This window comes from Collimonas sp. (genome assembly GCF_039923675.1).
In the GTDB taxonomy this organism is placed as follows: Bacteria; Pseudomonadota; Gammaproteobacteria; order Burkholderiales; family Burkholderiaceae_D; genus Collimonas.
On record NZ_JBDTCG010000077.1, the window covers coordinates 1 to 57,671 of the forward strand.

46 protein-coding genes and 2 pseudogenes (1 of these 48 running past the window's edge) are annotated in these 57,671 nt (G+C 59.0%); 16 read left to right on the plus strand and 32 right to left on the minus strand.

The genetic code is table 11. From position 1 onward, the window contains the following. Together ABI171_RS15685 and ABI171_RS15690 are read right to left on the minus strand one after the other, a co-directional pair. The coding region (locus tag ABI171_RS15685; RefSeq protein ID WP_348093463.1) for a hypothetical protein at positions 1 to 353 on the minus strand (353 nt) is incomplete at its 3' end. A 206-nt stretch (positions 354 to 559) separates the two neighbouring features. Next, the gene (locus tag ABI171_RS15690; protein ID WP_348093464.1) at positions 560 to 1,498 is read right to left on the minus strand and encodes a cation diffusion facilitator family transporter; all 939 of its coding nucleotides are present in this window, start codon (positions 1,496 to 1,498) and stop codon (positions 560 to 562) included. Positions 1,499 to 1,807: 309 nt separating this feature from the next. On the opposite strand from ABI171_RS15690, the gene fdxA reads away from it, so the two are divergent. Next, a complete protein-coding gene (fdxA, locus tag ABI171_RS15695) occupies positions 1,808 to 2,131 on the plus strand; it encodes a ferredoxin FdxA (RefSeq protein WP_348093465.1) in 324 nt (107 codons plus the stop codon). A 207-nt stretch (positions 2,132 to 2,338) separates the two neighbouring features. Continuing rightward, positions 2,339 to 3,418 (plus strand): NAD(P)/FAD-dependent oxidoreductase, encoded by a 1,080-nt coding sequence (locus ABI171_RS15700; RefSeq protein ID WP_348093466.1) that lies wholly within the window; start codon positions 2,339 to 2,341, stop codon positions 3,416 to 3,418. Positions 3,419 to 3,659: 241 nt separating this feature from the next. On the opposite strand, the gene pnp is transcribed toward ABI171_RS15700, so the two are convergent. Beyond that, positions 3,660 to 5,792, minus strand: coding sequence for a polyribonucleotide nucleotidyltransferase (pnp, locus tag ABI171_RS15705; RefSeq protein WP_348093467.1), 2,133 nt, complete (start codon positions 5,790 to 5,792; stop codon positions 3,660 to 3,662). A gap of 364 nt (positions 5,793 to 6,156) precedes the next feature. Then, positions 6,157 to 6,426: a 30S ribosomal protein S15 gene (gene rpsO, locus ABI171_RS15710; RefSeq protein ID WP_014007042.1), complete on the minus strand. Its 270-nt coding sequence runs from the start codon at positions 6,424 to 6,426 to the stop codon at positions 6,157 to 6,159. A 166-nt stretch (positions 6,427 to 6,592) separates the two neighbouring features. Here rpsO and ABI171_RS15715 point away from each other — a divergent pair, with 166 nt between their 5' ends. After that, positions 6,593 to 7,090: a hypothetical protein gene (locus tag ABI171_RS15715; RefSeq protein ID WP_348093468.1), complete on the plus strand. Its 498-nt coding sequence runs from the start codon at positions 6,593 to 6,595 to the stop codon at positions 7,088 to 7,090. Between the two features lie 21 nt (positions 7,091 to 7,111). Then, positions 7,112 to 8,011 carry a YihY/virulence factor BrkB family protein gene (locus ABI171_RS15720; protein ID WP_348093469.1) on the plus strand — a complete coding sequence of 300 codons (900 nt, stop codon included), beginning with the start codon at positions 7,112 to 7,114 and terminating at the stop codon, positions 8,009 to 8,011. Positions 8,012 to 8,033: 22 nt separating this feature from the next. Here the strand turns inward: ABI171_RS15720 and lolD are convergent, their stop codons facing one another. Together lolD and ABI171_RS15730 are read right to left on the minus strand one after the other, a co-directional pair. After that, positions 8,034 to 8,753 carry a lipoprotein-releasing ABC transporter ATP-binding protein LolD gene (lolD, locus tag ABI171_RS15725; protein ID WP_348093470.1) on the minus strand — a complete coding sequence of 240 codons (720 nt, stop codon included), beginning with the start codon at positions 8,751 to 8,753 and terminating at the stop codon, positions 8,034 to 8,036. Further along, complete coding sequence (locus ABI171_RS15730; protein WP_348093471.1) at positions 8,746 to 10,011, minus strand: lipoprotein-releasing ABC transporter permease subunit; 1,266 nt, start codon at positions 10,009 to 10,011, stop codon at positions 8,746 to 8,748. The genes lolD and ABI171_RS15730 overlap by 8 nt, the downstream gene beginning before the upstream one ends. A 251-nt stretch (positions 10,012 to 10,262) precedes the next feature. Here ABI171_RS15730 and ABI171_RS15735 point away from each other — a divergent pair, with 251 nt between their 5' ends. Further along, positions 10,263 to 10,715 (plus strand): thioredoxin family protein, encoded by a 453-nt coding sequence (locus ABI171_RS15735; protein WP_348093472.1) that lies wholly within the window; start codon positions 10,263 to 10,265, stop codon positions 10,713 to 10,715. Positions 10,716 to 10,763: 48 nt separating this feature from the next. Here the strand turns inward: ABI171_RS15735 and ABI171_RS15740 are convergent, their stop codons facing one another. Then, the gene (locus ABI171_RS15740) at positions 10,764 to 11,531 is read right to left on the minus strand and encodes an SDR family NAD(P)-dependent oxidoreductase (protein WP_348093473.1); all 768 of its coding nucleotides are present in this window, start codon (positions 11,529 to 11,531) and stop codon (positions 10,764 to 10,766) included. A gap of 21 nt (positions 11,532 to 11,552) precedes the next feature. Then, positions 11,553 to 13,232 (minus strand): AMP-binding protein, encoded by a 1,680-nt coding sequence (locus ABI171_RS15745; RefSeq protein ID WP_348093474.1) that lies wholly within the window; start codon positions 13,230 to 13,232, stop codon positions 11,553 to 11,555. A 343-nt stretch (positions 13,233 to 13,575) separates the two neighbouring features. Here ABI171_RS15745 and ABI171_RS15750 point away from each other — a divergent pair, with 343 nt between their 5' ends. After that, positions 13,576 to 14,595, plus strand: coding sequence for an AraC family transcriptional regulator (locus ABI171_RS15750; RefSeq protein ID WP_348093475.1), 1,020 nt, complete (start codon positions 13,576 to 13,578; stop codon positions 14,593 to 14,595). Here ABI171_RS15750 and nhaR read toward each other — a convergent pair whose 3' ends face one another. Further along, positions 14,596 to 15,519, minus strand: coding sequence for a transcriptional activator NhaR (nhaR, locus tag ABI171_RS15755; RefSeq protein WP_348093476.1), 924 nt, complete (start codon positions 15,517 to 15,519; stop codon positions 14,596 to 14,598). Positions 15,520 to 15,617: 98 nt separating this feature from the next. Here nhaR and ABI171_RS15760 point away from each other — a divergent pair, with 98 nt between their 5' ends. The 3 genes from ABI171_RS15760 (at position 15,618) to ABI171_RS15770 (ending at position 17,043) form a co-directional block, all read left to right on the plus strand. Continuing rightward, positions 15,618 to 15,971, plus strand: a complete 354-nt coding sequence (locus tag ABI171_RS15760) for an HPF/RaiA family ribosome-associated protein (RefSeq protein WP_348093477.1) — start codon at positions 15,618 to 15,620, stop codon at positions 15,969 to 15,971. A gap of 83 nt (positions 15,972 to 16,054) precedes the next feature. Further along, on the plus strand, positions 16,055 to 16,681 hold the full coding sequence (locus ABI171_RS15765) for a Bax inhibitor-1/YccA family protein (RefSeq protein WP_348093564.1): 627 nt from the start codon (positions 16,055 to 16,057) through the stop codon (positions 16,679 to 16,681). A gap of 65 nt (positions 16,682 to 16,746) precedes the next feature. After that, the gene (locus ABI171_RS15770) at positions 16,747 to 17,043 is read left to right on the plus strand and encodes a zf-TFIIB domain-containing protein (protein WP_348093478.1); all 297 of its coding nucleotides are present in this window, start codon (positions 16,747 to 16,749) and stop codon (positions 17,041 to 17,043) included. A 40-nt stretch (positions 17,044 to 17,083) separates the two neighbouring features. Here ABI171_RS15770 and ABI171_RS15775 read toward each other — a convergent pair whose 3' ends face one another. After that, positions 17,084 to 19,351 carry an ATP-dependent DNA helicase gene (locus ABI171_RS15775; protein WP_348093479.1) on the minus strand — a complete coding sequence of 756 codons (2,268 nt, stop codon included), beginning with the start codon at positions 19,349 to 19,351 and terminating at the stop codon, positions 17,084 to 17,086. After that, entirely contained in the window at positions 19,348 to 21,024 is a 1,677-nt protein-coding gene (locus tag ABI171_RS15780) for a VRR-NUC domain-containing protein (protein WP_348093480.1), read from the minus strand. The genes ABI171_RS15775 and ABI171_RS15780 overlap by 4 nt, the downstream gene beginning before the upstream one ends. Before the next feature lie 169 nt (positions 21,025 to 21,193). Between ABI171_RS15780 and ABI171_RS15785 the strand changes: the two genes are divergently transcribed. Next, positions 21,194 to 21,751 (plus strand): YfbU family protein, encoded by a 558-nt coding sequence (locus tag ABI171_RS15785; RefSeq protein WP_348093481.1) that lies wholly within the window; start codon positions 21,194 to 21,196, stop codon positions 21,749 to 21,751. Between the two features lie 5 nt (positions 21,752 to 21,756). On the opposite strand, the gene ABI171_RS15790 is transcribed toward ABI171_RS15785, so the two are convergent. Beyond that, on the minus strand, positions 21,757 to 23,073 hold the full coding sequence (locus ABI171_RS15790; RefSeq protein ID WP_348093482.1) for a hypothetical protein: 1,317 nt from the start codon (positions 23,071 to 23,073) through the stop codon (positions 21,757 to 21,759). Positions 23,074 to 23,324: 251 nt separating this feature from the next. On the opposite strand from ABI171_RS15790, the gene ABI171_RS15795 reads away from it, so the two are divergent. Next, on the plus strand, positions 23,325 to 23,744 hold the full coding sequence (locus ABI171_RS15795; RefSeq protein ID WP_348093483.1) for a nuclear transport factor 2 family protein: 420 nt from the start codon (positions 23,325 to 23,327) through the stop codon (positions 23,742 to 23,744). Between the two features lie 74 nt (positions 23,745 to 23,818). Here the strand turns inward: ABI171_RS15795 and ABI171_RS15800 are convergent, their stop codons facing one another. The 7 genes from ABI171_RS15800 to ABI171_RS15830 all read right to left on the minus strand — a co-directional run bounded on the left by ABI171_RS15800 (position 23,819) and on the right by ABI171_RS15830 (position 33,598). Further along, positions 23,819 to 26,128 carry an NADP-dependent malic enzyme gene (locus tag ABI171_RS15800; protein ID WP_348093484.1) on the minus strand — a complete coding sequence of 770 codons (2,310 nt, stop codon included), beginning with the start codon at positions 26,126 to 26,128 and terminating at the stop codon, positions 23,819 to 23,821. A gap of 322 nt (positions 26,129 to 26,450) precedes the next feature. Then, on the minus strand, positions 26,451 to 26,894 hold the full coding sequence (locus tag ABI171_RS15805; protein WP_348093485.1) for a dihydroneopterin aldolase: 444 nt from the start codon (positions 26,892 to 26,894) through the stop codon (positions 26,451 to 26,453). After that, positions 26,894 to 27,499, minus strand: a complete 606-nt coding sequence (locus ABI171_RS15810) for a sarcosine oxidase subunit gamma (RefSeq protein ID WP_348093486.1) — start codon at positions 27,497 to 27,499, stop codon at positions 26,894 to 26,896. The genes ABI171_RS15805 and ABI171_RS15810 overlap by 1 nt, the downstream gene beginning before the upstream one ends. Further along, entirely contained in the window at positions 27,489 to 30,503 is a 3,015-nt protein-coding gene (locus ABI171_RS15815) for a sarcosine oxidase subunit alpha family protein (RefSeq protein ID WP_348093487.1), read from the minus strand. Before ABI171_RS15815 ends, ABI171_RS15810 begins: the two co-directional genes overlap by 11 nt. Beyond that, the gene (locus ABI171_RS15820; protein WP_348093488.1) at positions 30,500 to 30,802 is read right to left on the minus strand and encodes a sarcosine oxidase subunit delta; all 303 of its coding nucleotides are present in this window, start codon (positions 30,800 to 30,802) and stop codon (positions 30,500 to 30,502) included. Before ABI171_RS15820 ends, ABI171_RS15815 begins: the two co-directional genes overlap by 4 nt. Before the next feature lie 113 nt (positions 30,803 to 30,915). Continuing rightward, the gene (locus ABI171_RS15825; protein WP_348093489.1) at positions 30,916 to 32,160 is read right to left on the minus strand and encodes a sarcosine oxidase subunit beta family protein; all 1,245 of its coding nucleotides are present in this window, start codon (positions 32,158 to 32,160) and stop codon (positions 30,916 to 30,918) included. A 46-nt stretch (positions 32,161 to 32,206) separates the two neighbouring features. Then, positions 32,207 to 33,598 carry an L-serine ammonia-lyase gene (locus tag ABI171_RS15830; protein ID WP_348093490.1) on the minus strand — a complete coding sequence of 464 codons (1,392 nt, stop codon included), beginning with the start codon at positions 33,596 to 33,598 and terminating at the stop codon, positions 32,207 to 32,209. Between the two features lie 507 nt (positions 33,599 to 34,105). On the opposite strand from ABI171_RS15830, the gene ABI171_RS15835 reads away from it, so the two are divergent. After that, positions 34,106 to 35,194 (plus strand): beta-eliminating lyase-related protein, encoded by a 1,089-nt coding sequence (locus ABI171_RS15835; RefSeq protein WP_348093491.1) that lies wholly within the window; start codon positions 34,106 to 34,108, stop codon positions 35,192 to 35,194. Between the two features lie 57 nt (positions 35,195 to 35,251). On the opposite strand, the gene fdhA is transcribed toward ABI171_RS15835, so the two are convergent. The 5 genes and pseudogenes from fdhA to ABI171_RS15860 form a co-directional block, all read right to left on the minus strand. Then, on the minus strand, positions 35,252 to 36,454 hold the full coding sequence (gene fdhA / locus ABI171_RS15840; RefSeq protein WP_348093492.1) for a formaldehyde dehydrogenase, glutathione-independent: 1,203 nt from the start codon (positions 36,452 to 36,454) through the stop codon (positions 35,252 to 35,254). Between the two features lie 90 nt (positions 36,455 to 36,544). Next, the gene (locus ABI171_RS15845; RefSeq protein WP_348093493.1) at positions 36,545 to 37,483 is read right to left on the minus strand and encodes a choline ABC transporter substrate-binding protein; all 939 of its coding nucleotides are present in this window, start codon (positions 37,481 to 37,483) and stop codon (positions 36,545 to 36,547) included. A gap of 170 nt (positions 37,484 to 37,653) precedes the next feature. Continuing rightward, a complete protein-coding gene (locus ABI171_RS15850; RefSeq protein WP_348093494.1) occupies positions 37,654 to 38,742 on the minus strand; it encodes a GlxA family transcriptional regulator in 1,089 nt (362 codons plus the stop codon). A gap of 173 nt (positions 38,743 to 38,915) precedes the next feature. Further along, positions 38,916 to 39,731: pseudogene (gene choW, locus ABI171_RS15855) on the minus strand (choline ABC transporter permease subunit); the annotation flags it as partial. Next, a complete protein-coding gene (locus ABI171_RS15860) occupies positions 39,724 to 40,914 on the minus strand; it encodes a glycine betaine/L-proline ABC transporter ATP-binding protein (protein ID WP_348093495.1) in 1,191 nt (396 codons plus the stop codon). The pseudogene choW and the gene ABI171_RS15860, both read right to left, overlap by 8 nt. A 578-nt stretch (positions 40,915 to 41,492) precedes the next feature. Between ABI171_RS15860 and ABI171_RS15865 the strand changes: the two genes are divergently transcribed. Next, complete coding sequence (locus ABI171_RS15865; RefSeq protein ID WP_348093496.1) at positions 41,493 to 42,356, plus strand: TorF family putative porin; 864 nt, start codon at positions 41,493 to 41,495, stop codon at positions 42,354 to 42,356. A 114-nt stretch (positions 42,357 to 42,470) separates the two neighbouring features. Here ABI171_RS15865 and ABI171_RS15870 read toward each other — a convergent pair whose 3' ends face one another. Beyond that, positions 42,471 to 43,748, minus strand: a complete 1,278-nt coding sequence (locus ABI171_RS15870) for an amidohydrolase family protein (protein ID WP_348093497.1) — start codon at positions 43,746 to 43,748, stop codon at positions 42,471 to 42,473. Positions 43,749 to 43,945: 197 nt separating this feature from the next. Here ABI171_RS15870 and ABI171_RS15875 point away from each other — a divergent pair. The 3 genes and pseudogenes from ABI171_RS15875 (at position 43,946) to ABI171_RS15885 (ending at position 48,536) form a co-directional block, all read left to right on the plus strand. Beyond that, positions 43,946 to 45,142: pseudogene (locus tag ABI171_RS15875) on the plus strand (efflux RND transporter periplasmic adaptor subunit). 2 nt (positions 45,143 to 45,144) lie between these two features. Beyond that, positions 45,145 to 47,127 carry a MacB family efflux pump subunit gene (locus ABI171_RS15880; protein ID WP_348093498.1) on the plus strand — a complete coding sequence of 661 codons (1,983 nt, stop codon included), beginning with the start codon at positions 45,145 to 45,147 and terminating at the stop codon, positions 47,125 to 47,127. Then, positions 47,124 to 48,536 (plus strand): efflux transporter outer membrane subunit, encoded by a 1,413-nt coding sequence (locus tag ABI171_RS15885; protein WP_348093499.1) that lies wholly within the window; start codon positions 47,124 to 47,126, stop codon positions 48,534 to 48,536. Before ABI171_RS15880 ends, ABI171_RS15885 begins: the two co-directional genes overlap by 4 nt. Before the next feature lie 17 nt (positions 48,537 to 48,553). On the opposite strand, the gene ABI171_RS15890 is transcribed toward ABI171_RS15885, so the two are convergent. The 7 genes from ABI171_RS15890 to ABI171_RS15920 form a co-directional block, all read right to left on the minus strand. Further along, positions 48,554 to 49,411 carry a glycine betaine ABC transporter substrate-binding protein gene (locus ABI171_RS15890; RefSeq protein ID WP_348093500.1) on the minus strand — a complete coding sequence of 286 codons (858 nt, stop codon included), beginning with the start codon at positions 49,409 to 49,411 and terminating at the stop codon, positions 48,554 to 48,556. Positions 49,412 to 49,533: 122 nt separating this feature from the next. Then, positions 49,534 to 50,655: a hybrid-cluster NAD(P)-dependent oxidoreductase gene (locus ABI171_RS15895; protein ID WP_348093565.1), complete on the minus strand. Its 1,122-nt coding sequence runs from the start codon at positions 50,653 to 50,655 to the stop codon at positions 49,534 to 49,536. A 26-nt stretch (positions 50,656 to 50,681) separates the two neighbouring features. Beyond that, complete coding sequence (locus ABI171_RS15900) at positions 50,682 to 51,968, minus strand: aromatic ring-hydroxylating dioxygenase subunit alpha (protein WP_348093501.1); 1,287 nt, start codon at positions 51,966 to 51,968, stop codon at positions 50,682 to 50,684. Between the two features lie 46 nt (positions 51,969 to 52,014). Then, on the minus strand, positions 52,015 to 52,800 hold the full coding sequence (locus ABI171_RS15905) for an electron transfer flavoprotein subunit beta/FixA family protein (RefSeq protein ID WP_348093502.1): 786 nt from the start codon (positions 52,798 to 52,800) through the stop codon (positions 52,015 to 52,017). Then, positions 52,797 to 53,969 carry an electron transfer flavoprotein subunit alpha/FixB family protein gene (locus ABI171_RS15910; protein WP_348093503.1) on the minus strand — a complete coding sequence of 391 codons (1,173 nt, stop codon included), beginning with the start codon at positions 53,967 to 53,969 and terminating at the stop codon, positions 52,797 to 52,799. The genes ABI171_RS15905 and ABI171_RS15910 overlap by 4 nt, the downstream gene beginning before the upstream one ends. Positions 53,970 to 53,971: 2 nt before the next feature. Continuing rightward, positions 53,972 to 55,876 carry a (Fe-S)-binding protein gene (locus ABI171_RS15915; protein ID WP_348093504.1) on the minus strand — a complete coding sequence of 635 codons (1,905 nt, stop codon included), beginning with the start codon at positions 55,874 to 55,876 and terminating at the stop codon, positions 53,972 to 53,974. A gap of 2 nt (positions 55,877 to 55,878) precedes the next feature. Continuing rightward, a protein-coding gene (locus ABI171_RS15920; RefSeq protein WP_348093505.1) for an NADH:flavin oxidoreductase crosses the window boundary here: on the minus strand, positions 55,879 to 57,671 show its 3' portion. The gene runs 271 nt beyond the window's last position; the window shows 1,793 of its 2,064 coding nt (coding positions 272–2,064); its start codon lies beyond the right edge, outside the window; the stop codon is at positions 55,879 to 55,881.

Genomic DNA, 57,671 nt, shown 5'->3' on the forward strand with positions numbered 1-57,671 from the left:
GGCCGGCCGGGATCGTTACGCGCGATTCTTTGCGCATAGGAATCCGGCAGGCTGGCCGGTGCGGCAGTCTGGGCGCGGTTGATTTGCTGCTGCAGCTCGATGCAATGGCGATCGTTATTTAAATTCATGCCGCCTCCGGCGGCGTTTGACGGCAGGTCGCTTTCCGGCGCCGCCAGCAATTTCTTGCGGTCTTCGGCGGACAGGCTGTTGAAACTAGTGCCGGCGGCTGCTGCATTTGACTGGATGACGCCGTTGGGAATAGCGAGCGGGCCGGCAGCGTGAGCCGACAACGCCGACATGCCGATCAAGGCAATCGGCAGCAAACGAAAAAGAAATGGGAAACGCTGGTTCATGGCAATCCTCCGTGGATCAAAAGGGTGGAGTATCGGCCGCGCGGTAGTGCCTGAGACACGCGGGGTACGCAGATTGGCGTCGCTTGTCGTACAAAAATCAAAGATCTTCGTTTGGCTATATGGCTGGCAAAGCTTAGGACAAACATCTCCAGATGAGATGGCAACGTGACAATTCTAGCTCACCCATCGCGTTGCCACCGAAATATTTACAGGCTTTTCACCGCAGATGGCGTCGGCGGCGCGTGATCGGGCTCGAAGAAACACCAGTGCACTTGGGGCCAGCGTTGCTGGATGCCGGCCTCGATACGATTGATGGCATCCACCAGCGCCACATCCGAAGGCTGCGGCCGCATCACGGCTTGCACCGCGATCATCACTTGCTCGCCCCACTGCATCGAGATCAGGTTCCTGACGCTGGCGACGTCAGCTTCGGCTTCGATATGCGCCTTGATGGCGGCGTGCACTTCAGGCGCCGCCGACTCGCCGGTAACCATTGCCTTGACTTCGCGGATCACCGCCACAGCCACAATCATCAGCAGGATACCGACCGCGATCGTGCCGCAGGCATCCCATAGCGGATTGCCGGTGATGACTGTCAGCGAGACGGCGACAAACGCCAGCGCCAGCCCAGCCAGCGCGGCAATATCTTCCCCTGCCACTACCATCAGTTCCGATTGCCGGGTTTCGCGGAACCATTGCATAAAGGGCTTGCCTGACGAAATCTTGCGGATTTCCACCATGGCGCCACGCAGGGAAAAAGCCTCCAGCACCACAGACACGCCCAGCACGCCCAGGGCAATCCATGGCGTGCTGATCGATTGCGGATGCTTCAGGTGCTCGATGCCTTCCATCACGGAAAACGCACCACCGACAAAAAACAACAGCAGGGCCACCATCATCGCCCAGAAATACACCACCCTTGCATAGCCCATGGGATGGGAAGCGTTGGCCGGCCTCTTTGCCTCTTTCAAACCGATCAGCAAAAACACCTGGTTGGTGCAGTCCGCCAGCGAATGGATAGCTTCCGCCAGCATCGCGCCCGAGCCGGTATAGGTGGCGGCGGCAAATTTCGCCAGTGCGATGCCGCCATTGGCGCCCAGGGCATAAAAGATGGCCTTGGTGGAGCTTTCATTCGAAGATGACATAATTATTCCGTAGCAACAAAGGCCCTCACGATAGCCAGTTTGGCAAGTTCATGCAAGCGATCCGGGCTTAGCTGAAATGCTGGCGGCGAATGTGGTGGAACTGCGAAATCGGCAGATTTGCCGTTAATGTGAATTTCACATTTGCTTATATGGATTCTATATAACAGCAGTTTGTGAGAAAACCCGAATTACCTTAAAATACAAGGCTTTGCGGCTGGGTAAATATATTGGGTAGCAATGGCCCGAAAGTACCCTGGCACCGCCTCAAAACCAGTATCAAGACCATTATTTACAGATAGGACTGTTGTTATGACCCACGTTGTGACCGAATCTTGCATTCGCTGCCGCTATACCGACTGCGTGGATGTGTGCCCGGTTGATTGCTTCCGCCAGGGCCCGAATTTCCTGTCGATCGACCCTGACGAATGCATCGATTGCGCGGTATGCGTCGCCGAATGCCCGGTCAACGCCATCTATGCTGAAGAAGATGTACCGGCCGACCAACAGCAATTCATCAAGATGAATGAAGACTTGTCGCGCCACTGGCCATCGATCACCAAGACCATCGCCCCTTTGGCCGAAGCCGAAGAATGGAAAGATGTGAAAGAAAAATTGGAATTTCTACAACGCTAAGCCGCACCCAAGCCGCCAAACCATCGGCGGCCCGGGCATCAGCAGCGCCAGTTGTCCGATTTGAGCCAGGCCATTGCCCCCAGCCATAGTGCAGTACTTATCGCCACAACAACGCGAACAATTCAATCCAATCGCCGTCGCAGCCATCGCTGGCAAACAGCCGCGGCGTTTTGGGGGACCCCACTGAAACAGGAATCAGATCGTCGTATGGATACCACCCTCGCAACAACAGTCAACTCCGCCAACCAGGTTATCGAGACCGATGCCGTCATCGTCGGCGCCGGTCCGGTTGGCCTGTTCCAGGTCTTTGAACTCGGCCTGCTGGAAATCAAGGCCCATGTCATCGACTCGCTGCCAGTGGTCGGCGGCCAATGCGTAGAACTGTATCCGGACAAGCCGATCTATGACATCCCGGCCGTGCCAGTCTGCACCGGCCAGGAACTGACCGACAACCTGCTCAAGCAGATCGCGCCGTTCGAACCGACTTTCCACCTGAACCAGGAAGTCACGCTGGTAGCGCGCCGCGAAGACAACCGCTTCGACCTGGAAACCTCGGCCGGCGCACGCTTCATCACCAAGACCATCTTCATCGCCGCCGGCGTCGGCTCGTTCCAGCCGCGCACCATCAAGGTCGACGGCATCGACCAGTTCGACAATTCGCAGCTGTTCTACCGCGTCAAAGACCCTGTGCAATTCCACGGCAAGAACCTGGTGATCTGTGGCGGCGGAGATTCCGCGCTGGACTGGGCGCTGGACCTGGTCGGCAAGGCTGAATCCGTGGTCCTGTTGCATCGTCGCGAAGAATTCCGCGCCGCGCCGGCTTCGGTCGCCAAGATGAAAGCCTTGTGCGAAGCCTATGAAATGCAATTCCTGGTCGGCCAGGTGACCGGCCACGAAGCCAAGGACGGCAAGCTGAGCGAAATCAAGGTCACCGGCCCGGACGGCGTCACCCGCCGCCTGCCGCTGGATACCCTGCTGGTGTTCTTCGGCCTGTCGCCGAAACTCGGTCCGATCGCTGAATGGGGCCTGGATATCGAGCGCAAGCAGTTGCGCGTGGTCGATACCGAGAAATTTGAAACCAATATCCCGGGCATTTTTGCGGTGGGCGACATCAACACTTATCCAGGCAAGAAGAAACTGATACTGTCGGGTTTCCATGAAGCGGCATTGGCTGCGTTCGGCGCAGCGCCTTACATCTTCCCGGACAAGAAGATCCACATGCAATACACCACCACATCGCCGAAGCTGCACAAGATTCTGGGTGTGGAATCGCCAGTGTTTGATTAAGTAAATTCTGGTTCGACAATTAAAAGCTGCCCGCGAAGCAATTCCCGGGCAGTTTTTTTATTGCTGCGAGATAGGAAAAACAGCCGCTCCGTTCTCAGATGAACCGCTTCCGCAGGATTTTCACCTCATGGCATGAGTCGATTAATCCAAGCAATCACCTCATCCTTCAAGATTTCTTATCGGTAAACGTAAAAAACGCCCTGGATGCATTCGCATCCAGGGCGTTTTTCAAGCAGCTAAATTACTGCGCTGCCGGAGCAGCTTCGCTACCTTCGTCAGCCTGAGCAGCCTTCATCGACAGTTTCAGACGGCCGCGGTCATCGGTTTCCAGAACCTTGACGCGCACTTGCTGGCCTTCTTTCAGATAGTCGGCAACCGCATTCACGCGCTCATTGGCGATCTGGCTGATGTGCAGCAAACCGTCTTTGCCCGGCAATACTTGCACGATCGCGCCAAAGTCCAACAGCTTCAGTACAGTGCCTTCGTAGACCTTGCCCACTTCAACCGAAGCAGTCAGTTCTTCGATGCGGCGCTTGGCTTCCTGGCCTGCAGCAGCGTCCACCGACGCGATAGTCACGACGCCTTCGTCGCTGATATCGATCTGGGTGCCGGTTTCTTCAGTCAGCGCACGAATCACAGCGCCGCCCTTGCCGATCACGTCACGGATTTTTTCCGGATTGATCTTGACGGTGATCAGGCGAGGTGCGAAATCGGACAGCTCGGTTTTACCGTGCGGTACCGCTTCTTGCATCTTGCCGAGGATATGGATACGGCCTTCTTTGGCTTGCGCCAACGCGACCTGCATGATTTCCTTGGTGATGCCCTGGATCTTGATATCCATCTGCAATGCAGTGATACCGTTGGCTGTACCAGCTACCTTGAAGTCCATGTCGCCGAGGTGATCTTCATCGCCCAGGATGTCTGTCAGAACCGCAAACTTGCTGCCGTCCTTGATCAGGCCCATGGCGATACCGGCCACGTGCGCTTGCATCGGCACGCCGGCATCCATCAACGCCAGGCAGCCGCCGCAGACCGAAGCCATCGACGACGAGCCGTTGGACTCGGTGATTTCCGATACCAGGCGCACCGAGTAGCTGAAATCTTCCGGCGCAGGCAATGCAGCTTGCAGTGCGCGCTTGGCCAGACGGCCGTGGCCGATTTCTCGGCGCTTTGGTGTACCAACGCGGCCGGTTTCGCCGGTAGCGAACGGTGGCATGTTGTAATGCAGCATGAAGCGGTCAGAGTACTCGCCCATTAGCGCATCGATTTTTTGTTCGTCGCGTGCGGTGCCCAGCGTGGCGACTACCAACGCTTGCGTTTCGCCACGGGTGAACAGCGCCGAACCATGGGTACGCGGCAAAACGCCGGTACGGATGGAGATCGGACGCACGGTGCGGGTATCGCGGCCGTCGATGCGTGGCTCGCCTTCGAGTATCTGCGAACGGACGATCTTGGCTTCCAGATCGAACAGGATGCCGCTGACTTCCGACGAATCAGGTGCGGTGCCGCCAATCGATGCAGCTTCAGCAGCCAACGCAGCGTTGACTTCTGCGGTAGCGTCTTTCAGCTTGGTGGTGCGGGCTTGCTTGTCTTTGGTCTGGTAAGCTTCGCGCAGCTTGGCTTCACCGAAATGCGCAACGCGCGCGATCAGCGCATCGTTCTTCGGCGCCGGGCTCCATTCGACTTCAGGCTTGCCGCCGTCGCGCACCAGTTCATGGATCGCGTCGATAACCGCCTTCGATTGCTCGTGACCGAACACCACAGCGCCCAGCATGATTTCTTCCGACAATTGCTTGGCTTCCGATTCCACCATCAGCACGGCGGATTCAGTACCGGCAACCACCAGGTCCATGGCCGATGTCTTCAGCTGCGTTGTGGTCGGGTTCAATACGTACTGGCCGTCGATATAACCGACGCGCGCAGCGCCGACCGGGCCGGCGAAAGGAAGACCGGCAACCGACAGGGCAGCCGAAGCGCCGATCATGGCGGCGATATCTGGATCGATTTCCGGATTAACCGACAGCACGTGAATGATGATTTGCACTTCATTCAAATAACCTTCCGGGAACAGCGGACGGATCGGACGGTCGATCAGGCGCGATGTCAGGGTTTCTTTTTCCGAAGGACGGCCTTCGCGCTTGAAAAAACCGCCCGGGATACGGCCGGCAGCGTAAGTTTTTTCAACATAATCAACGGTCAGCGGGAAAAAATCCTGACCTGGCTTGGCATCTTTGCGTGCCACAACGGTAGCCAGCACAACGGTATCTTCGATCGATACCAGCACTGCGCCGGAGGCTTGGCGAGCGATCTCGCCGGTTTCCAGCGTGACTTGGTGCTGACCATACTGGAACGTCTTCGTAACTTTATTAAACACAATATATCCCTCTCATCAGTTGGGGACTGAGTAATTCGCCTCAAGCTAACGCTTGCGACTCTTAAACTCTTTCCCGCAATTGTTTATTTGCCGACAGATTTTCAGGCGCTGTCGTTCACCTCACCACTGACGATTCATCGCTGGCTGCCGCCAATGAATTGCCGTCTCCTTGCTTAAGACTAACTTCGTGAAACTTGTGCGGACAAGCAGCAAAAAAAGCTGCCGCCAAAAGCAAAAATGCCCGCATCAGAGACTGATACAGGCATTTTTTTCAACGCATCGACGGACCACGGACATCGTCGCGAAATATCGAAACAGGATGTCGCAAAAAATAACGTCGGCCGACGATGGGTCGCACTGACTATTACTTACGCAAGCCGAGTTTTTCGATCAGCGAGCGGTAACGGTTCAGGTCCTTACCTTTGAGGTAGGACAGCAGGCTTTTACGACGGTTAACCATCATGATCAGGCCGCGGCGGGAATGGTGATCCTTGGCGTGGGCTTTGAAGTGACCGTTCAGGTCGTTGATACGGGCTGTCAGCAGCGCAACTTGCACTTCCGGGGAGCCGGTGTCGTTTTGACCGCGCGCATTATCAGTGATAATAGCGGCCTTGGCTGTTTTTTCGATAGTCATGCTTTACCTTTCACAAGCGGTGTACAGAGTACGTAACCCTATGCACCGTGAACAAACAATTAAAAAATCCGGTCAAAAGTTGACCAGACGCGCAGTATATAGCAAAAAACCTGCTGATTCAAATACTTAGCGCCACACTAACAACAAACTATTTTGGAGTATAGCCATGAAGCAACTCTTACCCACCCTGCTAGCCGGCTTGCTGCTCAGCCTTGGCGGCTGCGCTTCGCTATTGGCGCCGCCTGTCAATCCGGGCGAGCCGGAAGCGCAGGTATTGGCGCGCCTGGGCAAACCCACCGGGACTTATCAAGACGGCAATGATGTATTATTGGAATATGCACGCGGCCCGTTCGGCCAGGCGACCTATATGGCGAAGATCGGTACTGATCATAAATTGATTTCTTATGAGCAAGTATTGACCTTGGAGAAATTCGCCACCATCAAGGTCAACCAGTTCAACCAGGCTGACGTCCTGCGCACCATAGGCAAGCCTTTTGAAACCATCTATTACGACCGGGTCAAGCTCAACGGCTGGAACTACGCCTACAAGGAAGCCGGCGTCTGGAACTCGGAGATGACTGTATATTTCGACGACAGCGGCATCGTGCGCAAGCTGGAAAACGGACCCGACCCGCGCTTTGAACACAGCCGCTTCGGCAGGTAACTTTAAAACAAGGCCGCATACATGATCAAACTCCCCGAACGCAGGCGTGTCCAGGCGATGCTTTCCAGCACTTTGCAGGAATGGATCAAACAGCGTTCCGGCAGCAAAGGCGCCGCCCTCGCCTTCTACACCTTGTTCTCGATGGCGCCGATGCTGATCCTGGTGATCGCGATTGCCGGCGCGGTCTTCGGCGAACAGGCGGCGCGCGGGGAGATTTTCGGACAACTCTCAGGCCTGATCGGCCCGACCGGCGCCGACGCCATCCAGCTGTTGCTGGCGGCGGCCCACAAAAACCAGTCCGGCCCGATAGCCGCGCTGATCGCCGTGATCGTGCTGCTGGTCGGCGCCACCACCGTGTTTTCCGAACTGAAGGATAGCCTGGACGAGATCTGGTACGTCGAACGCACCCGCCAGTCCGGCATCATGTCGCTGATACGTACCCGCCTGCTATCGTTCGGGCTGATCCTGGTGCTGGCCTTCCTGCTGCTGACCTCGCTGATGGTGAGCGCGGCGCTGGCGCTGCTGTCCAAATATCTTGGCGGCATATGGGTCAGCGTGACGATGATTTTTTCGCCGCTGTCGCAGCTGTTTGCGTTTGCCGTGATCGCCAGCCTGTTCGCCTCGATCTACAAGATGCTGCCGCAAACCAAACTGCCGTGGCGCGATGTCTGGATCGGCTCGATCGGTACCGCCGCCCTGTTCGTGCTGGGAAAATACCTGATCGGCATCTACCTCGGCAACAGCGGCGTCGCCTCCAGCTATGGCGCAGCCGGCTCGGTGATTGCGTTGCTATTGTGGATTTACTATTCGGCGCAGGTTTTCTTTTTCGGCGCCCAGTTCACGCGCCAGTACGCGCTGTTTTTCGGCAGCTTGCAAGAGCAGAATAAAAAAGCTGGCAATCTCGCGACGCCGGCTTCCTGACTGCAATTCAAACTACTGCGCTTTAATCCTGATACGGCTCCAGCCCGCGCTCTGACAAGCGCAGGATGCGGCCGCAGCGGCGCGCCAGTTCGATGTCATGGGTGACGATCACAAACGCTGTGCCCAGCGTCTGCGACAGCTCCAGCATCAGGTCGAAGGTCATCTGCGCCGTTGCCCGGTCCAGGTTGCCGGTCGGTTCATCGGCCAGCACGCAAGCCGGCTTGGTCACCAGCGCCCGCGCCAGCGCCACCCGCTGGCGTTCACCGCCGGACAACTCGCCCGGCACGTGGATAACGCGCTCCGACAAACCCACCCGCCCCAGAATCTCGCGCGCCTGCTGTTGCGCATCGCTGCGCTTGAGGCGGCGGATCATCAACGGCATGGCGACATTGTCCAACGCCGAAAATTCCGGTAGCAGATGATGGAACTGATAAACAAAACCGAGCGCGTTATTGCGCAAATCGCCACGGGTCTTTTCACCCAGGGTTGTAAAGTCCTTGCCCAGCAGGCTGACATTGCCGGCAGTCGGCGTATCCAGCCCGCCCAGCAAATGCAGCAGGGTCGACTTGCCGGAACCGGAAGCGCCGACGATGGCGACTTGCTCGCCCTTGGCGACATCGATATCGATGCCGCTCAAGACCTTGACCGAATAACTGCCCTGGGTAAAAGTCTTGCCCAGGCCGCGGCAGGAAAGAACCACCGGATTATTGCTCGTATTGTTTGAATTAATTGTATTACTCATAACGCAATGCCTCAGCAGGTTTCACCCGGGCGGCCCACCAGCTCGGGTACAAAGTCGCCAGGAAAGCCAGCACCACGGCGACGCCGCCGATGGTCCCGACATCCGGCCAGCGCAGGTCTGACGGCAATTCAGTGATCACGTAGACGCTCTTCGGCAGGAACTGCACGTGCAGCAGGTTTTCGATGAACGGCACGATGACGTCGATATTCAGCGCCACCAGCACCCCGAAACCGACCCCGATGGCGGTGCCGATCAGCCCCACCAGCGCGCCCTGGATCATGAAAATCTTCATGATCGAACCAGGCGATGCGCCCAGGGTGCGCAGGATTGCTATGTCAGCCTGCTTGTCGGTCACCGTCATCACCAGCGTCGACACCAGGTTGAAAGCGGCTACTGCGATGATCAGGGTGAGGATGATGAACATCATGCGTTTCTCGGTCTTGACCGCCGCGAACCAGTTGCTGTTCTGCTGGGTCCAGTCGCGCAAGTACAGATTGGGCGGCAGCGTGGTCGCCAGCTGTCGCACGATCTGCGGCGCTTCCAGCATGTCGGTCACCTTCAGCCGCACACCGGACGGTGAATTCTGGCGGAACATCTTTTCCGCATCTTCCAGCTGGATGAAAGCCAGGGTCGAATCGTATTCATAATGGCCGGCTTCGAAAATCCCCGTCACCGTGAATTGCCGCAAACGCGGAATCACTCCGGCCGGCGTCACCTGCCCTTGCGCCGCCATCAGCGTCACCTTGTCGCCGACGCCGACGCTCAATGCGTGCGCCAGCTCGATGCCCAACACGATATTGAATTCGCCCGGCTTCAAGTCATTGAAATTGCCTTGCGTGACCTTCTTGGCGACGTCCGACACCTTCGGCTCTTCAGACGGCAACACGCCGCGTATCGCCACGCCACGCAAGACGCCATCGCGCACCAGCATCGCTTGCGCATCGACATACGGCGCGGCGCCGATCACTTCCTTGTTCTTGAAGGCTTGCTTGGCGACGTCTTCCCAGTTCGGCATGGAGCCGGAAGCATCGAACACCTCGATATGCGCCAGCACCGACAGCATGCGGTCGCGCACATCCTTCTGGAACCCGTTCATCACCGACAGCACCACGATCAGCGCGGCAACGCCCAAGGCGATGCCGGCCATCGAAATCAGCGAGATGAAGGAAATAAAGCTGTTGCGGCCACTACGCTTGCCCGCACGGGTATAGCGAATGCCGACCAGCCACTCAAAGGGTAAATTTTTCATGATGCTCAATGCGAGGCTCCCGAAATCAGCCCGCAGTTTGCCATAATTGGCAGATTTACGGGGCTTTGCCGCTGAATGCGCATACTCTGATCCGGAGAATGCGTTATCGTTCAATAACAAACGGAGCCAAAAATCAGGACGGCGCCGTCAATTACCAAAACGAAATATACTCTCGGAAACAAGGCGACAAGCCGACAATATTTGAAAACATCCGGCCAATGACGGATGCTTCTCCAACCAGAACCAATGAGGACTACATCATGAAAAAATTCTTTGCGCTGTGCCTGGGCTTGTTACTGGCGCAGGCGGTAGCCGCGGCAAATCTGCCCTACGATGAAAAAGCCGACGCCAAGGCCGATGTCGGCCAGGCATTGAGCGAGGCGCAGGCCAGCCACAAGCAAGTGATTCTGGTGTTCGGCGCCAACTGGTGCACCGATTGCCGCGAGCTGGACAAGGCCTTGCATGGCAAGAGCGCAGCGCTGATCGACGGTAAATTCATTCTGGTGAAAGTCGATGTCGGCAATTTTGACAAGAATCTCGATGTTGCGCAGTCTTACGGCAACCCGATCAAGAAGGGCATTCCGGCGGCAGTGCTGCTCAGCCCCGACAACAAGATCATCTATTCAACCAAGGCCGGCGAACTGGCCGATGCCCGCCGCATGGGCGAGAATGGGATTTATGATTTCTTCAACAAGGAAATCGTAAAGCGCTAGGATTTGCGGGCCGGATCAGTCGATACCGATCCGGCCCGTTTCAAGCAATTATTTCGGCGCCAACCGGATACCGCCGTCCAGGCGGATCACTTCCCCGTTCAGGTAAACCGTCTCGACGATGGTTTTCACCAATGCCGCAAATTCCGCCGGTTTGCCCAGGCGTGGCGGGAACGGCACCATCTTCCCCAGCGCTTCCTGTACGTCGTCCGGCATGCCCAGCAACATCGGGGTTTCCATGATGCCCGGCGCAATCGTCATCACACGGATGCCGTGGCGCGACAGTTCGCGTGCTGCAGGCAATGTCAACGCCACCACCCCGCCTTTGGATGACGCATAAGCCGCCTGGCCGATCTGGCCGTCGAACGCCGCCACCGAAGCAGTGTTGATGACCACGCCGCGCTCGCCGTCTGCATTCGGCTCGCCCTTGCTCATCGCATCCGCGGCCAGGCGCATCATGTTGAAGGTACCGATCAGGTTGATCTGGATCACGCGGCTGAAATCTTCCAGCGCATGCGGGCCTTCCTTGCCGACGATACGCTTGGCCGGCGCCACGCCGGCGCAACTGATCAAACCATGCAAGCCGCCAAACACCGTCAGCGCGGTATTCACTGCTTCCTGGGCGCTGGACTCGCTGCACACATCGGTCGCCACGAAACGGGCATTGGCGCCGAGATGCGTCGCCAGCGCTGCGCCGGCTTCCTTGTTGATGTCTGCGATCACCACCTTGGCACCGCCTTGCACCAACATGGCAGCGGTCGCCGCGCCCAGACCGGAACCGCCACCGGAAATCAGGAATACATTATTTTCGATTTGCATATTTCTCTTCTCTTTTCTTCTTTACAGTTTAGCTTTAGCGATTTCCTGGTTGCGCAAGATGAAGCGCTGCAGTTTGCCGCTGGGGGTTTTGGGTAATTCTGTCAAAAATTCGATTTCGCGCGGATAGGAATGCGCCGCCAGCCGGCGCTTGACGTATTGCTGCAATTCTTCCGTCAGCGCCGCGCTGGGCGGGTAATCCTTGTTTAAGACGACAAAGGCCTTGACCAGTTCCGTGCGCTCCGGGTCGGGCTTGCCGACCACCGCCGCCTCGACTACCGCAGGATGTTCCAGCAGCGCGCTTTCGACGTCAAACGGCCCGATGCGATAACCGGAAGACGTGATGATATCGTCCCCGCGGCCTATGAAGCTGATGCTGCCGTCCTGGTTCAGCTCCACGGTATCGCCGGTGACGTAATACGGGCCGCGGTCGTCATTCCCGCTATGGCTGGTATCTTGTTGCCAGTATCCCTGGAACCAGTAGATCGGCGAGCGCGGGCGGTCTATCGCCAGCACGCCCGACTGGCCGACGCCCAGCTCGTTTTCATCATCGTCGATCACGGCAAGCCGGTAGCCCGGCATGGCCAGGCCGGCCGATCCCATGTGCACCTCGTGCTGCAAGCCATGGTGGTTGCACAGCACCATGCCGGTTTCGGTCTGGCCGTAATGGTCGTTGATCAGGCAGTCCAGATGCTCGTGGAACCAGCGTATCACTTCCGGATTCAAAGGCTCGCCGGCGCTGCTGACCGCGCGCAATTGCCCTTTGATCGGCGCCGCTGCTTCCGCACCGGCAGCAATCAACATGCGGTAGGCGGTTGGCGAGCCGGTCAGGTTGGTGATGCCGTACTTTTCGATAATCCGGTAGGTGCTCTCCACCGTGAAAGAACCTTCGTAGAAAGTGATGGCGTGCCCCATCATCAAAGGTCCGGTCACGCAGTAATACAGGCCGTAGGCCCAGCCCGGATCGGCGATGTTCCAGAACGAATCTTCCGGTCGCAGGTCGACCGCATAACGGGTGTAGACATAGAACGACAGCATCGCCCGCAACGGCACCGCAACGCCCTTGGCCGGGCCGGTGGTGCCCGAAGTAAACAACATGATGAAGGCATCATCGGCCTTGCGCATGACTGGCTCAAACTCGGCCGGCTGCCGATCTATCTCGGCCCAGAAAGCAAAATCCCCCGCTTCCAGCGCGCTCTCGCCCTGAACCGTCATGACCGGCGGACATGCGGGTACTTCCTTCAACTTGTGACGATTATCGGCGTCCGTGATGACCAGCTTGGCTTCGCTAGCGGCCACCCGGTACTCAATCGATTTCGATCCGAACGCCGTGAACAGCGGCTGGTACACCGCGCCAGCGCGCCAGGTGCCGAGAATCGCCACCAGCAATTCCGGCGTACGCGGCAGCAAGCCGGCGACACGGTCGCCCGGCTGTACGCCCTGCGCCTTCAGGAAATTAGCAAAACGTCCAGACAATTCCTTGAGCTGAGCGAAGGTATAACGGGCGCTGCTGCCATCCTTGCCCTCCCAATTCAAGGCAATACGGCCAGGCGTGGCATGGCGGTCGCAACATTCGACGCAGGCATTGACGCCGGTTTGCAGGTTATCTGCAAGCTCGGCAGCGACGCTGTCGATGTTGAAGTCTGCATAGAACTGCGCATAGTCCGGGACTGCATTGGTCGCAGTTGGGAAACCAGATGACATGAATGTTCTCCTCTAACTTAAAATGGCTGGCTTGGCCGGCTCTTGTTATGTTGTCATGAGAAATGAAATATCTGAACTCGGGAGTCTGTCGGACTTAGGATGATCGGCTGCAAAAACAGCTGGCCGATCCATATTTCACCAGCTTCTTGGTCAATAGCTAGCTATTGACACTGCGAATCCGGCAAAAATCTGGCTTCACTCAGCTATTTTTTCGCTTCGCCCCCCTAAGTCCGACAGACTCCTGGACGGCAGCTAAGTCTAGGATATTTAGTGACTTGGGGCCATGTTAAAAGCGATCATTGCCTTTGATCGGAATTGCAATAGGTTTATTAAATTGGGACTTATGGAAGACTGGAAAAAAGGAACCATCGCTATCGGCCTCGTTGGCGAAGCGCTGCACAACATGCGTCAGCGCGGCATGGATACCGATGCGCTACTGCAGCAGGCAGGGATATCGCCACGCTTGCTGATGGCGCCGCATGCCCGCGTTGCGGCAACCAATTACGGTCGCCTGTGGTATTTGATCTCGCAGGTCACGGATGACGAATTTTTCGGCATGGACAGCCATCCGATGCGGGTCGGCAGCTTCAACCTGCTGTGCCGCAGCGCCCTGCACAGCGCCACTTTGGGTAAAGCGCTGGAGCGCATCGTTGATTTCCTGCGGCTGGTGCTGGACGACATGTCCGCCACCTTGTCGAAGCAGGATGGACTGGCGCACATCGCACTCAATGAAAACGGTGGTCCGCGCCGCATGTTCACCTATGCCACCTTCCTGCTGTTCGTGCACGGCGTCGGCAGCTGGCTGATCGGCCGCCGCATCAAGCTGGTGTCGGCCGATTTCCGTTGCGGCGAACCGCTCGCCAGCCTCGACTACAAGATCCGTTTTTGCGAGCAGGCACGCTTTGACCAGCCGCATACCGGCATTACTTTCGATGCCGCCTATCTGGATTTGCCGATAGTGCAGAACCAGCGCACGCTGCAATCGTTCCTGCGCGAAGCGCCCGCCAATCTGCTGGTCAAATATAGCAATCACGACAGCCTGGCTGCCGTCATTCGCCGTCACCTGCGGCAGTTACCCACGAATGAATGGTCTGATTTCGACAGTTTGTCCGAAGAATTGCAAACGCCTGCGTCAACGCTGCGCCGCAAACTGAGCCAAGAGGGGCAATCATATCAGGCGATCAAGGATAATCTGCGACGCGACCTTGCCATCAATTATCTCAGCGACTCCTCCAGGAGTATCGAAGAGATTGCGCTCAGCCTCGGTTTCGCCGATCCCAGCGCCTTCCATCGCGCCTTCAAGAAATGGACCGGCAGCAGCCCTGGAGAACACCGGCGCGCCGCATCGGCGTCACAGCACTAATCATTTGCGCCGCGCCGGAGTAGTAAACACCCGGCCATGAATCGCCGACAGGATCGCCTCCACTGCCGGATGCTTGATCTTGCGTTCATTCGAGACTGCATAAAACTGTTCGTGTACCTGCTCCAGTTCACCGATCAGCACGGCGCCAAACTGTTCCTCCACGTCTGCGGCGAGCGCCGACGGCGCCGGAAACAAGCCAAGCCCGCTGCGGCCGAAGGTGTTGAGCAAGGCATTGTCATCGAATTCACCCACCACATCAGGCCGCAGGCCATGCGATTCAAACCAGTGGTCGATACGGCCGCGTATCAGGTTGTTGCGAGTCGGCAGCAGCAACGGCGCGCCGCTCAGGCTGAGCGGGAACTTCGCGCGGTAACGCTTGGCCAGCTCCTTGCTGCCAAACAGCGCGATGTCGCTTTCGCCCAGCAAGTGGCTGAAGACGCGCAGCGCCGTGCCGGAGGGCGCAGGGCGATCGGTCAGCACCACATCCAGCTTGTGCAGCGTGAGATCGCCTAGCAGCGACTCGAATTTATCCTCGTAGCAGACCAGCTTCACCCTTTGCGGCAAACGCAGCGCCGCCTCCAGCAGGCGTGAGGAAATCAGTTTCGGCAGCGAATCGGAAATGCCCACCGCCAGCCGCATGGTGGGTTCATCTTCAGTGACGGCCAGCGCATCCTGCAACTGTTCGCCCAGCAGGAAAATCTGGTCCGCATAACCGAGCGCCAGCCGGCCGGCCTCGGTCAGCACCAACCTCCTCCCTTGCGGCGCCAACAATGCCTTGCCTACCGACTGCTCCAGCAACGACAGTTGCGTGCTGACGGTTTGCACCGCCAGCCCCAGCCGTTCGGCAGCACGCGTAACGCTGCCCTCTTTGGCCACCACCCAGAAATAATGCAGGTGCCGAAAATTCAGTCCCGATGATTTCATTGTTCTGTTTTTCAGAAGTAATTGTTCGATTATCTTCGCTTTTTAAAGTTATGTCGCGGCTATATGATGATTTCTCCATAAACGAACTGGAGTCCGTCATGAAACCTACCATCGTTGCAAAAGGCATCAAACTCAGCCGCCGGCTGCGCGAACATGTCAGCCGCCGCCTTGCGCTGGCGTTCGACCGGAAGCAATACGGGATTCACTCCGTGACAGTGCGCATCAGCGACCAGAACGGTCCCCGCGGCGGTGTCGACAAACATTGCCAGATCCACTTGGTGCTGCCGGGCATGCGGCCGGTAGTGGTGACGGAAAAAGGGCGCGATATCGCCACCATGATCGACCAGGCCGCCTACCGCGCCACACAGGCGATAGACCGTTTGCTATCGCGTGCGAAAACGGTGGCGCATACGAAATACGCGCTGCCACCCAGCGAAACATCGCTCATCTGAACTGAAATTAAAGAAAGACCATCATGAACAATCGATACGACACCTTCGGCAGCGACCGCAGCAGGCAAACCGCCACCATCGTCATGGACGGCGCGGCGCGCAAGGTCCTGCGCAATACCTATATGCTGCTGGCGCTGTGCCTGGGCTTCAGCGCACTGGCCGCCGGCCTCACCGCAGCGCTGCAAATCCCGGGACCCGGCATCATCATCACGCTGGCCGGCTACTTCGGCCTGCTGTTCCTGGTGACCAAGTACCGTGACCGCGGCGCGGGTGTAGCGCTGGTGTTCGCGCTGACCGGCTTCATGGGTTACACCCTGGGACCGATCGTCAGCCAGCATCTGAACATGCCGAACGGCGCCCTTACCGTGACCATGGCGCTGGCCGGCACCGCGCTGATCTTCATCGGCATGTCGGCCTATGCGCTGGTCACCAAGCGCGACCTGTCGTTCATGAGCGGCATGCTGACGGTCGGCGTACTGGTGGCCTTCGTGGCCGGACTGGCGGCGATTTTCTTTAGCATCCCGGCCTTGTCGTTGACGGTATCGGCAGTGTTCGTCTTGCTGATGTCGGGCATGATTTTGTTCGAAACCAACAATATCGTGCGTGGTGGCGAGACCAACTATGTCATGGCCACCGTCAGCCTGTTCGTGTCGATCTTCAACCTGTTCACCAGCCTGCTGCAGTTGCTCGGCTTTATCAACAAAGAGTAAACCCGAGGCCGGGCGTGCATCGCATGCCCGGCCTCTATCAACCTTCACCGTCTTGGAGAACATTTATGTATTGCCCGGTATGTAAAGACAAGGGGCTCGTCATGAGCGAACGCCAGAGTATCGAAATCGACTATTGCCCCAGCTGCCGCGGGGTCTGGCTGGATCGCGGCGAACTGGACAAGATCATCCAGCTATCGACGCAGGAACTGGCCGGCGTGCAGGCGCCGGCAGTGCAGCGGCAATCGCAGCAACCGCAGCCGGAATTCCGCGCGCCACAGCATGGCTCGCGCCATGACGAGTACCACTCTGATTATCGCCGTCCGAAGAAAAAAGAAAGTTTCTGGCAAGAGCTGTTTGACTGACCGACTGACCGACTGACCAACATACAGACCCGCAGCCGGCTCATGCAAGCTGCCACCACGCCGGCAGCAACTGCTTGATTTCGGGCCGTGCAAAACGGTCATCGATCAGGAACACCACGCCGCGGTCCTGCTGGGTGCGGATCACCCGGCCGGCGGCCTGCACCACTTTTTGCATGCCGGGATAAAGATAGGTGTAGTCGTAGCCATTACCGAAGGTTTCGCCCATGCGCTGCATGATCTGTTCATTGACCGGATTGATCTGCGGCAGCCCGAGCGTGGCGATGAAAGCGCCAATCAGGCGCGCGCCGGGCAAATCGATGCCCTCGGCGAAGGAGCCGCCCAGCACGGCAAAACCGACGCCTTGCGACGTTTCGGTAAAGCGCGCCAGGAAATCCTCCCTCTGCCGTTCATCCATGCGACGCGCCTGCGGCCACAGCGGAATCTCCGGATAACGCTCGGCAAACAACGCGGCGACCTTTTGCAGATAGTCGTAGCTGCTGAAAAACATCAGGTAATTGCCGGCCTGCTGCAGGTATTGGCGCGCAATCAGGTCGACGATGGGCGCCAGCGAACGTTCGCGATGCTGGAAGCGGGTAGAGATATCCGTTACCAGCTGCACCTTCAACTGGTCCGCAGTGAAAGGCGAAGGGACGTCGATCCAGACCGTGTCGGCCGGCATGCCCAGCGTGTCGCTGTAAAAATGCCATGGACTCAAGGTGGCGGAAAACAGCACCGTGCAACGAGCTGCGGCAAAACGCTGTTCCAGGAAAGGCGCCGGCACGATATTGCGGATGCATAAAGTGCTGCCCCGCCCATCCTCCCTGGAGATATCGAACAGTGAATGCTTGCCGAACAGCTCGGCCATGCGCGTGAAGTGCAAGGCGTCGAAATAGAATTGCTGCAGATGGCTATCCATGGCGGCAGGATGGTCGACCATATAGTCGGTGATATCGGCGACCGCCCTGAGCAGCGCATCGACAAACGCTTCCGGTATCTCTGAATAATGCTGATAGTCGCCGTCCTGCTCCTTGCCCAAGGCATTCCATTGCCGGCTGACCCGGTCCAGCCCGCGCTTGAGCGCCGGCGGCGAGGTTTTGCGCAAGCTTTTCAGATGGAGGTATTCCATGTCAGCTGAATACATCTTGCGCGCGCGGTCTATCATGTTGTGCGCTTCGTCGACCAGCACCCCGACCCGCCATTGGTTGGCGTTGGTCATGCCGTACAACATGGCGCTAAGATCGAAATAATAGTTGTAGTCGCCGACGATCACATCCGACCAGCTGGCCATTTCCTGGCTCAGATAATACGGGCAAACCCGGTGCGCGGCAGCGACTTGGCGCAGACTTTCCCGATCCATGCCGCCGGCAGCGATCGCCGCACTGCGCGCCTGCGGCAAACGGTCGTAGAACCCTTGCGCCAGCGGACAGGATTCGCCATGACAGGCTTTGTCCGGATGTTCGCAGGCTTTGTCACGCGCCACCAGCTCCAGGACCCGTAGCGGCAACAGCGGCGCGCTTTGTTTTATCCGCGACACGGCGTCCAGCGCCAATGCCCGGCCCGACGTCTTCGCCGCCAGGAAAAAGATCTTGTCCAGCCCCTGCCCCGGGCTCGCCTTCAGCATCGGAAACAAGCTGCCGATGGTCTTGCCGATACCGGTCGGCGCCTGCGCCAGCAAACAGCGGCCGCTGCTCGCACTTTTGTAGACAGCTTCTGCCATGACGCGCTGGCCCGGGCGAAAATCCGCGTGCGGAAACTGCAAGGCCGTCAGTTGCGCATCGCGCGTCGTACGGTGCGCCATTTCCTGCTCGGCCCAGGCCAGGAAGCGCGTGCAATGATCCTCGAAGAATTGCTTCAACAGTTCTGCAGTCAAATGCTCCGTCAGCAAGGTTTCCTTCTGGCTGCCGATATCGTAGTAGACCAGCGCCAGCTGCAGCGCGTCCAGTTGCCGGCTCTGGCACAGCAGGTGGCCATAGATCCTGACTTGCGCCCAGTGCAGATGGCGATGGTTGTCCGGCATGCGGCCGAGATCGCCGCGGAAAGTCTTGACCTCTTCCAGCCGGTTCAACTGAAGATCGTAACCGTCGGCGCGGCCACGCACCAGCAAAGGACCGAACGATCCGCTCAGGCTCACCTCCGATTCATAAGAGGCATTGCGCGTAGTACGACTTGACGCCACCACGGCATGGCCGGTGACGCCCTCTTGCGCCGTCGGTGACGGCGTGAAGCGTAAATCGAGGTCGCCTTGCTTGGCTGTGAACTCGCACAGGGTGCGCACGGCGACGACATACTTTGCAGTATCCGGCGTCATCGCGCGCTTTCCCCTGCCCACTGCACGTAATACACCGCAACCGGAATGTCATGATTGGCAAAGTAATCCAGCCAGCGGATCTGGTTGTCTTGCAAGCGGTCGCCCGGACCTTTGACTTCGATCATCCGGTAACGCTTTTCCGCCGGCCAGAACTGGATCAGGTCAGGCAGGCCGGAACGGTTGCTCTTGATGTCTTGCAGGATCCGTTCAAAACATCTTTGCAGGTGCAGCGGCGGCAGGCAATCCAGGGCAAGCGTCAGCAATTTGTCATCGATCAGGCCCCAGAACACGAACGGCGACTGGGTGCTTTCCTTGGCATGGAAATTATGCAAGATGACCTGCCGATAACCGCCGTTGTGAAGCATGGCAAAACCGGCGTCGAACAGTGCCGCCCGGCGCGAGCGGAAATCGGAACTGTGCAAATCGGCCGGGCCGCTCTGGAACGGATGGAAAAAAGCGCCTGGCACCGGCGCGAAGACAGCATCCCAGAACAACAGGCCGAACAATGAATTGATCAGCGCGTTTTCGACATACACCGCTGGTGCGTCGGCGCTGGCAAGATGTTGGCCAAGCGCGGCCTCGACCGAGATGCCGGGATCCGGCCGAACCAGTTCGATCTCGTGCTGGATAATCATTGCAGCTGTAGGCTTTGCCAGTTTTGGATGGCCGAGTGCGCGCCGCAGACGCGGCATCACACGCAGCAATTGCTGTTGTTCGGCTTCGCTTTCAGGTTGCCGCTCTGCTCGCAGTGCCAACGCAAACGCCGCCTCAGGTTGCCCGCGACGTTCCAGCACCCGGATCGTCCGCAAACGCGCTCCGGGCCGGCTGTTATCGGCATACAGGCGCAAGGCATCCGACAGCTCGCCGATACGCTCGTAATGCTGAGCGACTTGAAACAGCAACTTGCTGCGGCGCTCCTCCAGCCAGGCATTCGAATAAGGTTCGGCGGCGATATCGGCCACCACGGCTTGCGGCGTCTCGCCATTGTGAAAACGTTCGCGGCAGGCATGCAGATGCAGGTAATCGTCAAGATCCTGGCGCGTACTGAAACCTTGTGCGGCAGGAGATAAATCCACCTGCTCATAGTTGAAAATGCCCAGCTCCGACAGCACGAATTCCGACCAGTCCTGATACAGGTTACCAAAGAACATCAGGCGCAGGCGGTCACACAGCGCTGCAACCGGAGCACTCAGCTCTAACAGGCTGTCGCCTACGTCGGGACACCATTCGGCCAAACTGCGCGCACGCACGATATTTCCCTCTGCGGCCTCTGCTTCGCACAGCAGAGTCAGTTGCTCGCTCTTGCGCGCGCCTTTGTTAGCCCGCAACGGCGGAAAAGCCGCGACGACTTCCGCTTTGGTCAGCACACTGAACAACTGGCCGAGATCCAGCAACGGCTGCGGATTTATCCAGCCGGCCGCCGCCAGCGCCGCCGCCGCGCTGCCGGCGCAACCGATTTCGTCGTAACGCAGCTTGCTGAGCCGGAACAGCGCGCCTTTGCGCATCACCATCCGCACCAGCAATGCCGCCGAGGCTTGCGGCAAGCCGTCGAAACCATCGACGAACGCCCGCTCCTCCAAAGTCAGCAAATGGCGGTAACGGGCGCGCACCGACTCGACAACGGTGACAAAATTGTCCAGATAGTAAAAGCGGTTTTCTAGCGTTTTGTTCATGGTCCGGATGCGGTGGCGGCAATGTCGCCCAAATAGCGAGCCGTCACTTTAATTGATTTTAATACTGTATAAACGTACAGTTATTCTGTAGTATATACGAATGCGCGGCGTTTACCTGTAACGAGACGCCCGTGGTCGTCAAAGTATGAAATCTGGTTGAGAGGGTGTAATGGAACTGAGCGATGTGGAAAAACTGATATTGTCCATGCTGTGCGAAGTGCATGCACACCTGAACATCGCCGGCGGGCTCGACCCGAAGTTTGTGCAATCGGCTCTCCACAGCGGAAATACCTGGGGCTTGCGCTGGAAATATGGCGCATTGTATGACGGCAGTGCACGCTCCGATCCGCCTATCGTCAAAGAAGTCGTAGCAATTCTTGACATGTGGTCGGCCATTGAAGACGGTTACGGCGCGCTTGCGGCGCCGGACAAGGACCGTGTCGCCGCCAGCATTTCGCCGCAGCAGAGTGAAGTGCAATTCATGGGATTCGACAGCGATACCGAGTTTGAACACGCCAACGTGGCCTCATTCCTGATCAAGGATATGCAGCGTTTCCCCAAGTTCGCCGAGCGCGACATTCATTCGCACCAGCCTTCGATTTCGATATACCGGCGTATGGTGCGCGCCTTTGCAGCGTTGCAAAAACTGGCGGGAAAAAGTCGCCTGGATGCCGATCAGCTAATTGCCCTGTTCAATCAAAGTGCCGGGCGCGGCGTCGCGGCCTGAGTCCTTCATGCCGCTTGACGGTTATCGCCATTACCGGCATCCAACGGCGCCGCCCGCGCCAACCATAGCTTGACCTCGGCCGCCTCCAGCAGCAATGGGCCTTGCGGCATGGATGGCGGCTCGGTCTTGTCTTCATGCCAGTCCGACAGGTCGGCGTGGGCAACGCAGTCGTCGATATGGATAAATATATCCTCCACATCGCCCTGCCATGCCTGATACAGATCCTGGTTCACCACGATCAGCAAGAACAAGCGCCCGCTATCGTCGCGCTGGCCGCCAAGGCCCACCCGCGTACTGCGCTGTAGCAAGGCAAGCCCGCCGCCGGGGCTACGCAGCAACGCCACCGGCGCGCCGAAAAAATAGCGCCCGATGTCGACCAGGAAACGGTTGGCTTGCTGGATTTCATCGCATAGCTCAATCTCTGCCTCCTTGCACAAACTATGGTACTGCGCAGGCGTGAGCGCGGTGTCAAGCGGCACAGTCAGCCCGAATTCAAAACCCATCGGTATCAGGATGCCGTTGCCACTGGCAGCCGCAAAACGCAGCGCGCGCAAGCTGGCGCGCCGTCGCGATGGCCCATCGGTCAGGCTAAGCTGTCCCGCCAGACGCGGACCGAATGGGGTTTCGGGAAAAGCAATAATGGTGGCATCGCCGAGCAGATTATCCTGCTCGCGCACATAGCGCGTAGCTTGGTAATCCCACCAAGCGCCCGAGCAGAATACGGCATCGAAGCCAGCGTCCGTCAACGGATCAAGCTGTGTCGCCGAACTGCCGGGAGTCCAGGCCAAGAAGCTGACTGAACTGCAGTAACTGCGGGTCTCCGCCATCAACGCTTGCCAAAGCGTGGTCGGCACAGCAGCAAGGGCGTTACAGACAAAACCCACAACGCCGGCATCCAGCAAAGCTTGCAAGCGCATGCGCCAGAGATCGAGCACGCCGTTTTGCACGGCGGAGTCCGCCATGCGCAAACGGATGACGCCGTCACCTGCGACAGGCAAGCCACTGGCAGGTAGCGTGCCTACCGCTGAAGGCTTACCTTCGAACCAGTGTGGGCGAGCATCAACCAGCTGGTCTCCCGGCATGACTCTGTCGAGCACAATGTCAAGCAACAGGCGCAAATCACGTTCGGCGCAAGCTGCAGTCAGCTCTTCCAATACCGGACCGTCTTCAACGCCGGCGTGCCGGCCCAGGTTGAGCGCATTGGCTAGCAACACATGATCGAAACCCAGCGCAGCGCAATGATCAAGCAGTTCGGGCCAGCCCTGATGTGATACCAGTGCCGGGTTGATGCAATAGATGCGAGGTGCGGTGGTGAAGCTCATGTCGGCAATCCTTGAAAATTTTGCGGGAGCTTGATGCTGGCCAGAGCGGCAGTTTGCAAGCGGTTCCTCGGGCATGATCGGACTTTATCGCGTAGCGCGAAAAACGCATATCGGCGCTTGCCGCAAAGGTTTGTAGGAGCCCGCCTACAACGAAAGACGGCGCTGTTCACCCTAGGCAAAATTAAAAGCGTCACTACACTTCAGCCACAGCCGTGTTTGCGCAAAAGATCGTCTTCAACTCAAGGAAAATCATGGATCACGCAACTAAACATTTCGAGCAATTCATGCAACAGCGCGAGGAAGTCGGGCAAGCCTACGTCAACGGCGATGCGGGACCGCTAGCCAAGATTTCCACCGATATAAATCCAGCAACTTTTTTCGGCCCTGCCGGCGATTACGAACAAGGCGCCAGGAAAGTCCTGGCGAACAACGAACACGCCGCCGGGCAGTTCCAGAAGGGCAGCCGTAGCCGGTTCGAGATCTTTCACATGGCGATTGGTGGCAACCTGGCTTACTGGGTCGGCATCCAGCATGCGGAAGTCCGTATGAAAGACAAGGCCGCGCCAGTATCGATGCGCTTGCGCGTGACCGAGATTTTTCGGCTGGAAGAGGGAGAATGGAAATTGATGCATCGTCACGCGGATGCGTTGAAGCCGGCAGATAAAGAATAATCAAGCGCTATAAAAAAATCCCCGTCGCTGCATAGACAGATACGGGGATTTTTTATAGGCCAATTACTAGCCGGTCAGACTTTCTGCTTCGCAGAAATCGCATTTGCCACGACCAGCGCCGTCATGTTGACCACACGGCGCACTGTCGCCGACGGGTTCAGGATATGTACGGGAGCTGCCGCGCCCAGCAATACCGGCCCTACTGTCACGCCTTGGCCGCCTGTCATCTTCAGCACATTGAACAGGATATTGGCGGCATCCAGGTTCGGCGTGATCAGTACATTGGCGTCACCGCTCAAGGTCGATTTCGGCAAGAACTGCGCACGCAGTTCTGCGCTCAACGCGGCATCGCCGTGCATCTCGCCATCGGCTTCGACATCCGGCATGCGCTTGACGAACAAGTCGCGCGCGGCGCGCATCTTTTTTGCCGACGGCCGGTTGCTGGAACCGAACATCGAGTGCGACAGGAAAGCCACCTTCGGTGGAACGCCAAAACGGCGCACTTCTTCCACCGCCATGGCGGCGATATCGGCCAGTTGCTCGGCGCTCGGATCGTCATTGACGAAGGTATCGGCGATGAACAGAGTGTGCTTGTCCAGCACCAGGCCGTTCATGGCGGCGAAGCCCTTGGCGCCTTCGCGCAGGCCGATGATGTCGCTGACGTGTTCCAGGTGGCTGTCGAAACGGCCGACCAGGCCGCACAGCATGCCGTCGGCATCGCCCAGCTTGACCAGCATCGACGCGATGGTGGTATTCGAACGGCGCAAGGTGGATTTGGCCATCTCAGGCGTCACGCCATCGCGCGCCTTGATCTCGTGATAGGCTTCCCAGTACTGGCGGAAACGGGCGTCGTCTTCCGGATTGATCAACTCGAAATCACGGCCGGCCTGCAAACGCAAACCGGCGCGTTTGATGCGCGCGTCGATCACCGCCGGACGGCCGATCAGGATCGGCCGCACCAGTTTTTCTTCCAGCGCGATCTGCACCGCGCGCAGCACTCGCTCATCTTCGCCTTCTGCATAAACAATACGCTGCGGCTCGCCGCGCGCAGCCAAGAACACCGGACGCATGAACATGCCGGTGTGGCTGACGAAGCGCATCAGCGACTGGCGATAGGCGTCCATGTCCTTGATCGGACGCGTCGCCACGCCCGACTCTTCGGCGGCGCGCGCCACTGCCGGCGCAATGCGCAAGATCAGGCGTGAATCAAAAGGCTTGGGAATGATGTATTCCGAGCCAAACTGCAGTTCCTGGCCGGCATAGGCCGACGCCACTTCTTCGCTGATCTCGGCCTTGGTCAGGTCGGCGATCTCGCGTACGCAAGCGACCTTCATGGCTTCGGTGATGCTGGTAGCGCCGCAATCCAGCGCGCCACGGAAAATATACGGGAAGCACAACACGTTGTTGACCTGGTTCGGATAATCCGAGCGGCCGGTCGCAATGATGCAGTCCGGGCGCGCTTCCAGCGCCAGTTCAGGGCGGATTTCCGGTTCCGGATTGGCCAGCGCCAGGATGATAGGCTGGCGGCCCATGGTCTTGACCATCGCTTGCGACAGCACACCAGGCGCCGAGCAACCGAGGAACACATCGGCGTCGACAATCGCATCAGCCAGGGTGCGGGCGTCCGTGATTTGTACGTAGCGCTGTTTGGACACGTCCAGCTTGTCTTCGCGCTTGTCGTGGATCACGCCGCGCGAATCGCAGACGAAAATATTTTCGCGCTTGACGCCCAACTCCACCATCAGGTCGAGGCAGGCAATCGCCGCCGCACCGGCGCCGGAAGCCACCAGCTTGACTTCGCCGATCGCCTTGTTGACCAGCTCCAGGCCGTTCAGCAATGCCGCCGACGAAATGATCGCCGTGCCGTGCTGGTCGTCATGAAAGACCGGGATCTTCATGCGCTCGCGCAGTTTCTTCTCGATGTAGAAACATTCCGGCGCCTTGATGTCTTCCAGGTTGATGCCGCCCAAGGTCGGCTCCAGTGCCGCAATGATCTCTACCAGCTTGTCCGGGTCGCGCTCTGCCAGCTCGATGTCGAAGACGTCGATGCCGGCGAAATTATGGAACAGACAGCCCTTGCCTTCCATCACCGGCTTGCCGGCCAGCGGGCCGATATCGCCCAGGCCCAGCACGGCGGTGCCGTTGGTGATCACGCCGACCAGGTTGGCGCGCGAAGTGTATTCCACCGCCATTTCCGGGTCTTCGTGGATCGCCAGGCAGGCGTAGGCCACGCCGGGCGAATAAGCCAGCGACAGGTCGCGCTGGTTAGACAAAGGCTTGGTCGGCACCACGGCGATCTTGCCGCGCGTCGGGCTGCGATGATATTCCAGCGCAGCTTCGCGCAGAGCCTGTTCGGCCGCTGAAAGAGTGGTGGGGGTGCTCATTGATGGTCTCCTGGATACGCTAATGAAAAATTCTGTGGCAGCGACATTGGCACAATACCTGTCGATTCGGTTTCTCGGTCACCGATACCTCTGCCTATGAAGATGCTTTTTGGAAAGGAAATAGTCTGCAGGATTGCCGCTTCCATAGTACTGCCGATAGCAAATGGTAGACGAATCCGGCGCAATTTGCAGCGCCCTTGTTGAAAAAATCACAAGCGAGAATCACTGTATCTGGACACATAAAACAAAAAGCCTGCATATGCAGGCTTTTTATCGGCAGATAGAGACATAAATAAATTATTGCACGCCATCCGGCGCCGCTTCAGGCCGCCACACTGCTCTCCGCGGGCTGCTGCAGCAGCAGCGTTTCATAACTCCAGCGCGACCAGCTGGATGCCACGCCCAGCCTGGCTGTATTGGGCCTGATTTTCGGCTTGTGAATCGCCACCCGAATTTCATCCAGCATGGGAAATTCGCGAAACGACAAACTGGCGACTTCCGAAGCGAGCGTTTCCAGCAAACGGGTATGCGGCTTGGATTTCAGGAAATCCGAGACCACCGTGCAGTAATAATCATAATCGATCACGGAAGCAGAGTTGTCTTCGTGCGCGCTGCCGCCGCCGGTTTTGTATGACAACTCGATATCCAGCTCGACCGCTTGCGGCCCTTCATGCTCATGCGGATGCAGGCCGACGTGCGTCATTGCCGACAAGCCTTCGACGAAAATCTGCCAACGTACGCCGCTGGCGATGTTTTCATTCTTCATCAGAAATACTCCTGGCAGGCATCCAGCAAGATGCGGCCGAAATAGTCGGCGAAGCTGCGCCGGACGATCAGTTCGTAGGCCCCGTCCGCCAATGGACGCAGCAGGATGCCGGCCTTGAAGTAATGGCTCTGGGCGCACTGGCCGGGCTTGAATACGCTGGCATGAAAATCCAGCGGGCAGCCCTTCTGCAATACCTCGCGCGCTTTCGGGCCGCTCAGCACCAAGGTAGTGTTTCCGCTGCTGATATCCACCACCGAAGCAAACTCTCCTGCCAACGACGTCACCAGATCTGCGCACAGCGCCGGCAAGCGCGGTTGCCTGGATTGGATCAGCCATTCATTCGGCGCCAGCCAATAGATGATGAACTGCTCGCTCTCGGCAATCGTGTTCGGCTGCACCGGCAAGGCTGCGCCGGTGAGGTTCTTGATCGTCCTCAGAAACGCCAGGGATGCAGCCTCGCCCTTGATATTGATCAGTTCGAGGAATGGCTTTTCTTCCAGGTTGATAGCCTGGCTGGCGCCTGCCGTTAGCGGCGCCAGCAAAGCCCCTATTTCCGCGAACGGGGACTCCTGTTGCACCTGGAAAAGCTGGGTTTCATTCAACATGTTGACGGACTCCTTCTGCATCGTAGAACACCAGGCTGCTGATTGTTGCCGCGAAATTGCGCCCGTTCGCCAGCGGAATGCTGACTTCCTGCCCCATCTTGCCCAGGCCGCCCTTGATCAGCGCAAAAGCAATCGAGCGCTGCAGGATCGGGCTGAAATAGCTGGAGGTGACGTGGCCGATCATGGTTGCGGTCGGCGCGTTACTGGGCTCGGCCAGGATCTGGCTGCCTTCCGGCAGCACGAAATCTTTATCCGCGCTGAGCAAGCCCACCAGCTGCTTGCGGTTTTCTCCCGCCGTATCGGAACGCGATAGCGAACGCTTGCCGAGGAAATCCTTGGATTTGGCGCACAGGCCGCCCATGCCCAGGTCGTAAGGCGTGACCGAGCCGTCGGTATCCTGGCCGACGATGATGTAACCCTTCTCGGCCCGCAGCACGTGCATGGTTTCGGTGCCGTAAGGCGTGATGTCGAATTCCTTGCCGGCCTCGATGATCGCATCCCAGATCGCCCGCCCCATGTTGGCCGGCACGTTCACTTCATACGACAGTTCGCCGGAAAAACTGATGCGCATGATGCGGGTGAATACGCTGTTGATGCTGCCTTCGCGGAAGGACATGAAGGGGAACTTCTCGTTGGAGAAATCGATATCCTTGCACACTTTTTGCAACACGCGGCGGGCGTTCGGTCCCACCACCGCAAACGTTGCGAAGTGGTCGGTCACCGAAGTCAGGTTGACTTTCAGGTGCGGCCATTCGGTTTGCAGCCAGCGTTCCATCCAGTCCAGCACACGCGCCGCGCCGCCGGTGGTGGTGCTCATCAGGAAATGCTGTTCGCCCAGGCGCACCGTGACGCCGTCGTCGAACACCATGCCGTTTTCATCCAGCATCAAGCCGTAGCGGCACTTGCCGACTTCCAGCTTGTTCCATGGATTGGTGTACATCCAGTTAAGCAAGGTCACGGCGTCCGGTCCTTGCACGTCGATCTTGCCCAGGGTCGAGGCATCGAGGATGCCGACGCTGTTGCGCGCCGCCAGGCATTCGCGCACTACCGCGGCGTGCAAATCCTCCTTGCCGCGCGGGTAATACCAAGGACGTTTCCAGTTGCCGACATCCTCGAACAAGGCGCCCTGCTCCTGGTGCCATGGATGGATACAAGTCTTGCGGATCGGCGTCAGGAACTCACCCAGCTCGCGTCCGGCTACCGTGCCAAAAGTGACCGGCGTGTAGTTCGGGCGGAAGGTGGTGGTGCCGGTTTCCGGAATGCTCTTGCCCAGCACTTCGGCCAGGATCGCCATGCCGTTGATGTTGCCGAGCTTACCCTGGTCGGTGCCGAAACCCAGCGCCGTGTAGCGCTTGACGTGTTCCACCGAGTGATAACCCTCGCGCGCGGCCAGGTAGATATCGGCAGCGGAAACATCGTTCTGGTAATCGACGAACTGCTTGGGGCCGCGCCCGACTTGCTTGCGGTCGCCGACCAGCCACAGCGGCATGATGGGGGCCTCGGACAGCTCCGCGACTTTCCAGCCTGGCAGCGCTACCGGCTTCAGACCGACCGAAATAATAGCCTGCTGCGCCGCCAGCGCGCCGTCACGCAGAGCGCCGCTCAGACTGAAATCGCCATTGGAAGCGCCGGCGCTGGTTTCCTTCTGCATTGCCGAACCGGGGACAAAACAAGCTTTGTCGTTGTTCCAGTGCGCCTTGCCGCCGGATTGGGCGAACAGATGGATCACCGGATTCCAGCCGCCGGAAACGCCCAGCAAATCGCAGGCAAGCGAAGTAATGAATTGTCCCGGTACGCCATCCCGGTGCTGCGCCACTTCCACCGCCTTGATGTGACGGCCTTGGCGGTTGCCGCCGGCGGTCACCACCACGGCGTCATTGATGATATTGATGCCCTGCCGTTTGGCGGTGGCCGGCAGACTGCTATTGCTGGCGGCGCGTGGATCGACCACGGTCACTTCCGCGCCGTAGCTCTTCAAATCGAGCGCGGTCTGGTAGGCGTCATCATTGTTGGCGAAGATCACCGCCTTGCGTCCAGGTAGTACGCCGTAACGATGGATATAGGTCGACACCGCTGAGGCCAGCATGATGCCTGGCAGATCGTTGTTGCCGAACACAATCGGCCGCTCATGCGCGCCAGTGGCCAGGATCACGTGCTTGGCGCGCACTTTCCACAGGCGTTCGCGGACCTTGTTGGCGGTTCGCTGCGCCAGCGGCAGATGTTCGCTCAAGCGCTGGGTCACCGTCACCAGGTTGTGGTCCTGATAGCCGAATGCGGTACTACGCGACAGGATCGTGACTTCCGGCAGCGCGCGCAAATCGGCGCTAATCCTGGCCACCCATTCTGCGGCAGGCAAACCATCGATGATTGCCGGACCAGACAGCAAGCTGCCACCTAATTCAGACTGATCGTCGACCAATACCACTCGCGCACCGGAATTCGCCGCCACCCACGCCGCCGCCAGTCCAGCCGGGCCGGCGCCGGCGATCAGGACGTCGCAGTGGGCGTAGGTTTTTTCATAGCGGTCCGGATCGAGCTCGGTCGGCGCGTTGCCGAAGCCGGCCGCTTCGCGTATCACTTCTTCATACTTGCCCCACCAGCTGCGCGGCCATTTGAACGTCTTGTAATAAAAACCGGCCGGAATGAAGCGGGCAAACAGCTGGTTCACCGCCATGCGGTCGTTCTCGATGCTGGGACTGGCGTTGACGCTGGTGGCGCTCAGGCCGTTGTAAAGCTCGATTTCAGTGGCGCGAGCATTCGGCACGGTATACGCCCCCGCTTCCAGCTGCACCAATGCATTAGGTTCTTCCACGCCGGCTGTGACGATGCCGCGCGGCCGATGGTATTTCCAGCTGCGCGCCACAAAATGCACGCCGTTCGCCAGCAGCGCCGAGGCCAGCGTATCGCCCTGGAAGCCGTCGTAGCGCTTGCCGTTGAAGGTAAAAGTGAGTGGAGCGCCGCGATCGATGCGGCCGCCGCTTCCCAGTCTGTGACTCTGGCTCATGTTGTGCTCCCTGTCTGCGCCGCGCTGTCCGCAACCGGCTTGGCTTCAAACTTGCTGTAGCTGAGGAATTCATAAGTGACGGTGTCGCGCTCGGCCATGAACCAGCGGCGGCAGCCCTGGTTATGCACCCATTGCTCACGGTGCACGCCGCGCGGATTCTTGCGCATGAACAGATAGTCGCCCCAGGCTTCATCGCTCAGTTTTTCAGTTTCCAGCGGACGCGCGATATCGGCTTCGCCGCCGCAATGGAACTCACTCTCGGCGCGTGGCCCGCACCAAGGGCAGGTGATCAATAACATGGTGGTTCTCCAAGAGAGATGTCAAAAAAACTCTGTCATCCTCGCGAACGCGGGGATCCAGGTTACGCAAGGTGGATTCCCGCGTTCGCGGGAACGACTCAGACCATGGTCCATCAGTGAGCAACCGCAGCGGCGCCGTGTTCGTCAATCAGGTGGCCGTTGTAGAAACGGTCCAGCGCAAACGGCGCGTTCAGGGGATGCGGATTGTCGTTGGCGATCGTGTGCGCGAACACCCAGCCAGAACCCGGCGTGGCCTTGAAGCCGCCGGTGCCCCAGCCGCAGTTGAAGTACAAGCCCTTGACCGGCGTCTTGGAAATGATCGGGCAAGCGTCCGGCGAAACGTCGACAATCCCGCCCCATTGCCGGTTCATACGGACCCGGCTGAACACCGGGAACATTTCGACGATCGCTTGCAACGTACCTTCGATCACGTGATAGCTGCCGCGCTGGCCGTAGCCGCTGTACTGGTCGACGCCGGCGCCGATCACCAGGTCGCCCTTGTCGGACTGGCTGATGTAGGCATGCACCGCGTTCGACATCACCACCGTATCGATGATCGGCTTGATCGGTTCCGACACCAGCGCCTGCAGCGGATGGCTTTCCAGCGGCAGGCGGATGCCGGCCATGGCGGCCAATACGCTGGAATGGCCGGCGGCAACCACCGCCACTTTCTTGGCCTTGATGAAACCCTTGACGGTATCGACGCCGGTCACCGCGCCGTTCTCGCGCCGGATGCCGGTGACGCCGCAATTCTGCAAGATATCCACGCCGCGTTCATCGGCGCCGCGGGCAAATCCCCAGGCCACCGCGTCATGCCGCGCCACCCCGCCGCGGCGCTGGAACGAGGCGCCCAGCACCGGATAATGACTATTCAGATTGATGATCGGAACGATTTCCTTGACCTGCGCCGGGGTCAGCCATTCGGCGTCAACACCGTTGAGACGGTTGGCGTTGATGCGGCGATCAGTATCGCGCACGTCTTGCAAGGTATGCGCCAGGTTCATCACGCCGCGCTGGCTGAACATGACGTTGTAGTTCAAATCCTGCGACAAGCCTTCCCACAGCTGCATGGCTTTTTCATACAGCATGGCCGACTCGTCCCACAGATAGTTCGAGCGCACGATGGTGGTGTTGCGGGCGGTGTTGCCGCCGCCGATCCAGCCTTTTTCGATGACGGCGATATTGCGCAAGCCGTGCACCTTGGCCAGATAGTACGCGGTGGCCAGGCCGTGGCCGCCACCACCGACGATAACGATGTCGTACTCTTTTTTCGGTTCCGGGCTTTTCCAGGCCCGCTGCCAGTTTTCATGGTAGGAGAGGCCATTACGGATCAAGCTGAATATCGAATAATTGCTCATGCTTCCCTCAAAAAGAACCGGAACCGCTGTTATTGCCGAAACCTACTCAGCACTCAATGACATTTACCGCCAAACCACCACGTGATGTTTCCTTGTATTTCGTTTTCATGTCGGCGCCGGTCTGCATCATGGTCTTGATGACCTTATCCAGCGAGACATAGTGCTTGCCGTTGCCGCGCAGTGCCATGCGGGCGGCGTTGATCGCTTTCACCGCGCCCATCGCATTGCGCTCGATGCATGGAATCTGCACCAGGCCGCCGACCGGATCGCAAGTCATGCCGAGGTTATGCTCCATACCGATTTCAGCAGCGTTCTCGATCTGCTCGGTGCTGCCGCCCAGCACCGCCGCCAGTGCCCCTGCAGCCATCGAACAGGCCACGCCGACCTCGCCCTGGCAGCCGACTTCGGCGCCGGAGATCGATGCATTTTCCTTGTAGATCAGACCGATCGCCGCCGCCGTCAGCATGAACGTCATGACGCCGTCCTTGTTCGAGCCCGGAATGAATTTGGTGTAGTAATGCAGCACTGCCGGCAATACCCCAGCCGCGCCATTGGTCGGCGCCGTGACGATCCGGCCGCCGGCGGCATTTTCTTCATTCACCGCCATCGCATACAGGTTGACCCAGTCCAGCATCGACAAGGGATCGGTAAACGACTCTTCCGAGCGATCCTTCAGTTGACGGTACAGGTCGGCAGCGCGCCGCTTGACCTTCATCGGACCGGGCAGCTCGCCGTCGATGGAACAACCGCGCTTGATCGCCGCCGCCATTACATCCCAGATTCCCAGCAGCTTGGCGCGCACTTCTTCCGCCGAACGCCAGTGTTTTTCGTTTTCCATCATCAGGGCGGCGATGGTCAAACCGCTTTCCGCGGACATGCGCAGCAAATCGTCGCCGGAATGGAAGGGATAAGGCAGTTCGCCTTCCGACTGCACGCTGCCGGCCTGCACCAGGTTGACGCGCTCGCCTTCCTTGCTGACCACGAAACCGCCGCCGACCGAGTAATACTCTTTTTCCGCGATGACGCTGCCGACGCCGTCGAGGGCGACAAAGCGCATGCCGTTAGGATGCTGTGGCAAAGCTTCACGGCGGAAAAACAATACGTGTTCCTTTTCAACGCAACCGATCGGATGCGTGCCGTTCAACAGCAGTGTCTTGGAACTGCGAATTTCCGCCAGCCGCGGTTCGACATGGTCCGGATCGATATTGTCCGGCAGGTTGGCTTCCAATCCCAGCAATACCGCCTTGTCGCTGCCGTGACCTTTACCGGTGGCGCCCAGCGAACCGTACAACTCGACACGCACCGCGTGCACCGCATCCAGCAGATTCGCATCATGCAGATAGGCGGCAAAGCGATTGGCGGCAATCATCGGTCCCACCGTATGCGAACTGGATGGACCGATGCCGACCTTGAATAAATCGAATGTGCTGATCTTCATTTGCTTCTCGACTGGCTATGCTGGCAAAACAAAATAAAACCGTTCATTACAACTCCTGGGTGGGTTGAAGTATTTTTCCCGGCACACAGCAACAGCGGTGCGAGATACAACAACGCCAAAGTGCAGTGCAACCGTGCTGATCAAGGCCGCTATCAGCGACAAATTGCAGTGCTATTCCTTGGCATCATTTTGTCCTTGCACCGGCTGGTCTATTTTCCGTAGCTGACAAGTGTTTGTCCTTTTCCGACACACACGACAATTTTTAATTTTACGGCCAAGTGGCGGCCACGACGCGATGACATTTCCTTGTAGGGCATAAATTAAATGCCAAAACATTGTCAATTAATTATTTTTAATTTGATTTGGCTGACGCGCATGTTCTTTTGACCGTAACGGCGAGCTTTCTATCTCAAAAGAGAGATCGCTCGGAGGGCGGTAAAGCTAAAACGGGGTAGGATAGCGAGCCCTGATTCTTAAATCCAGTCAAAACAGCCTAATCCACAAGACATGCCAAACACCAATCTGCGCAGCCAGTGCCATACCTTCTTTTCCGCAACCCCACCTCGCTCGGCGGCTCAGGATTTTACCGAAATGGCGGCCTGGTGCGAAGCGCACGACATCCAGCACGACAGCTACGGCGAAGGCAAGCTGATCCAGGATTTTGAAAACAAGGTCGCCGCGCTGCTGGGCTTTGAGGCTGCTCGCTTTGTGATTACCGGAACGATGACGCAGACCGTGGCGTTGCGGATCGCCTGCCAGGACAAGAACAACCGGCTGGTGGCGCTCCACCCTACCGCCCACGTATTACTGCACGAAAGCAGCAACTACCAGCTTCTCGACCATTTCACCCCGCTCAAGGTCGGCGCTCCATACCGGCCATGGACAGTGGATGATCTTAAAGCCATTCCCGATCGCTTGGGAGCCGCACTGTATGAATTGCCGATGCGCGAAATTGGCGGTCAGTTGCCGACATGGGAAGAACTGGACGCAATCAAAGCGTACTGCCATGAACAAAACATTCATCTGCATTTGGATGGCGCGCGTTTATGGGAAGCCGCCGCAGGTTATGACAAGCCGCTGAACAGCGTGGCTGCAGGCTTTGATAGCGCGTATGTCTCGTTTTACAAAGGCATCGGTGGCTTGGGTGGGGCAATGTTGCTGGGCAGCCGTGATTTTATTGACCGTTCGTCAGAATGGATGAAACGCATGGGCGGCAATGTTTATCAGCGCTCGCCCTATGTGGTAGCGGCAGCAATGCGGCTGGACGAAAAGCTCGCGCGCATGCCTGCATATCTGCAACGCACCCGGGACTTATATCAGTTACTGACACGCTATCCAGGCTGGCAGGTCAATCCGCAGCAACCGCACTGCAATATGCTGCACATCTATTTCCCGGTCAATCTTGACACCGCGAATACGGCACGTGACCAGCTAGCCAAGGACCACGGCGTTTGGCTATTTGGTCGGGTCAGCGACGCAGCGCTACCACAGCAGTGCTATATCGAATTGTATGTAGGAGAGGCATTACTGGCTTTGTCTGACGAGCAAGTTGGTACGATCCTGGGTCAATTCCAGGCCTTGCTGGCCACTTCCTGAAAACCGCCCGCCGCCGTTGCAATCAGCAACGGCAGCGGGCCTTTGGAGCGGGATTGCTCAGGCAGCCTGTTTCAGCAGATGATGCGGATCGATGACGAATTTCTTGGGCGCACCCGCATCGAACTGCTGATAACCGGCCGGGGCCTGGTCCAGAGTGATTACTTCGACGCCGACAATGTCGGCGATCTTGATGCGGTCCCACAGAATCGCCTGCATCAGTTGCCGGTTGTATTTCATCACCGGCGTCTGCCCGGTATGGAAGCTATGCGACTTGGCCCAGCCCAGACCGAGACGGATGCTCAGGCTGCCGCGCTTGGCGGCGCTGTCGACCGCGCCCGGATCGTCGGTTACATACAAGCCCGGAATGCCGATCTTGCCCGTCACCCGCGTCACCTCCATCAGTGAATTAAGCACGGTTGCGGGCGCTTCCACCTGCGCTCCGGCATGGCCGTGGCCGCGCGCTTCAAAGCCGACGCAATCGATCGCGCAATCGACTTCCGGCACGCCCAATATCTGGGCGATCTGGTCGCTGAGCGAGACATCGCCGGACAAATCGACCGTTTCAAAACCGACGCTGCGGGCATGGATCAAGCGTAGTGGATTGACGTCGCCGACGATCACCACCGCAGCCCCCAGCAGGCGCGCCGAAGCCGCCGCCGCCAGGCCGACCGGACCTGCGCCGGCGACATACACCGTGGTTCCCGGACCGACGCCGGCAGTCACCGCTCCGTGATAGCCGGTAGGCAGAATATCCGACAAACAGGTCAGGTCGCGAATCTTGGCCATCGCCTGCGCCTTGTCCGGGAAGCGCAGCAGATTGAAGTCGGCGTATGGCACCATCACATATTCGGCCTGGCCGCCGATCCAGCCACCCATGTCAACATAGCCGTATGCGCCGCCGGCACGAGCCGGGTTGACCGTTTCGCAGACGCCGGTGTGCTGTTCCTTGCAGGTGCGGCAGCGGCCGCAAGCGACGTTGAACGGCACCGATACCAGGTCGCCTTTCTTGATGGTTTCGACATCGGAACCGATCTCGATCACCTCGCCGGTAATTTCATGACCCAGCACCAGCCCGGCTTGCGCCGTTGTCCGACCGCGCACCATGTGCTGGTCGGAGCCGCAAATATTGGTCGACACTACTTTCAGGATAACCCCGTGCTCGATCTTCTTTCCTTGCGGATTATCCAGCTTGGGAAACGGGATGGATTGTATTTCCACCTTGCCCTGTTCGATATAAACCACGCCACGATTTTCAGACATTGTGTCTCCTTGTGTCAGATTATTATGTGGAACTGCCATAGCGCTCGGGCGGCAGGTTGTAACGCTAGCCGCCCTGCCTGTTTCTGTCGCTTAGATTCCGAGCGAAGCCTTGACTGCCGGCAAACCATCCTTGCCATCGAAGGTCTTGACGCCGGCCAGCAATTTATCGAGAATCTGCGGATTCTTTTTCAGCCATTCTTTTGCCGCAGTCTTCGGATCTTCCTTATCCATGATGCGTCCCATCAGTTGGTTCTCTATCCCGGTGGAAAACTGCAGATTGGTCGCCAGCTTGTCGGCATTCGGGCAGCGTGTCGCATAATCGTTTGCAGTCACGGTGTAGACCTTGGCTTCGCCATAGTTGGGACCGAAGACGTCGTCGCCGCCGCTCAGGTAGCTGATCTTCTGCTGCACATTCATCGGATGCGGCTCCCAACCCAGGATCACGATCCATTTCTTTTGCTTGACCGCGCGGCCCAGCTCGATCAGCATGCCGGCCTCGCTGGATTCCACCATCTTGAAACTCTTCAGGTTGAACTGGTTCTTGCTGATCATGCCCTGAATCAGCGCATTGCCGTCGTTGCCCGGCTCGATGCCGTAGATCTTGCCATCCAGCTCCTTGGAATACTTGGCGATGTCGGCAAAGGTCTTGAGACCGGCGTCGTAGGCGTAAGTCGGCACCGCCAGCGTATATTTGGCGCCGGTCAGGTTCGGCGTCGCCAGCACCTTGACCGAGTTATCCTTGACGAAAGGCGCGATGATCGGATCCATGGTCGGCGCCCAGTAGCCCAGGAACAGATCGATCTGCTTGTTCTTGACACCGGCGAAAGTGATCGGCACAGAAGCGATGGTTTTGGTGGTGTAATAGCCCAGCCCTTCGTACATGGCGGAAGCGAGACCGGTGGTAGCGGCGATATCGGTCCAGCCGACATCGGCAAAGCGGACGTTTTTACACGACTGCGGCTCCTGCGCCTGCACTGTGCCTATCATGGTCATGCTGATGGCGACGAGTGCTAGCTTGAATGATTTCATTGCATTTCTCCTGTGGCAAAGACGAAAATCCGATGGTTGATCGATGAGCCGCACCGGTATTGAATGAATGGAAAGATCTGCACGCCGACGCAACAGAGAAAACCATGCGTAGTGGTACAAACAAGAAATTACAGTGCATGCGCGCTACGGCTTAGACCGATTGCGACATGCTATTGCCTGCCGGCGTCAAACAGCTCGTCCGGAACCAATGGCAAAGGAGGCAGCGGTGGCAGTTCGTCAACTGCGGATAGATAAGGATGACGCAAATGCCGCTCGCTGCTGGGAGAGCGGCCGAACTGGTTGCGGTAGGCTTTGCTGAAATGGCAGGACGACTGGAAGCCGCAAGCCACAGTGACGCTCATGATCGACATGGTGGTCTGCAACAGCAGTTCGCGGGCGCGCCGCAAACGCAGCTGCAGATAATAATGGGTCGGCGTGACGTCCAGGTAGTACTTGAACATGCGTTGCAACTGCCGTTGCGACAAGCCGACCAGCCGTGCAATTTCTTCAAAAGACAGGGTTTCTTCGATGTGGGTTTCCATCAGCCGCGCCACCTCGATCAGCTCCTTGCGGCTGAATCCCAGACGCGCTGCAATCGGGATGTGCTGCTGATAGGCGCCGTCGCGGATCCGCTCCAGGATGAACTGTTCGGAGATCTCCGCCGCCAGCGTCTTGCCGTAACGGTTCGCGGTCAGGTTCAGCATCAGGTCGATCGGTGCGGTGCCGCCGGAACAGGTCAAGCGATCGCGGTCGACCGCGAACAAGCCTTCGGTAAACAACACCCGTGGAAAATCCTCACGCAAGGCAGAGATATTTTCCCAGTGGATGGCGCACTGATAACCATTCATCAGCCCGGCTTTGACCAGCGCGTAGCTGCCGGTGCAGATCCCGCCCAGCATGACGTTGCGTCGCGCCAGCTGGGTCAGCATGGCGTTCAACTTGTCGTTGACCGCTTCGTGGATCTTGACGCCGCCACAGATGAACAGGATGTCCGGTGTGCCGGCCTGCTCCAGGGTCAGGGTCGGCGTGATCGGCAAGCCGTTGCTGGCCAGCGCCGGCAAGCCGTCGAGGCTGATCACCGACCAGCGGTACAAGGTCTGGCGGCTGATGTAATTCGCCATGCGCAAGACTTCGATGGCGCTGGCAAAGGCGATCATCGAAAAATTCGGCAAGGTCAGGAAGCCGAAGTGGACTACCGCCGACGGCGCCGCAGGCTGTTGCGTCGTCGGCTTTGAAACGGATTGCTGCTGCGAAGACATCCTGCCTCCATCTATGGCTACCGGCGATGGCGTTCCATCGCCGAGATCACGTTGCTGCAATATTGCTCAATTTTCCATTCTGCGCGCCGGCGCTAACTGGTCGCCAGCGCCGGACTCTTGCGAAACCATTTGCGCAGACGGAAGAAGCGCTGCACCTTGCCGGCTTCCGGCGTGCGCCCGAAACTCTCTGTAATCCGGTCGAGGATGATCGCCAGCAGCACCACGCTCAAGCCGCTTTCAAAACCGAGGCCGATATCCAGCCGCTGGATGCTCGCCAGCACATCATTGCCCAAACCGCCGGCGCCCACCATCGATGCGATGATCACCATCGACAAGGCCATCATGATGGTCTGGTTGATGCCCGCCATGATCGACGGCAGCGCATTCGGAAACTGCACCTTGTACAGCAGTTGCCAGCTGGTGCAGCCAAAGGCTTGCCCGGCTTCGACGATTTCATTGTTGACCTGGCGAATACCCAGCGCGGTCAGGCGCACCGCAGGCGGCATGGCGAAAATCACGGTGGAGATAATCCCCGGCACCCGTCCCAGGCCGAACATCATGGCGGCCGGAATCAGGTAGACAAAGGCCGGCATGGTTTGCATCAGATCGAGAATGGGGCGTACCACCATCGCTACCCGCTTGCTCTTGGCGGCCCAGACCCCGACCGGAATCCCTAGCGCCAGGCTGATCAGGGTGGACGAAATAGTCAGACCCAGGGTGACGATGGTCTGGTCCCAGAAACCGGTGTTGTGGATGACGAAGAATGAAACCACGGTGAACAGCGCGAATTTGAAGCCGACGCGCCAGATACCCATCACGATGAAGAAGCCCATCAGCAGCCACAGCGGCAGCACTTGCAAACCGTGTTCTATGGATTCGGCGAACCAGCTGATGGCGTTACCGAAGCTGTCGAAACTATTGCCGTGCTTATCGAGTATGTAATGGACGAACTGGTCGACCCAGCGTCCCAGCGGAAGGTGCTCAGACATGCGAACCTCGGGATTTTGACAAAGCTTGGAGAACCATGGCCTGGCTGATCGCGCCGCAATAGCAGCCGTCGCCATCCACTACCGGTAACGGATTGCGGCTGCCGATCAGCTTGTCCATCACGTCTTCCAGGTTTGTGCGGTGATGAATCACTTCGATACGGTCCATGCCGCTCGCCTGGATATTGCCGCCGGCGTCGGCAAAGCGGCGGGTGGCGATGATGCCCTGCACCTTGCGCGCGGCATCGACCACGAAGGCATAATCGGAGCGGCTGCGGTTATACAGATCGCCGTTGGCGTGGATCTCGCTGGCGGAGGCCACCAGCGGCACCGCGTTGGCTTGCATCAGATCGCCGGCGGTCAGGTAGCGGTTGGTGTCGACGCCATCGAAGAAGGCGCGGACATATTCTTCGGCTGGATTGTCGATGATTTCCTGGGCGCTGCCGACCTGCACCAGACGGCCGCCTTCCATGATGGCGATACGGCTGCCGATGCGCAGCGCTTCTTCCAGGTCATGCGAGACAAAGATGATCGTGCGCTGCTGTTCTTTTTGCAAATCCAGCAGCACATCCTGCATTTCCTTGCGCTTGAGCGGATCGAGCGCGGAGAACGCTTCATCCATGATCATCAGCGAAGGATTGACCGACAACGCGCGCGCCAGGCCGACCCGCTGCTGCATGCCGCCCGACAGTTCGCACGGCAGCTTGTTGGCAAACGAGGCAAGGCCGACCTGCTCCAGCACTGCCATGGTGCGCCGTTCGCGCTCCTTCTTGCCGATACCCGCCACTTCCAGCCCGAAAGCGGCGTTCGACAATACGGTCCGGTGCGGCATCAGCGCAAACGACTGGAACACCATGCTCATGTCGCGCCGGCGCAATTTGATCAATTGTGAATTCGTCATCTGCGCCACGTTCTGGCCATCCACCAACACATTGCCGGCGCTCGGATCGACCAGGCGGTTGATGAGGCGGATCAGCGTCGATTTGCCGGAGCCGGATAGCCCCATCAGCACGAAGATCTCGCCCTCCTGTACCTCGAACGACACATTCTGGACGCCGACCACCTGCCCGGTTTCGGCAAATATCTTGTCTTTGGAGTGCCCCTTTTCGAGCATGCTCAACGCCAACTGCGGATTGTTACCGAAGACCTTGTACAAACGGTCGACTACCACTTTTGCAGACTTCATCACCTGTCTCCTGATTGTGCATGCGGCGATGTTGCCGATCAGATAATTCCTGATTGCAACATGTCGTTAGCGTGCGGGTCTAGCCTGATGGTCATTGCCCGCTTTTTTGAAATCCACTGCTGCAGAGTGTATGTGCAGCACAGCAGGAAAGACAAGCAGCAGCGACATCCTGGCAACCATCACGATCGCGGGAAAACTTCGTCCTGGGTTAATGACATAGTCGCGACAAAGGTCTTTCGTCGAATGACGATTTACGACAAGCACTTAATCAAAAACGACGAAGCACGTGTCGTGCCATGACTAGCCGCTCCTTGTGGGTTTTGGCATGTCGCAATTCCATCATTTTTAGTCGCAATTGCGGGGAGTTAGGTTTATGCGTCGGGACAATAATTGTCGGCAGGTATCGAGGCAAACGCGCTGTCCGAGGCGTCACGGCTATCGTTACCCATCCGGCACAGTAGTCACTTAGTTGGCGCCGCATCCAAGCAGCTTCGTTTTGCTTTTTGCAATCGGCGCCGGCGAGCACCATAATGTGCGCCGATGTTAAAAGAGAAACAATTTAAAAGGGAGTAGTAGACATGCTTCAGAAATTCAGTCAAATCAAGGTTTCTTTATGGCTTGCCGTCGCTATGCTGTTCGGTTTTCAGGCGCCAACCCAGGCCCAGACCACCGATAGCGGCGGTGTCCCGGCGGCCGCGCCGGCTGTTGCTGCCGCAGCGCCGGCGTCGCCCTTCACCGCCAACGTCACGATCGCTTCGCAATATGTCTCGCGCGGTTTCCGCCAGACCTGGGGCAAGCCGGCGATCCAGGGCGGCTTCGACTACGCCAATCCGAATGGTTTGTTCGCCGGCACCTGGATGTCCACCGTCAGTGATCATTTCATCGAAGGCGGTTCGGTCGAATGGGATCTGTATGGCGGCTATACCGGCAGCGCGGGCGATCTGACCTACACCGGGCAAATCTATTACTACGTCTACCCTGGCGCCGAAGTGGCGTTCGCCAACACCAAATACAACTATGGCGAAGCGGTCGCCTCGCTCACCTATAAATGGTTCAACGTCAAATATTGGCTGACCTACACGCCGGATTATTTCGGCTACAACAGCGCCACCTTAGGCATTGGCAACGGTCAGCACAGCCGCGGTTCCGGCTACCTGGACTTGAACGGCACTTTCGACCTGGGCAGCGGCTACAGCTTGCTGCTGCATTACGGTAATGAACGGGTTCGGAATTTTTCGGCCTATAGCTTCCAGGACGGCAAAGTGGCGCTATCCAAAGCTTTCGACGGCGGCTGGACCGTGACCGGGGCGGTCACCAAAGGCTGGAACAAGAATGGCGTGTATGACCGTTACACCACCGGCGTCTTGAATTCCGCCGGCGTGGCGGATGTCTCCAACCCGCTTGCCACTACGCTGGTGCTGTCGCTGACAAAAACCTTCTAAGCGGTCCTGATCTCCTGGCGCTTCGCAAAGAACATCCCGCCTCCCAGGCAAACGCGAAGCGCATTGCTGAAGCCATCCGTACAAGACATGGCTTCAGCTTTTCTGGTCCTGCGGCTATTCTGAACGCAGCCTGAAATCAACCGATGGCGGCCGCCCCGGCAACGTCAATGTCGCTTGCGTCGCGGGTGACTGGCTGATGATCTTGCCGCGCCGGATGACATATCTCCTGCCGGCGCGCAAACGGATCGCCTCGACCGTGCAACCCGCATCCAGCACCACCAGGTCGGCGTTGCAGCCTGGCTCCAAGCCATAGCCGCCAAGACCCAGTATCCGTGCCGGGGTTTCCGTCACTGCCATGAAACAGGCGTGCATCGCATCCTGCCCGGTCATCTGCGCCACATGCAAACCCATGTGCGCCACTTCCAGCATGTCGCCGGAACCGAGGCTGTACCAGGGATCCATCACGCAATCCTGACCAAAGGCGACATCGATGCCGGCCGCCAGCATTTCCGGCACGCGCGTCATGCCGCGCCGTTTAGGATAGCTGTCGTGACGGCCTTGTAGCGTAATGTTGATCAGCGGATTGGCGATCGCTGCCACTCCGGCTTCGCGGATCAGCGGCAGCAGCTTGCTGACGTAATAGTTATCCATCGAATGCATCGAGGTCAGGTGCGAGCCGGTAACCAGGCCGTGCATGCCCAGCCGCTGCGTATGAAAGGCCAGGGTTTCGATGTGGCGCGACATGGGATCGTCCGATTCATCGCAATGCATGTCGACGCGCAAACCCTTTTCGGCGGCGAACTCGCATAGCAGGCGGATCGATTCCGCGCCGTCCGCCATGGTCCTTTCAAAGTGCGGTATGCCGCCCACCACATCCACGCCCATGGCAATCGCCCGTTTCAGGTTGGCGAACGCGCGCGGACTACGCAACAGGCCGTCTTGCGGAAACGCCACCAACTGCAAATCCAGGTACGGCGCGACTCGGCCCTTGACCTGTAACAAGGCTTCCACCGCCAACAAGCGGTCGTCGCAAATGTCGACATGTGAACGGATCGCCAGCAAACCGCGCGCCACTGCCCAGTCGCAATACTGCATGGCGCGAGCGAACAAGGCTTCCTGCGTCAGCGTCGGCTTCAGCTCGCCCCACAATGCGATTCCTTCCAGCAGCGTGCCGGAGCTGTTGACGCGCGGCAGCCCATAACTCAAGGTTGCATCCATATGAAAATGGGCATCGACAAACGGCGGCGTCACCAGGCTGCCGCCGGCGTCGATCACTTGCTCAGCGTTGACCGCCAGCGCCACACCGACCGCATTGATGCGGCCACCGGCAATGGCAATGTCGACACCGGTCCTGCCGCTAGGTAGTGCGGCATTTCTAATTAACAGATCCATAGGCATCCTCTTTTATGCGATACATGTTCACCTGCCGATACGATGCCGGCGTGGCGACCAGTCATCTTAACGGTAAATTCATGTTGTGAAGCGTAAACCAGATGATAATAAGAGGCGAAAAACTGCCATTTTCTCTACTCTTTATCTCAACAAAAAGTCTTGGAAAATTGCAATAAAGAAATTAACCACCTCTCAATATGCGTCCATTGAAAAAGAAATCCATCGTCTACCTGGGCTCCGCAGCCTTGCTCCTGCTGCTCGTTTTCGGACTCTATCGCCATTTTTTATCAGGCGGCAAGCAAACCGAATACCTCACCGCAACGGTAGCCAAAAGCGATATCCAGGACACGGTGCTAGCCAGCGGTTCGCTGGAAGCCTTGCAGCAAGTGAGCGTAGGCGCGCAAGCATCCGGCCAGGTGAAATCGCTGAAAGTTTCACTTGGACAAGAAATAAAAAAGGGCCAACTGGTGGCCGAGATCGATTCGCTGACGCAACAGAACGCGCTGCAAAACGCTGAGTCCGCACTGACCCAGGTGCGCGCCCAGCTGCGCTCGAAACAAGCGGCGCTGGTCCAGGCCCAGTTCAACTTCACGCGCCAGCAACGGCTGCTGGCGGGCGATGCCGGTTCACGCGAGAATTATGAAACGGCGCAAGCGACGCTGCAATCAACCGAGGCCGACATCGATTCGCTCATGGCCCAGATCCAGCAAGCCAAGATCACCGTCAGCACCGCCACGCTGAATCTCGGCTACACCAAGATCATCGCGCCGATGGATGGCAAGGTCGTCTCTATTGTCACCTAGGAAGGGCAAACCGTGAATTCCGCCCAACTGGCGCCGACCATCATCATCCTGGCCGAACTGCGCACCATGACCGTCAAGGCGCTGGTATCGGAAGCCGACGTCATCCGCGTCAAGCCGCAACTGCCGGTGTTTTTTACCATCCTGGGCGATCCAGACCACCGCTACCACGGCACCCTGCGCACGGTCGAGCCGGCGCCGGATTCGATCAGCAGCGATGGCAGCGGCGACAAGAACAAAAGCAACGCCACTGCGGCGCCGGTGTATTACAACGCCTTGTTCGATGTGCCCAATCCGGACAACAAGCTGCGCATCTCGATGACGGCACAAGTCTCGATCGTGCTGAATGAGGCCAAGGATGCCCTGGTGATTCCGTCGAGCGCGCTAGGCGAGCGCGGCAAGGATGGCCGCTATCAGGTCAAGGTGCTGCAGACCAAGGACGGCAAGCAGTCGGTCGCCACGCGCCAGGTACGGATCGGCATCAACAACATCCAGGCGCAAGTGCTGGATGGCCTGAAGGCAGGCGAGAAAGTGGTGATCGGCGAAGCCGGCGCCGCGCCTGCGGAAGACCAGGCCGTCGTGGTTGCGGGTTAAGCATGAAGCCTGCCTTGCTAGAACTGAACGGACTGTATCGGCGTTTCCCGTCGGGCGAAGACACCGTCACCGTCCTCAACAACATCAACCTGACAATCAACGCCGGTGAAATGGTGGCGCTGGTAGGCCCTTCCGGCTCGGGAAAATCGACGCTGATGAATATCCTCGGCTGCCTCGATCGCCCCAGCAGCGGCGACTATCTCGTCGCCGGCCAGGCCACAGGCGAGATGGCGCCGGATGCGCTGGCGCAATTGCGACGCGAGCATTTCGGCTTCATTTTCCAGCGTTATCATTTGTTGCCGGACCTGGACGCCGTCAGCAATGTCGAAATCCCGGCGATCTATGCCGGCAAGCCGGCCGCCGCGCGCAAACAGCGCGCGCTCGATTTGCTGGCGCGGCTGGGCCTGGCCAAGCGCAGCCACCACCGCCCCAGCCAGCTGTCCGGCGGCCAGCAGCAGCGCGTCAGCATCGCCCGTTCGCTGATGAACGGCGGCCAGGTGATACTGGCGGACGAACCGACCGGCGCCCTCGACAGCCACAGCGGCCAGGAAGTCATCAAGATCTTGCAGGAACTGCACGCCGAAGGCCATACCGTGATCATCGTCACGCACGACATGCACGTGGCCGAATATGCGCAACGCATCATCGAGATCAGCGACGGCGAAATCATTGCCGACCGCTTGCGCAGCGACAGCACCCCACAAGCAGTCTCGCCCGCAGTCGCCATCAGTCTGCCACAAATAGCCCTGGCGCCGGAATCCTCGTGGCGCGCCACCGTCGCCAGCCTGGTAGAAGCCTGCCGCATGGCTGCGCTGGCCATGCGCTCGCACCGGCTGCGCAGCTTCCTCACCATGCTGGGCATTATCATCGGCATCGCTTCCGTGGTATCGGTGGTGGCGCTGGGCGAGGGCTCGCGGCGGCAGATTCTCAAGGACATCAGCTTCCTCGGCACCAACACCATCACGATCTATCCCGGCAAGGACTGGGGCGACGAAAAAGCCGCAGCGGTCCGCTCACTGGTTTCCGCCGATGCGGACGTCCTGGCGCAGCAAAGCTATGCCGACAGCGCGACCCCTGGCGTTACTACCTCGGCGACCATACGCTATCGGAACATTTCCGCCAGCGCCACGCTGCAAGGCGTTGGCGACCAGCATTTCCGCGTGCACGGCATAGAACTCGCGGAAGGCATGTCGTTCACTCCCGCCAGCGTCAAGCACCAGATGCAAGAAGTGGTGATCGACCACAATACCCGCCAAAAACTGTTCGGCAAGACAGATAATCCGATCGGGCAAGTACTCATGCTGGGGAATATTCCCAGCCGCATTATCGGTGTAGCCAAGAAAGAGAAAAACTCCTTTGGCGGTGGCGGCAGCAGCTTGACCCTGTGGGTGCCCTATACCACCGCCTTGACCCGTATCATCGGCCAATCCTATCTGCAATCGATCTCGGTGCGCGTCAGCGATAGCGCCTCGCCGGCGGCCGCGGAGCGCAGCATCGTCAAACTGCTCACGCAGCGCCATGGCGGCAAGGATTTCTTTATCCAGAACAGCGACAGCATCCGCAAGACGATTGAATCGACCACCGCCGTCATGACCCTGCTGGTGTCGACGATTGCACTGATCTCGCTGGTGGTGGGCGGCATCGGCGTGATGAATATCATGCTGGTATCAGTGACCGAGCGGATCCAGGAAATCGGCGTACGGATGGCGGTCGGTGCGCGCCAGGGCGACATCATGCGGCAGTTCCTGATCGAAGCCGTGCTGGTCTGTCTGCTCGGCGGCATGCTCGGGATCGCGCTGGCGCTCGGCATCGGCGCGCTGTTCACCAGCATCGTCGGCGCCGACGGCAGCTTCCAGATGCACTACTCGCTCACCTCCATCGTGGTGGCCTGCACCTGTTCAACCCTGATCGGCATCATCTTCGGTTTCCTGCCAGCCCGCAATGCCGCGCGCCTGGATCCCGTGGAAGCCCTGGCAAGAGAATGAAAAACATCATCATGCGTTATCCAAAAATCGCTCTCGGCGTGCTTGCCGGCAGCCTGCTGGCAGGCTGTACCGCTTTGCATACGCCTTATCAGCAACCGCCGTTAGCCACGCCGGCAAGCTGGCAGAATCAGCCGCAGCAAACTACCGGCGATACCACCCAGCACGACCGTTGGTGGCGCCGCTTCAACGATCCGCAACTGGATCAATTGATCGAACTGGCGCTGGCGCGCAACAACGACCTGGCCGCCACCACCATCCTGGTGCGGCGCGCGCAATTGCAAGCCGGCCTGGCGGTCACCAATCCGACCGTCTCGCTAGGACTCAGCACCAGCAATAGCCGCAACCTGGGTGGCGCATCGAATACGCTGCCGGGCTACCCCGGCGCGCCGACCAGCAGCCGCAGCCAGTCGCTGAGCGCCAGCGTCGCCTATGAAGTCGACCTGTGGGGCAAGCTGGCCAGCCAGCGCGACGCCGCTCAGTGGGAAGCGCTGGCGACTGCGGAAGACCGCGACAGCACGGCCCTGGCCCTGGTTGGCACCACCGCCGGCCTATACTGGAAAATCGCCAACCTGCAGCAACGCGTCGCCCTCAGCGAACAAAGCATCGGCTATGTCGCCAAGATCCTGGAACTGGTGCGGGTGCAATACGACGCCGGTGCGGTATCTTCGCTGGAGGTACTGGAAGCCGAACGTTCGCTGGCGTCGCAACAGGCCAGCCATACCCAACTGCTGCAGGAACTGGTTGAAACACGCACGGCGCTGGCGATCTTGTTCGACGGGCCGCCGGAAACCCCGGACAACGGGCAGTACCGGCTTGCCGTCGCCGCCCTGCCGGCGGTCGACGCCGGTCTGCCTTCGACATTGCTGGCGCGGCGGCCGGATTTACGAGCGGCCGAACTACGCTTGCGCAAAACGCTATCGAGCGCTGACGCCGTTCGCGCCGGCTACTACCCGTCGTTCAGTCTGACCGGCACGCTCGGCAGCGGCAGCACCAGTTTGCGGGACCTGCTGCAAAATCCGGTGGCGACGCTGGCCTCAAGCCTGACCTTCCCGTTCCTGCAATGGAACCAGATGCAATTGAATCTCGCGGTCTCCAAGGTCGACTATGAAAAAGCGTCTGTCGATTTCCGCCAGACATTTTATAAAGCGCTGGGTGACGTCGAAAACGCGCTCTCCGCCCGCAGCCAGTTTCAGGCCCAGGGGCTCAGGCTGGAACAGTCGCTGGCGGCGGCCAAGCGGATCGAAGGCCTGTACCGGGAGCGCTACCGCGCCGGTTCGGTGGCGCTCAAGATCTGGCTGGATGCGCAGGAGACGCTACGTTCCGCCGAGATTGCCGTAGCCGACAATAATCTGAATCTGCTCAACAGCCAGGTCAAGCTGTATCAGGCCTTGGGCGGCGATATGCACTGACTGAACACCAGACACTTTTATTTTTGCAGCCATTGGCTGACGCGCTGCGGATGCGCATCAACCCACTGCTTGGCGGCGGCCTCCGGTTTGGCGCCGTTCTCCACCGCCAACATGACGCTGTCGATTTCACCCGGCTTCCACGAGAAATTCTTCAGCAAATCGTTGACCGGCTTGGCCTTGGCTTCCAGTCCGGGATTGGCGATATTGTCGACATGCTCGGCTTCACCATAGACCTTCTTCGGATCGTCCAGGAATTTGAGTTTCCACTTGGCGAACATCCAATGCGGCACCCAGCCGGTCACCGCGATCGCCTTGCTGTTGCGGATCGAGCGTTCAAGTTCAGCCACCATGCCGCTACCCGAGCTCGGCAACAGTTTGTAGTCCAGCCCGTATTCCTTGATCGCCAGCTCAGTCTTAGTCATCACCCCGGCGCCGGCATCGATGCCGACGATACGGCCTTCGAAAGCCGCTTTCTGCGCGGGCAGATCGGCGATACTGCTGGCGTTGACATAGGCCGGCACGATCAGCCCTATCCTGGCGCCTGGAAAATTGACGCCAAGGTTGACCACCTTGTCCTTCAATTTTTCATAATAGGCGCCTTGCGTAGTCGGCAGCCACGCCGACATGGTCGCATCCAGATCGCCGCGCGCCACGCCCTGCCACATCAGACCGGCCGAAACCGGAATCAGCTTCACTTCATAACCGAGATCCTGCCGAATGACCTGCGCCGCCACATAAGTCGTCGCCACGCTATCCGACCAGCCCTCCACATAGCCGATCTTGATCACCGGCTTGGTGTCGGCAACAGCCACGCCAGCGCTCGCGACACACGCCAATGATGCAGCAAGACAGCATAATTTCCGTATCAGATTCATGGTTGACCCCTATCAATATGCTGCGATTAATTTCTCACAAATAATTGGGGTCGGAGGCGCTCGGCCAGAGTTGAATTTTTTTGAAAACTAAACTGACTCTGGCCGAGCGCCTCTGACCCCAATTATTTGTCCACCACCAGATTGCTTAACGGTTTGCTGCAGCACAGGAGCACCATGCCTTGGTCGATTTCGCGTTGGCGGATGCCGCCTTTGTGCTGCATGTCTACCGTGCCGGAAATCAGTTTTACCTTGCAGGTGCCACACATGCCTTGGGCGCAGGATGACGCCAGCCTTACTCCGGCATTGCGGGCGGCTTCCAGCACATGCTGCTGCGGGCCGCAGACTATCTGGCGGTTGCTTTTCTGGAAATTGATTTCGAAACCGGCCAGCGCAATTGGCTCGCCATTTGCAGTTGCTGCATCGTTTGCTGCGATTGCTTGTCCGGTCTCTTGCTGCAGGGTCTCGAAGGAAAAACTTTCTTCGTGATAGCGGACGCGGTCGAAACCCGCTTCGTCCAGCATGTTGCGCACCGCTTTCATGTAAGGCGCAGGACCGCATACGAAGACTTCCCGTTCCATGAAATCGGGCGCCATCAGCTTGAGCGCCGCCAGCGACAGCATGCCGGTTGGCCCCGACCAGTCGCGGCGCTGGCCTGGCCGTTCGCAAATGAAGCGTGTACGGAAATTCTGCTGGCTGGCGGCAATCAGGCTGAGCTCGCGCTCGAAGATGATGTCGTCTGGCGTGCGCGCGCTGTGAATGAAAACGATGTCGCGGTCGTCGCACAGGTCGTGATGAGCGCGCGACATGGACATCAATGGCGTGATGCCTGATCCTGCCGACAGGAACAGATATTTTTCCGCCGGATGGGCGGCGCAGGTGAATTCGCCGGCCGGGCGCAAAATCTTGACCTTGTCGCCAGCCTTCAGATTGTCGTGCAGCCAGTTCGACACCGGCCCGCCGGGAACGCGCTTGACCGTGATCGAGATGGTATGCGGCCGCGCCGGCGATGATGAAATGGTATAACAGCGATTGACCGGCTCGCCGTTGATTTCCAGCTCCAGCGTGATGAACTGGCCCGGCTGGAAAGCAAAAGCGCTGCCGTCTGGCGTGGCGAAGAAAAAACTCTTGACGTCATGCGTCTCGGCGCGCACCTGGCAACAGACCAGGGCGCCTTCGTTATCGCTGTTCCATAACGGAGGCAGCGCGTCCCAGAAATTCCGGCGATTCAGTTTGTTGGTATCCATGACCGGTCCCGGCAATATTTCAGCTTTCAATCAATTCTCCGCACTACAGTTACCGGATTGGCCACCGGCTCCTCCGCCAGGCCTGCAGACAAGCGGCCGACATACCAGGTGCAGAATTTTTCCACCAAACCTTCAGTAAATGGCGAATAAGGGCCGGGCTGATAAGCACTGCTGCGCGCGCCTTGCTGCGACAGTTCGACCAGCCGTTTGTCCTGGTCATTGGTGGCGTTCCATACCGCGGTCAGGTTATCCAGCTGGTAATCGATGCCTTCGCGCGCATCTTTATGCACCAGCCATTTGGTGCGCACCAGCGTGCGCTCCGCCGACAAGGGCAAGACTGAAAAGCTGACGATGTGATCGCTCATGAAGTGATGCCAGGAATTGGGCTGGGTCCAGAATGACAGGCCGCCCAGATCGGCGCGTTCGAACTGCCCCAGCAACTTGCCGGAAGCGACCTTGCCATCCAGCGTCTGCGATTCGCCGGCGCGGTCCAGCGGCAGCCGCTGGGTGCGAAATCCGGTGACCAGTTCATCCAGCCTTTCTATTTCCGCCGAGGGCAGGCCATCGCGTTCCCATTCGCCGCAGCGTTCAGCCGCCAGACGGTTGAATTCCGCGATCTGCTCGGCATTGCCCGGCGCCGATTGATAGCCGAAGCCGAACTCGAACAACGAAGCCGTCAGTTCCGGATGGTTGGTCGCGCAGTGATAGCACTCACGGTTGTTTTCCATGGTCAGCTTCCAGTTGCCCTCTTCGATCAGGTCGACCTGCTTGGCGATCTTGCAATCCTGCAGTCCATGCGGCAGCAGGTAGGGCGCCATGGCGTCGCGCATCACCGAAAAATCCTGCGGCGGCTGTTGCGCCAGGCAGATGAAAATCAGCCCTGCCAGGTTCTCCACATGCACGGACTTGAGATTGTGCTCGGAGCGATCGAACTTCTCTCCCATATGGTCGGCATGGATCAGCTCGCCGCTGACGTTGTAGGTCCACTGGTGGTAGGGGCAGACCAGGTTGCCGACCGAGCCCTTGTGCTCCGAGCACAGGCGCGCGCCGCGATGGCGGCAGACATTGTGAAAGGCGCGCACCGACATGTCGTCGTCGCGCACCACCACGATGGAGTTGAGACCGATCTCAACCGTCACGTAGTCGCCTGGCTCGGGAATGTCCGGTTCCACCGCCACATGAATCCAGTGCTTGCTGAAAATCTCCCGGATATCCAGGTCGAAAATTTCCGGGCTAAGGTAAAACGGCGCGTCCAGGCTATGGCCCGGCAGACGCTCGGCGATCAGTGATTGGATCTCTTTGGACACTTTCAATTTCTTCTCCATGTGACGCATTTATGGAACCGCCGCTTGTGCAGCTTTAATAATCGACCAGATGATGTTCGCGTAAATAGGTAAGAACTACCTGTGCCTTGTCGGCCGCAGTGCCCTCGTGCACCACTTTGCCGCCGCGGCTTTCGGCCACGGTGGCGGCTTGCATGCGCGCATGGCCGGAACGCTTCTCAGGCGCGGCCAGCTTGCGCGGCTTTGCCTTGGCTGCTTCGACTGTCCATGCTTGCGCGCTGACGCCGGCGGTTGCCGGAAACAGGCGTTTGATAATCTGCCCGCTGTGCAAACGGGCATAGGCATAGCGCAGTCTGGATGGCGCCAGCGGATGCACCGTCAGCAAGGCCGGCAACTGCAATCCGACTTCGCGCCGCCGCCCTTTCGGCAAGAATTGCTGGGCGACGATGGTATCGCTGCCCGGCGTCACCGCAATCACCCCGGCCAGCAAGGGCAGGTTAAGGCGCGCCGCCAACTGGTAAGGCAGCATGCCGCTGGCTTCGCCGCTCTCTGCGCGGCTGCCGCACAGCACCAGATCGTAGGCTTGCAATTGTTCCTGCAAGGCAGGCAGGACATCTTGTGCGTTGGCCATCTCGACCACGCTGATCCTGGAAGCGCCCAACGCCAGGTACTCGGCCAGCGCGGGATTGTCGGCCGGGCCGGCGTGAATCACGTCAACGGTGGCGCCCGCCATGCGTAGTATCAACTCGCTCGCCAGTCCCAAAGCGGCGGCGTCGTTACGGCTATAGCGCGGCACGCCGCTGACCGGATGCCGGCCTATCGACACCAATACAGCTATGCGCTTGATGGTTTGCCGGTTCATGCTGTGTGCTCCGCCTGACGGGCTTGCTGGGCTTCTCTTACTTGTTCCAGCAAAGCACTCATCAGTTCCTGGGCATCGCCGATAATGCTCAGGTCGGCGCGTTTGATCATCGGTGCGCTGGCATCCAGGTTGATTGCGATCACATGACGGCAATCCTTGATGCCTTGCAGATGCTGGACTGCGCCGGATATACCGAAGGCCAGATAAGCGCTGGCGCTGACAGTCTTGCCGGTAGCGCCGATCTGTTTGTCGCGCTTGAACTTGCCGTCATCGACGGCAACCCGGCTGGCGCCCACTGCCGCATCCAGCGCATGCGCCAGGGAATGGAACAGCGCAACGTCGCCGACGCCATTTCCTGCGGAGACGATGAAATCAGCTTCATCCAGTTCCATCTGCGACGCCGCCATGGTTTTTATACCCAGATCCACATAGGCGCTGACCACTCCGGCAGCGCTTCCGGCCGCGTTGAGAGCTGCGCTCAGTTGCCCTGCCGCTTGTCCGCGTCCAAGAAAAGGCAGGCGCGCATCCACCGCATCGGCTTCCAGCAAGATGATCTTCGCCAGATCGCGCCGGGCGACCAGACTTCCCTGCTGCCGGTAAACCGCCAGGCCAGCCTGATTGATTTCAACCACATTGGTAGCGATGCTTGCGGCGCTCGTGGCGGCGCCTAAACGTCGTCCCAAGTCACTATCCGCAATATCGTTATCCGGCATGAAAACGTGCGCTGGCCGCAGTTCTTCGAGCAAGGCGATCAGGATTGCCATTTCGGCTTCCGGTGCAAACAGATGACTGCCATATTGCGGCAGCACGATGCAACGGTCGGCTCCCAGCGCCGCGGCGTCGTCGGCCAGTTCACCGAACACCAGCAGCACGACCTCTGTAGCGCCATCGGCCAGCAAGGCTGCGGCGGCAACGGCTTGGCGGGCATGCTCATCCAGGCTGTCGCGATCGCTATGGGCAACCGCCAGCAGGCAATGCGTAATTATGGCGTCAGCGGCCAGACGCACAGGCTTGACCGGCAGGTGCGCTGGCTTGTGATCCAGCGATAGAAAATCAATATTGCCGCCGCCAACCTGCCCCAGCACTATCCGTTTCAGTCCGTCGGCATTGACCGTGAGCGGGCGGCGCGGGTCAATCCGCCTGATGCCGCCATGTGTCGCCATATCCATGTTCAGTTCTCCAATGCCGCAGCGAGCAGTTCGGCGATATCTCGCACCTCGGGCCGCGGGCCCACCACCCCTTCCAGCATCGCCGTGCAATTCGGGCAAGCCACCACTACCGTATCGGCTTTCACGGCGCGTGCGTCGTGGATGCGGATATCCGGAATCCGCTGCTTTCCGGGGACATCGGTCAACGGTGCGCCGCCACCGCCGCCGCAACAGCGGCCACGCATGCCATTGCGTTCCATTTCATGCAAAGGCAGGCCGAGCAATTTGAGCAATTCGCGCGGGGCTTCGATTTCGCCGTTGTAGCGGCCCAGATAGCAAGGATCGTGATAGGTAAAACGCTGGTCGCGGTCTGCCGCTGCGCGCGGCTTGATCTTGCCGGTGCTGACCAGCTCGGCCATGAAAGCCGCGTGATGCAAGACCTGGTAATGACCGCCCAGTGCAGGATATTCATTGCGCAGGCAATGCATGACATGCGGATCCGCGCTAACGATCCTTTTGAATGTGAACGCCGATAATTGCGCAATCATCTGCTGCGCCATGTTCTGGAAGGTCGCTTCGTCGCCCAGGCGGCGGGCGACGTCGCCGGTATCGGTTTCCAGCGCGCCAAGTACGGCGAAATCGACATCTGCTGCCTGCAGCACCTTGACCAGCGCACGCAAGGTGCGCTGGTAACGCATGTCGAAGCCGCCTTCGCCGACGATCAACAGCACATCGACCGGCCGGCCGGCGCTGATCTGCGTCACATCCAGATCGATCGCCCAGTTATAGCGCGCCCCCAGATCGAAGCCGCCGGCGCTGCCCGTTTCGCGCAGGTTGGCCAGCACTTCCGACCCCTTGCCGGGCACGGCGCCGAACTGCAAGGTCTGGTGCCGGCGCATATCGACAATCGCGTCGACATGCTCGATCAGCATCGGACACTCCTGCACGCAAGCGCGGCAAGTGGTGCAAGACCATAATGTATCGGGCGAGATCAAGCCTGGAAAAATCGGATCTTGCGGCCGGCCTTGATGCGCGCCGAGCGGAATTCCCGGATAAGGGCTGCCGGCGAAATTGGCATCGCTGCCACCTGCCATGCCGCTAACCATGTCTTGTATCAGTTTTTTCGGATTCAAGGGCTGGCCGGCGGCGAACGCCGGGCAGGCGGCTTCGCACTTGCCGCACTGGACGCAGGCATCGAAACTAAGCAATTGATTCCAGCGGAATTCAACCGGCTTGCCGACGCCCAGCTCGCCCTGCTCCAGCTTTAACGGCTTGAGGGCGGTGACCGGGGTGCCGGCGTGGCTCTGGTTGAAGCGCTCAGGGCGCGGATGAAAAGCCAGGTGCAGCAAACCGGCCAGTGCATGTTTCATCGGCCCGCCGCGAGCAGCGCCGACGGTCAGGGTCCACGCTCCCAGTCCCAGCAAAACCACGGTCACTAGCGCACTCAAGCCTGATACAAATTGCAAAGGGATCAAACCCAGTGCCAGCAAGCCGAGAGCAAACGCCGCCAGCATCCAAGGCAAGCGCATCCAGGCGCCGCGCGACAGACGTGCAGACGGCGTGCGGCGGCGATGCCAGACGAACAGCACGCCGGCCAGCATCACCAGCGCGAACAGGGCAATCGCCGTATTCAAGGACGAGGCATACAGCATCAAACCGTAATTCACAGCCACCAGCGCCATCGCCGCAATCGCGCCACCGGCTGTGGCGACATGGGTGCGGGCGATATAGGGATCACGCGCCACCACATGGTGCAGGTCGACGAAATAACGTTTAGGAATCGCCAGCAAACCCAGCCACGCCACCGGCGCTTCACGCCCGGCGCGCCACAGGGCAGCCCGGCGCAGCATGCCGGTCGCCAGTCCCGCCACCGACAGCCAGAACAGGACGGTGATGAGCAGATTGAGAGAGGAAGCCGCAGCGCTCATGGTTAAAAATCTTTGCACAGGCGCAGCGAATCGTAGATCGCGGCGTGGATGTTATGCATGGAGATGCAATCGCCCACCCGGAACAGCAGGAAGCGGCCATCACCCAAGGGTTCCGATAAAGCTGGCTGCGGCTCGGCGGCAAACAGCTTGTTGACGTCGGTCTGACCACGATTCAGCGATTGCGGCTTGAGCGACCAGTACAAATGATCATTGGGCAGGATGCCGTTTTCGATCACCACCTGGTCGACCACCCGCTCTTCCTGCACTTCGGTGTATTCGTTGCGCAGCACCGCGACCTTTTTGTCGCCTTCGGCATAGACCCGGTCCAGCCAGAAGTTCGGCGTCGGGATCACGCCCTGCGCATACAAGCGGCGATAGAAAATCGGGAACGTGGTGCCGCCGGTATCGTCGGCGATCTTGACGTCCGGCGTGACGATTTCCACCAGGCTGCCGCGACTGGCCAAAAAATCGGCGACGCCGAAACCGGCATGCGTGCTGATGCCGTCGTACACCAGCACGTTCTTGCCCGGCGCCACGCGCCCTTGCAAGATATCCCAGGAGCTGACCGACAAGCCTTCGGCGATGCCCCAGGCCGCCACCTGGCTGGTGAAGTTGCTGCCGCCAGTGGCCAGCACTACAATGTCGGGCTGCTCGGCCAGGATCATGGCTTCATCGGCATCCACGCCCAAGCGGCGGTCGACGCCGAGACGCTTGGTTTCCATGTCGAACCAGCGCACGATGCCGGCCATCTGTTCGCGCTGCGGCGCCTTGGCCGCCAGGTTGATCTGGCCGCCAACCGCTTCGCTACGCTCGAACAGCACCACGTCGTGGCCGCGTTCACGCGCCACCCGCGCCGCTTCCAGCCCGGCCGGACCGGCGCCGACGACCACCACCTTGCGCTTCGGACCGCGGCTCTTGGCGATCTGATGCGGCATGCTTTGCTCACGCGAGGTGGCGGCGTTCTGCACGCATAAAACGTCAAGGCCGTTGTATTGGCGGTCGATGCAGTAGTTGGCGCCCACGCACTGCTTGATTTCATCTTCGCGGCCATCGCGGATCTTGATCACCATGTGCGGATCGGCAATCTGCGCGCGCGTCATGCCCACCAGGTCGACCATGCCGGACGACAGGATGCGTTCCGCCTGGCCGGCGTCGCGTATGCTTTGCGCATGCATCACCGGCACCTTGGAGACTGCCTTGATGCCGGCCGCCAGATGGACGAACGGTTCCGGCGGCAAGGCCATCGGCGGCATGCAATTGGCTAGTGTATTGTGGGTATCGGCGCCGGAGCCGACCACGCTCAGGAAATCGATCAGGCCGCTGGCAGACATCGCCTGTGCGATCTGCTTGGCGGTTTCATGATCCACGCCGTCTTCATGGAATTCATCGCCGCACATGCGCAGGCCGACGCAAAAATCGCTGCCGACCGCTTCCCGCACCGCAGTCAGGACATCGATGCCGAAGCGCATGCGGTTTTCCAGGCTGCCGCCGTATTCATCGGTACGCTGGTTGACGCGCGGGCTCCAGAACTGATCGATCAGTTGCTGATGGGCGGCCGAGATTTCGATGCCGTCCATGCCGGCTTGCTTGACACGCTTTGCCGCGGCCGCAAAGTCGGCGACGATGCGGCGGATTTCTTCGATTTCAATGATCTTGGCGTTGCCGCGATGGACCGGCTCGCGAATCCCTGAAGGACTGACCAGGTGCGGCCAGTTCTCGCCGTGCCATGCCGTGCGCCGCCCCATGTGGGTGGCCTGGATCATGATCTTGGCGCCATGCCGGTGCATCGCTTCCG

Excerpts from the sequence above, each read along its gene's own strand:
- ABI171_RS15690 (WP_348093464.1), bottom strand. The coding sequence starts at position 1,498 with ATGTCATCTTCGAATGAAAGCTCCACCAAGGCCATCTTTTATGCCCTG.
- fdxA (WP_348093465.1), top strand. The coding sequence starts at position 1,808 with ATGACCCACGTTGTGACCGAATCTTGCATTCGCTGCCGCTATACCGAC.
- ABI171_RS15700 (WP_348093466.1), top strand. The coding sequence starts at position 2,339 with ATGGATACCACCCTCGCAACAACAGTCAACTCCGCCAACCAGGTTATC.
- rpsO (WP_014007042.1), bottom strand. The coding sequence starts at position 6,426 with ATGACTATCGAAAAAACAGCCAAGGCCGCTATTATCACTGATAATGCG.
- ABI171_RS15715 (WP_348093468.1), top strand. The coding sequence starts at position 6,593 with ATGAAGCAACTCTTACCCACCCTGCTAGCCGGCTTGCTGCTCAGCCTT.
- ABI171_RS15720 (WP_348093469.1), top strand. The coding sequence starts at position 7,112 with ATGATCAAACTCCCCGAACGCAGGCGTGTCCAGGCGATGCTTTCCAGC.
- lolD (WP_348093470.1), bottom strand. The coding sequence starts at position 8,753 with ATGAGTAATACAATTAATTCAAACAATACGAGCAATAATCCGGTGGTT.
- ABI171_RS15735 (WP_348093472.1), top strand. The coding sequence starts at position 10,263 with ATGAAAAAATTCTTTGCGCTGTGCCTGGGCTTGTTACTGGCGCAGGCG.
- ABI171_RS15740 (WP_348093473.1), bottom strand. The coding sequence starts at position 11,531 with ATGCAAATCGAAAATAATGTATTCCTGATTTCCGGTGGCGGTTCCGGT.
- ABI171_RS15745 (WP_348093474.1), bottom strand. The coding sequence starts at position 13,232 with ATGTCATCTGGTTTCCCAACTGCGACCAATGCAGTCCCGGACTATGCG.
- ABI171_RS15750 (WP_348093475.1), top strand. The coding sequence starts at position 13,576 with ATGGAAGACTGGAAAAAAGGAACCATCGCTATCGGCCTCGTTGGCGAA.
- nhaR (WP_348093476.1), bottom strand. The coding sequence starts at position 15,519 with ATGAAATCATCGGGACTGAATTTTCGGCACCTGCATTATTTCTGGGTG.
- ABI171_RS15760 (WP_348093477.1), top strand. The coding sequence starts at position 15,618 with ATGAAACCTACCATCGTTGCAAAAGGCATCAAACTCAGCCGCCGGCTG.
- ABI171_RS15765 (WP_348093564.1), top strand. The coding sequence starts at position 16,055 with ATGGACGGCGCGGCGCGCAAGGTCCTGCGCAATACCTATATGCTGCTG.
- ABI171_RS15770 (WP_348093478.1), top strand. The coding sequence starts at position 16,747 with ATGTATTGCCCGGTATGTAAAGACAAGGGGCTCGTCATGAGCGAACGC.
- ABI171_RS15775 (WP_348093479.1), bottom strand. The coding sequence starts at position 19,351 with ATGACGCCGGATACTGCAAAGTATGTCGTCGCCGTGCGCACCCTGTGC.
- ABI171_RS15780 (WP_348093480.1), bottom strand. The coding sequence starts at position 21,024 with ATGAACAAAACGCTAGAAAACCGCTTTTACTATCTGGACAATTTTGTC.
- ABI171_RS15785 (WP_348093481.1), top strand. The coding sequence starts at position 21,194 with ATGGAACTGAGCGATGTGGAAAAACTGATATTGTCCATGCTGTGCGAA.
- ABI171_RS15790 (WP_348093482.1), bottom strand. The coding sequence starts at position 23,073 with ATGAGCTTCACCACCGCACCTCGCATCTATTGCATCAACCCGGCACTG.
- ABI171_RS15795 (WP_348093483.1), top strand. The coding sequence starts at position 23,325 with ATGGATCACGCAACTAAACATTTCGAGCAATTCATGCAACAGCGCGAG.
- ABI171_RS15800 (WP_348093484.1), bottom strand. The coding sequence starts at position 26,128 with ATGAGCACCCCCACCACTCTTTCAGCGGCCGAACAGGCTCTGCGCGAA.
- ABI171_RS15805 (WP_348093485.1), bottom strand. The coding sequence starts at position 26,894 with ATGAAGAATGAAAACATCGCCAGCGGCGTACGTTGGCAGATTTTCGTC.
- ABI171_RS15810 (WP_348093486.1), bottom strand. The coding sequence starts at position 27,499 with ATGTTGAATGAAACCCAGCTTTTCCAGGTGCAACAGGAGTCCCCGTTC.
- ABI171_RS15815 (WP_348093487.1), bottom strand. The coding sequence starts at position 30,503 with ATGAGCCAGAGTCACAGACTGGGAAGCGGCGGCCGCATCGATCGCGGC.
- ABI171_RS15820 (WP_348093488.1), bottom strand. The coding sequence starts at position 30,802 with ATGTTATTGATCACCTGCCCTTGGTGCGGGCCACGCGCCGAGAGTGAG.
- ABI171_RS15825 (WP_348093489.1), bottom strand. The coding sequence starts at position 32,160 with ATGAGCAATTATTCGATATTCAGCTTGATCCGTAATGGCCTCTCCTAC.
- ABI171_RS15830 (WP_348093490.1), bottom strand. The coding sequence starts at position 33,598 with ATGAAGATCAGCACATTCGATTTATTCAAGGTCGGCATCGGTCCATCC.
- ABI171_RS15835 (WP_348093491.1), top strand. The coding sequence starts at position 34,106 with ATGCCAAACACCAATCTGCGCAGCCAGTGCCATACCTTCTTTTCCGCA.
- fdhA (WP_348093492.1), bottom strand. The coding sequence starts at position 36,454 with ATGTCTGAAAATCGTGGCGTGGTTTATATCGAACAGGGCAAGGTGGAA.
- ABI171_RS15845 (WP_348093493.1), bottom strand. The coding sequence starts at position 37,483 with ATGAAATCATTCAAGCTAGCACTCGTCGCCATCAGCATGACCATGATA.
- ABI171_RS15850 (WP_348093494.1), bottom strand. The coding sequence starts at position 38,742 with ATGTCTTCGCAGCAGCAATCCGTTTCAAAGCCGACGACGCAACAGCCT.
- ABI171_RS15860 (WP_348093495.1), bottom strand. The coding sequence starts at position 40,914 with ATGAAGTCTGCAAAAGTGGTAGTCGACCGTTTGTACAAGGTCTTCGGT.
- ABI171_RS15865 (WP_348093496.1), top strand. The coding sequence starts at position 41,493 with ATGCTTCAGAAATTCAGTCAAATCAAGGTTTCTTTATGGCTTGCCGTC.
- ABI171_RS15870 (WP_348093497.1), bottom strand. The coding sequence starts at position 43,748 with ATGGATCTGTTAATTAGAAATGCCGCACTACCTAGCGGCAGGACCGGT.
- ABI171_RS15880 (WP_348093498.1), top strand. The coding sequence starts at position 45,145 with ATGAAGCCTGCCTTGCTAGAACTGAACGGACTGTATCGGCGTTTCCCG.
- ABI171_RS15885 (WP_348093499.1), top strand. The coding sequence starts at position 47,124 with ATGAAAAACATCATCATGCGTTATCCAAAAATCGCTCTCGGCGTGCTT.
- ABI171_RS15890 (WP_348093500.1), bottom strand. The coding sequence starts at position 49,411 with ATGAATCTGATACGGAAATTATGCTGTCTTGCTGCATCATTGGCGTGT.
- ABI171_RS15895 (WP_348093565.1), bottom strand. The coding sequence starts at position 50,655 with ATGGATACCAACAAACTGAATCGCCGGAATTTCTGGGACGCGCTGCCT.
- ABI171_RS15905 (WP_348093502.1), bottom strand. The coding sequence starts at position 52,800 with ATGAACCGGCAAACCATCAAGCGCATAGCTGTATTGGTGTCGATAGGC.
- ABI171_RS15910 (WP_348093503.1), bottom strand. The coding sequence starts at position 53,969 with ATGGATATGGCGACACATGGCGGCATCAGGCGGATTGACCCGCGCCGC.
- ABI171_RS15915 (WP_348093504.1), bottom strand. The coding sequence starts at position 55,876 with ATGAGCGCTGCGGCTTCCTCTCTCAATCTGCTCATCACCGTCCTGTTC.